The 57,671-nt window shown below is 30.7% G+C and carries 48 protein-coding genes and 1 pseudogene; 39 read left to right on the top strand and 10 right to left on the bottom strand.

Annotated features, from left to right (window positions below):
* Window positions 1–800: 800 nt before the first annotated feature.
* Window positions 801–1,331 carry a pyridoxal-phosphate dependent enzyme gene (locus T473_RS19390; protein WP_278246349.1) on the bottom strand — a complete coding sequence of 177 codons (531 nt, stop codon included), beginning with the start codon at window positions 1,329–1,331 and terminating at the stop codon, window positions 801–803.
* Window positions 1,277–1,975, bottom strand: coding sequence for a threonine synthase (locus T473_RS19385; protein WP_051365879.1), 699 nt, complete (start codon window positions 1,973–1,975; stop codon window positions 1,277–1,279). The genes T473_RS19390 and T473_RS19385 overlap by 55 nt, the downstream gene beginning before the upstream one ends.
* A gap of 325 nt (window positions 1,976–2,300) precedes the next feature.
* Between T473_RS19385 and T473_RS16350 the strand changes: the two genes are divergently transcribed.
* From T473_RS16350 to T473_RS20225, 4 genes and pseudogenes are all read left to right on the top strand, one after another.
* Complete coding sequence (locus T473_RS16350) at window positions 2,301–3,068, top strand: ATP-dependent DNA ligase (RefSeq protein ID WP_330369403.1); 768 nt, start codon at window positions 2,301–2,303, stop codon at window positions 3,066–3,068.
* Between the two features lie 253 nt (window positions 3,069–3,321).
* Window positions 3,322–3,945: a hypothetical protein gene (locus T473_RS0106025; RefSeq protein WP_024621091.1), complete on the top strand. Its 624-nt coding sequence runs from the start codon at window positions 3,322–3,324 to the stop codon at window positions 3,943–3,945.
* A gap of 935 nt (window positions 3,946–4,880) precedes the next feature.
* Window positions 4,881–5,344 (top strand): annotated as a pseudogene (locus T473_RS20230) (iron-containing alcohol dehydrogenase); the annotation flags it as partial.
* Window positions 5,318–6,055: a hypothetical protein gene (locus T473_RS20225; RefSeq protein ID WP_465220254.1), complete on the top strand. Its 738-nt coding sequence runs from the start codon at window positions 5,318–5,320 to the stop codon at window positions 6,053–6,055. The pseudogene T473_RS20230 and the gene T473_RS20225, both read left to right, overlap by 27 nt.
* A gap of 120 nt (window positions 6,056–6,175) precedes the next feature.
* Here the strand turns inward: T473_RS20225 and T473_RS0106015 are convergent, their stop codons facing one another.
* On the bottom strand, window positions 6,176–6,643 hold the full coding sequence (locus tag T473_RS0106015) for a hypothetical protein (RefSeq protein WP_024621090.1): 468 nt from the start codon (window positions 6,641–6,643) through the stop codon (window positions 6,176–6,178).
* Window positions 6,644–6,931: 288 nt separating this feature from the next.
* On the opposite strand from T473_RS0106015, the gene T473_RS16340 reads away from it, so the two are divergent.
* Both T473_RS16340 and dinB read left to right on the top strand, forming a co-directional pair.
* The gene (locus T473_RS16340; protein ID WP_024621089.1) at window positions 6,932–7,489 is read left to right on the top strand and encodes a hypothetical protein; all 558 of its coding nucleotides are present in this window, start codon (window positions 6,932–6,934) and stop codon (window positions 7,487–7,489) included.
* A gap of 371 nt (window positions 7,490–7,860) precedes the next feature.
* A complete protein-coding gene (dinB, locus tag T473_RS16335; protein WP_051365878.1) occupies window positions 7,861–9,021 on the top strand; it encodes a DNA polymerase IV in 1,161 nt (386 codons plus the stop codon).
* Between the two features lie 217 nt (window positions 9,022–9,238).
* On the opposite strand, the gene T473_RS0106000 is transcribed toward dinB, so the two are convergent.
* The gene (locus T473_RS0106000) at window positions 9,239–9,832 is read right to left on the bottom strand and encodes a class I SAM-dependent methyltransferase (protein WP_024621088.1); all 594 of its coding nucleotides are present in this window, start codon (window positions 9,830–9,832) and stop codon (window positions 9,239–9,241) included.
* 242 nt (window positions 9,833–10,074) lie between these two features.
* Between T473_RS0106000 and ku the strand changes: the two genes are divergently transcribed.
* From ku to T473_RS0105900, 21 genes are all read left to right on the top strand, one after another.
* Window positions 10,075–10,860, top strand: coding sequence for a non-homologous end joining protein Ku (gene ku / locus T473_RS0105995; RefSeq protein ID WP_024621087.1), 786 nt, complete (start codon window positions 10,075–10,077; stop codon window positions 10,858–10,860).
* The gene (locus T473_RS0105990) at window positions 10,861–11,802 is read left to right on the top strand and encodes an ATP-dependent DNA ligase (RefSeq protein WP_024621086.1); all 942 of its coding nucleotides are present in this window, start codon (window positions 10,861–10,863) and stop codon (window positions 11,800–11,802) included.
* Window positions 11,803–12,016: 214 nt separating this feature from the next.
* The gene (locus T473_RS0105985) at window positions 12,017–12,316 is read left to right on the top strand and encodes a rhodanese-like domain-containing protein (protein WP_242825871.1); all 300 of its coding nucleotides are present in this window, start codon (window positions 12,017–12,019) and stop codon (window positions 12,314–12,316) included.
* 197 nt (window positions 12,317–12,513) lie between these two features.
* Window positions 12,514–13,077, top strand: a complete 564-nt coding sequence (locus T473_RS0105980; protein WP_024621084.1) for a DUF5105 domain-containing protein — start codon at window positions 12,514–12,516, stop codon at window positions 13,075–13,077.
* 62 nt (window positions 13,078–13,139) lie between these two features.
* Entirely contained in the window at window positions 13,140–13,826 is a 687-nt protein-coding gene (locus tag T473_RS0105975) for a Crp/Fnr family transcriptional regulator (protein ID WP_024621083.1), read from the top strand.
* Between the two features lie 279 nt (window positions 13,827–14,105).
* Entirely contained in the window at window positions 14,106–15,113 is a 1,008-nt protein-coding gene (gene asrA, locus T473_RS0105970) for an anaerobic sulfite reductase subunit AsrA (RefSeq protein WP_024621082.1), read from the top strand.
* A gap of 1 nt (window position 15,114) precedes the next feature.
* Window positions 15,115–15,909, top strand: coding sequence for an anaerobic sulfite reductase subunit AsrB (asrB, locus tag T473_RS0105965; RefSeq protein WP_024621081.1), 795 nt, complete (start codon window positions 15,115–15,117; stop codon window positions 15,907–15,909).
* 11 nt (window positions 15,910–15,920) lie between these two features.
* A complete protein-coding gene (asrC, locus tag T473_RS0105960) occupies window positions 15,921–16,889 on the top strand; it encodes a sulfite reductase subunit C (RefSeq protein WP_024621080.1) in 969 nt (322 codons plus the stop codon).
* 201 nt (window positions 16,890–17,090) lie between these two features.
* Window positions 17,091–17,981 (top strand): alpha/beta hydrolase, encoded by an 891-nt coding sequence (locus tag T473_RS0105955; protein ID WP_024621079.1) that lies wholly within the window; start codon window positions 17,091–17,093, stop codon window positions 17,979–17,981.
* A gap of 77 nt (window positions 17,982–18,058) precedes the next feature.
* Window positions 18,059–18,619 carry a beta-class carbonic anhydrase gene (locus T473_RS0105950; protein WP_024621078.1) on the top strand — a complete coding sequence of 187 codons (561 nt, stop codon included), beginning with the start codon at window positions 18,059–18,061 and terminating at the stop codon, window positions 18,617–18,619.
* A gap of 245 nt (window positions 18,620–18,864) precedes the next feature.
* Window positions 18,865–19,329 (top strand): MarR family winged helix-turn-helix transcriptional regulator, encoded by a 465-nt coding sequence (locus T473_RS0105945; RefSeq protein WP_024621077.1) that lies wholly within the window; start codon window positions 18,865–18,867, stop codon window positions 19,327–19,329.
* Between the two features lie 136 nt (window positions 19,330–19,465).
* The gene (locus tag T473_RS0105940) at window positions 19,466–21,784 is read left to right on the top strand and encodes an ABC transporter ATP-binding protein (protein WP_024621076.1); all 2,319 of its coding nucleotides are present in this window, start codon (window positions 19,466–19,468) and stop codon (window positions 21,782–21,784) included.
* The gene (locus T473_RS0105935) at window positions 21,777–23,618 is read left to right on the top strand and encodes an ABC transporter ATP-binding protein (protein WP_024621075.1); all 1,842 of its coding nucleotides are present in this window, start codon (window positions 21,777–21,779) and stop codon (window positions 23,616–23,618) included. Before T473_RS0105940 ends, T473_RS0105935 begins: the two co-directional genes overlap by 8 nt.
* Window positions 23,619–23,933: 315 nt before the next feature.
* On the top strand, window positions 23,934–24,785 hold the full coding sequence (locus T473_RS0105930; RefSeq protein ID WP_024621074.1) for an AraC family transcriptional regulator: 852 nt from the start codon (window positions 23,934–23,936) through the stop codon (window positions 24,783–24,785).
* A gap of 155 nt (window positions 24,786–24,940) precedes the next feature.
* The gene (locus T473_RS0105925) at window positions 24,941–26,104 is read left to right on the top strand and encodes an AI-2E family transporter (protein WP_024621073.1); all 1,164 of its coding nucleotides are present in this window, start codon (window positions 24,941–24,943) and stop codon (window positions 26,102–26,104) included.
* Between the two features lie 162 nt (window positions 26,105–26,266).
* Window positions 26,267–26,914 (top strand): response regulator transcription factor, encoded by a 648-nt coding sequence (locus T473_RS0105920; protein WP_024621072.1) that lies wholly within the window; start codon window positions 26,267–26,269, stop codon window positions 26,912–26,914.
* Complete coding sequence (locus T473_RS16330) at window positions 26,907–27,989, top strand: sensor histidine kinase (RefSeq protein WP_242825870.1); 1,083 nt, start codon at window positions 26,907–26,909, stop codon at window positions 27,987–27,989. Before T473_RS0105920 ends, T473_RS16330 begins: the two co-directional genes overlap by 8 nt.
* The gene (locus tag T473_RS19050; protein ID WP_330369402.1) at window positions 27,953–28,285 is read left to right on the top strand and encodes a HAMP domain-containing sensor histidine kinase; all 333 of its coding nucleotides are present in this window, start codon (window positions 27,953–27,955) and stop codon (window positions 28,283–28,285) included. The genes T473_RS16330 and T473_RS19050 overlap by 37 nt, the downstream gene beginning before the upstream one ends.
* 124 nt (window positions 28,286–28,409) lie before the next feature.
* Complete coding sequence (locus T473_RS0105910; protein ID WP_024621071.1) at window positions 28,410–29,312, top strand: glycoside hydrolase family 73 protein; 903 nt, start codon at window positions 28,410–28,412, stop codon at window positions 29,310–29,312.
* A gap of 288 nt (window positions 29,313–29,600) precedes the next feature.
* Window positions 29,601–32,309 (top strand): cell wall-binding repeat-containing protein, encoded by a 2,709-nt coding sequence (locus tag T473_RS17200; protein ID WP_024621070.1) that lies wholly within the window; start codon window positions 29,601–29,603, stop codon window positions 32,307–32,309.
* Between the two features lie 302 nt (window positions 32,310–32,611).
* The gene (locus T473_RS0105900) at window positions 32,612–34,915 is read left to right on the top strand and encodes a glycoside hydrolase (protein WP_024621069.1); all 2,304 of its coding nucleotides are present in this window, start codon (window positions 32,612–32,614) and stop codon (window positions 34,913–34,915) included.
* 141 nt (window positions 34,916–35,056) lie between these two features.
* On the opposite strand, the gene T473_RS0105895 is transcribed toward T473_RS0105900, so the two are convergent.
* The 5 genes from T473_RS0105895 to T473_RS0105875 all read right to left on the bottom strand — a co-directional run bounded on the left by T473_RS0105895 (window position 35,057) and on the right by T473_RS0105875 (window position 43,127).
* The gene (locus T473_RS0105895; RefSeq protein ID WP_024621068.1) at window positions 35,057–38,224 is read right to left on the bottom strand and encodes a DEAD/DEAH box helicase; all 3,168 of its coding nucleotides are present in this window, start codon (window positions 38,222–38,224) and stop codon (window positions 35,057–35,059) included.
* Between the two features lie 538 nt (window positions 38,225–38,762).
* Complete coding sequence (locus T473_RS0105890; RefSeq protein ID WP_024621067.1) at window positions 38,763–39,506, bottom strand: LysR family transcriptional regulator substrate-binding protein; 744 nt, start codon at window positions 39,504–39,506, stop codon at window positions 38,763–38,765.
* A gap of 205 nt (window positions 39,507–39,711) precedes the next feature.
* Window positions 39,712–40,791, bottom strand: coding sequence for a M24 family metallopeptidase (locus T473_RS0105885; protein WP_024621066.1), 1,080 nt, complete (start codon window positions 40,789–40,791; stop codon window positions 39,712–39,714).
* 19 nt (window positions 40,792–40,810) lie between these two features.
* Window positions 40,811–42,178: a peptide MFS transporter gene (locus T473_RS0105880; protein ID WP_024621065.1), complete on the bottom strand. Its 1,368-nt coding sequence runs from the start codon at window positions 42,176–42,178 to the stop codon at window positions 40,811–40,813.
* A gap of 268 nt (window positions 42,179–42,446) precedes the next feature.
* The gene (locus tag T473_RS0105875; protein ID WP_029791561.1) at window positions 42,447–43,127 is read right to left on the bottom strand and encodes a Crp/Fnr family transcriptional regulator; all 681 of its coding nucleotides are present in this window, start codon (window positions 43,125–43,127) and stop codon (window positions 42,447–42,449) included.
* A gap of 106 nt (window positions 43,128–43,233) precedes the next feature.
* Between T473_RS0105875 and T473_RS0105870 the strand changes: the two genes are divergently transcribed.
* The 12 genes from T473_RS0105870 to T473_RS0105820 all read left to right on the top strand — a co-directional run bounded on the left by T473_RS0105870 (window position 43,234) and on the right by T473_RS0105820 (window position 56,571).
* A complete protein-coding gene (locus tag T473_RS0105870) occupies window positions 43,234–43,980 on the top strand; it encodes an ATP-binding protein (RefSeq protein WP_024621064.1) in 747 nt (248 codons plus the stop codon).
* 251 nt (window positions 43,981–44,231) lie between these two features.
* Complete coding sequence (locus T473_RS0105865) at window positions 44,232–45,137, top strand: patatin-like phospholipase family protein (protein ID WP_024621063.1); 906 nt, start codon at window positions 44,232–44,234, stop codon at window positions 45,135–45,137.
* A gap of 374 nt (window positions 45,138–45,511) precedes the next feature.
* Window positions 45,512–47,089: an ABC transporter substrate-binding protein gene (locus T473_RS0105860; protein WP_024621062.1), complete on the top strand. Its 1,578-nt coding sequence runs from the start codon at window positions 45,512–45,514 to the stop codon at window positions 47,087–47,089.
* Between the two features lie 304 nt (window positions 47,090–47,393).
* Window positions 47,394–48,974, top strand: coding sequence for an ABC transporter substrate-binding protein (locus tag T473_RS0105855; protein WP_024621061.1), 1,581 nt, complete (start codon window positions 47,394–47,396; stop codon window positions 48,972–48,974).
* 196 nt (window positions 48,975–49,170) lie between these two features.
* Window positions 49,171–50,115, top strand: coding sequence for an ABC transporter permease (locus T473_RS0105850; RefSeq protein WP_024621060.1), 945 nt, complete (start codon window positions 49,171–49,173; stop codon window positions 50,113–50,115).
* 11 nt (window positions 50,116–50,126) lie between these two features.
* Window positions 50,127–50,960 (top strand): ABC transporter permease, encoded by an 834-nt coding sequence (locus T473_RS0105845; RefSeq protein ID WP_024621059.1) that lies wholly within the window; start codon window positions 50,127–50,129, stop codon window positions 50,958–50,960.
* An 8-nt stretch (window positions 50,961–50,968) separates the two neighbouring features.
* Complete coding sequence (locus T473_RS0105840) at window positions 50,969–51,955, top strand: ABC transporter ATP-binding protein (protein ID WP_024621058.1); 987 nt, start codon at window positions 50,969–50,971, stop codon at window positions 51,953–51,955.
* Window position 51,956: 1 nt separating this feature from the next.
* Window positions 51,957–52,925 (top strand): ABC transporter ATP-binding protein, encoded by a 969-nt coding sequence (locus tag T473_RS0105835; RefSeq protein ID WP_024621057.1) that lies wholly within the window; start codon window positions 51,957–51,959, stop codon window positions 52,923–52,925.
* A 396-nt stretch (window positions 52,926–53,321) separates the two neighbouring features.
* On the top strand, window positions 53,322–54,275 hold the full coding sequence (msrA, locus tag T473_RS0105830) for a peptide-methionine (S)-S-oxide reductase MsrA (RefSeq protein ID WP_024621056.1): 954 nt from the start codon (window positions 53,322–53,324) through the stop codon (window positions 54,273–54,275).
* A 192-nt stretch (window positions 54,276–54,467) separates the two neighbouring features.
* On the top strand, window positions 54,468–54,944 hold the full coding sequence (locus T473_RS19670; protein WP_330369391.1) for an alanine--tRNA ligase-related protein: 477 nt from the start codon (window positions 54,468–54,470) through the stop codon (window positions 54,942–54,944).
* Window positions 54,945–54,970: 26 nt separating this feature from the next.
* The gene (locus tag T473_RS19665; RefSeq protein ID WP_330369390.1) at window positions 54,971–55,675 is read left to right on the top strand and encodes a DHHA1 domain-containing protein; all 705 of its coding nucleotides are present in this window, start codon (window positions 54,971–54,973) and stop codon (window positions 55,673–55,675) included.
* A gap of 98 nt (window positions 55,676–55,773) precedes the next feature.
* On the top strand, window positions 55,774–56,571 hold the full coding sequence (locus tag T473_RS0105820; RefSeq protein WP_024621055.1) for a putative ABC transporter permease: 798 nt from the start codon (window positions 55,774–55,776) through the stop codon (window positions 56,569–56,571).
* A gap of 457 nt (window positions 56,572–57,028) precedes the next feature.
* Here T473_RS0105820 and T473_RS0105815 read toward each other — a convergent pair whose 3' ends face one another.
* On the bottom strand, window positions 57,029–57,454 hold the full coding sequence (locus T473_RS0105815) for a hypothetical protein (protein WP_024621054.1): 426 nt from the start codon (window positions 57,452–57,454) through the stop codon (window positions 57,029–57,031).
* Window positions 57,455–57,671: the final 217 nt, after the last annotated feature.

Here is a 57,671-nt window from a genome sequence, read left to right as displayed (position 1 = left end):
TTCAAACGGCTTATCAATAAAATTACTTATTTCTCTACCTATTGTAGTCAAATTCTTGCACTGAACTGACAAATCAATAGTATCATTTTTTTTAATAATTAATAAATTATCTGGAAAAATCATTAATTCATGTTCAATTCATGTTCATCTTTTCCAATAGAAATAAAGTTCAATATATCAATTAGATTTAATTCTTGTAAAAGGTTTATATCTTTATAAGTTAATCCATAAGTAGTTAAAAATTGTCCATCGGTAATTACTGTTATATCAATGTCGGGCTACTGACAATACTATCTCTAAGAGGTGGTTGCGTAAATATATTCGATGAAAAAGGAATCAAGCCAATATTAATAGCAAAAATTCAAAAAAACACCACCTTATATATTTAATAAGATGGTGTTTTAACTTTACTATATATTGCATACAGGAATGAAGATATTAAATATGATCCATAGAACATGACAATGATTTATGAATCTCGCAATAAATTCTAAAAGGTATCTTTGTTACCATTGTTAGAAAAAGTTAATTAGTATCTTAATTCACTAAAAAGGATATGCAAAACTAAAAAACTTTAGTGGATTATATTATTTACCACTAATATATTATATGAAATTTATGTCGAAAAAGTGTTTACAGTAATGAAAATTGGTTTCAGCGTACCTAAGTTTGTAGGGAATGACTTTAAGGAGACTTATAGGATAGTTGTTGAGTGGTTGGAAATTAGAAAATTTATGTAGGTAGTAAAAAGGGTAGCTTAATTGCTACCCTTATTTATATTCTGAACAATTTTGCAGGAATCAAAGTGAATCTGTTCCCCTTATGATAGCATCTACAATATCAGGCCCATTCTTTGAACCACCGGAGGTAGCAACCAATATAACAGATGAACCTGAGGGGATTCTTTTTTTATCACAAAGCTTTTTCAGGCCCCCAACTACAATAGCCGAGGAACTTTCGAGATACAAACCATGTTTTGCAAAATCTAATACTGTAGAAACCACTTCATCCTGCCTAATACTTACCGCCATGCCGCCGCTATTTTCTAAAGCTATTTTTGATTGTAGTGTGGCAGTGTTACCACCGATTGATTCTGTTAATTCATACTGTCCAGGGAAGAGGTCACGATAGTCTGCCTCCTTGTCTAAAATCTTTTCTAATCGTGGTAAAGGTTCAATTGCAACTAATTTTGGCATGCGAGTAATAATGCCTTCCTGCTTCATTTCGCAGAAACCTTCATAGATACCATACAATAAATCTCCACGAGCAACGGGAATCAACATATATTCTGGCAAATTATTTCCAAAGAACTCAACCAATTCAAATGCAATTGTTTTGTATCCCTGTAGCCCGAAACAATTGCTTCCAACTGGCGGGGTGATGTAGTTAGTTGCTGGATACCATCCTCTGTTTCCACCATTTTGGCTAGATACTCCCAACGCTCCTCAGATGTTTCCTTAATAATCAAATTGGCTCCGGTAGAAACAATTGCACTTTTCCATCCTGGCTGGATATTTGCAGTTGAAATAATATTACATTCAAGCCCCGCAAGTGCAGCATAGGCAGCCAGAGAAACGCCTTCATTTCCGCTGGAGGCTGCTGCTACAACTTCTTTACCAAGATCCATAGCCCTCGCAACAATCAGCGGATTCATACGATCTTTATGAGAGCCAGTTGGATTTTGAAATTCATTTTTTGAATAAAGTGAAGCAAGATTAAGCTTCTTGGCAAGTTTTTCTAATGATATTACGGGAGTTCCTCCTTCACCAAGAGTAGGAAAGGATTTATACGGAAGCCTGTCGCTGAATTTGAGCATGCCAAATTTTTTAGAAGTTTTAGCTTTGCCATGATACTTAAAAGTAACACTGGAATTTGTTCCCTTGGCAAGGCATTTAGGGCAGCCCTGAAAGTAATCATTTGGTGTATATTCTTGTCCACAACCAATGCAATACATGTTTTGTATTCTTTTATTCATAATTTGATCTCCTTTAAATAGTTTTTTACTTTAATTTAATTGTACTATATTATATTAATATTTGTTTGATCTAATTAAAATGACGAATATATTAAGTCTATTAACGAAAAAATGTATGTAAATAAATTCATTGATTACTATCCATAAGAGGTGATATTATGGATATATTCGATGAAAAAGGAATTAAACCAATGTTAATCGCAGAAATGCAGTAGGTTTTTGACTCTCCAGATTATATATTTGAATTAAAGTTAGACGGAATTAGATGTATAGCATATTTAGATAAAGATAGTACAGATTTAAGGAATAAGAGAGATTTTAAGTTATCCCAAGATTTCCAGAGCTAGACCAGCTACATAGATACGTAAATGAAAAATGTATTTTAGACGGAGAATTAATTGCAATGAACAAAGGGGTACCAGACTTCTACGAATTACAAAGAAGAACATTATTAAATGATCCCTTTAAAATGCAATTAGCAGGCAAGAAGTATCCAGCAAGTTTCATTGCTTACGACATTATATATTATAAGGACAAGTTAGTTACAGATTTACCTTTAATAGAACGCAAAAAATTATTAGAGAAAACAGTAAATGAAATGGATAGATTTGCGATATCTAGATATATAGAAACTAACGGAAAAGCATTATATCAAGTGGCAGAGCAGCAGAAACTAGAAGGAATTGTCGCTAAAGACAAGAACAGTAAGTATTGGTTTGATAAGAAGAGTAGAGACTGGATCAAAATAAAATACATGAAGGATGAAGATTTTGTCGTGTGCGGTTATATATTAAAAGAGAATAATATGACTAGTTTAATAATAGCCCAATATAATGAAGAAAACGAATTGATATATAAAGGACATGTTACTTTAGGTGTGAGTCTTAGAAAACTTAATCAATATAAATATAAAAAAGCTAGTAATCCACCTATTAAGTACGTACCTAGTGGTTCAGGAAATGAAGATGCTGTATGGATAGAACCTACTCTTGTATGTACAGTTGAGTATATGCCAAACGATAGAGGTTCATTAAGGCAACCAGTTTTAAAAGGAATTAGAGAAGATAAATCACCAACAGAATGTAGAGAATGATTAAGGATAGCGTAATTGCTATCCTTTTTAATTTACTAGAGAGTAAATACTAGGTCTTTTATTGTGACATACACTTATTATATATTTAATTATTATTTGAAAATTATTTTAATTTGAAAACTTAGATTAATTGATAATAATGACCAGTTATACATTTTAAATGACCAGTTATACATAAAACGTTGAAATTATGTTTTAATTTTACTATTCTAATGTTGGTTATTAACACAAATTCAACAAAGGAGGAAGTAAAATGAATATAAAGTATTTTAAAAGAAAGGTAGCTATTTTATTAGCTGCAGCATTAGTATTATTACCTATATGTGAAACTACATATGCATTTGAAGGAAGGAATGAAACAAACTTATCATCAGAAGACAAAACAACAGAAAGGGAACATACTGAAGAGTTAGTAAAAAAATATGGTTTAAAGATATGCGAAATTCCTGAAGGAGTAACACCTATTGTTGTTAATAGTGAAGAGGAACTGCAAGAGGTTTTAAGAGAGTTCAATGAAATTAGCAATGAAGTTGAATCTTCTGATTATAATAATATTCGATTAGCAAGAGCTGCTTCCACATCGAAATCACTTAAATATTCTAAAAAAATCGGCATGGGTGCGAACTTTAATGTTTACGGAGATGTCCATGTTTCTAATAAAAAAATAACTAAAGTTACTGGTAAAGGTCAAAGTTTAACTGGGTATACATTAGGTTTACATCTAGTAAAAGGGCCAACTACTGCTAATATAGCGTCTAGTAAGAAGAGTGTTACATTAAAAGCAAGAGGAACAATTAATATGAATATATTAGTCAATGGTATTGGTACAGTTGCTTCAAAGGATCATACAGTTACAGGTACATATAAAATTAAATAGAAAGAAGAGAGTAAAATGATAGATATATACTTTGTCGGACAAATTATAAATACTGCACTATTAGTGCTGATTTTTTATATAGTTTACAAAATATTAAAAAAAATATAAAAAATTAAGATAAGAATTATTCTAGTTTTATTGCGAAACTACCTGCTTAATTGTAGGTAGTTTTTTATGTAAGAATAATGAACTTTAATTAAACTTACATAAAAAAATAGAGAAATCAAAATAAATAGATTTCCCTCAAGGTCACTTTAATCGATTACGCTTAACGTTTATCACATCTTAAAACGAGTTTAAGAACGCTACGCTTGTTATTCACTTGCGTAATAAAGTGTATGTATAATAATTGTTAAATGTGCATGTCTCTATGAAAAAGTTATAAAGTATATAATATAAATTTATACTTTATATTATATATGAGGTTTGTTTTTGTCCACATATTGCCTACGGAAAACGAAAACTTCAAAATAAAGAGAAAGAATACATTAATAAAACTTAATAATTTGTATGTGTTGATATCACTTACTTATACCGTCTATTAATAAAGAAAATTGGCTATATAATAAGCATTTAAATAGACGATTTATTCATGACTGGTATGGGCAACATAAGAGACGTAATACCATTCCCTAGAACTCCTAAAAACGCTGAATTCTAAGGGATACATGGAATTGATGAAATCTTAATTTATAGTAATTATAGCGATTTGCCACCGACTTGATACCGTAAGGTTTAACTCGGTGGTAAATTGCTATTTTATATGTTTTCAAAAATATCGCGACTTTTCAAGAAAAATCCTCTGTAGAATGCGCATACGTCGTATCTAAAGTAATAATAATAACACCTGCACCCTAGCAGGTGTTATTATTATTGCTAACGAAAAAGGAATATAGTAAGATTAAGTATACGAATATATTAGGAGGATTGTAACAATGTTAAATTTTGAATATTTTACACCAACTAAAGTAGTTTTCGGTAGAGATGCTGAATTCCAGGTTGGGAAGCTGATAAAAGAGGGAAATTATCAAAAGGTATTAGTTCATTTTGGAGGAATAAGTGCAAAAAAATCTGGACTACTAGATCGCGTTTATAAATCATTGGATGAAGCTGGTATAACATATATAAGTGTTGGGGGGTTGTGCCAAATCCAAGATTATCTAAAGTATATGAAGGAATTGAAATCTGCAAAAAAGAAGAAGTGGATTTTATACTGGCTGTTGGAGGAGGAAGTGTTATAGATTCATCTAAAGCTATAGGCTATGGAGTTGCAAATAGTGGTGATGTATGGGATTTTTATGAGGGAAAAAGAGTGCCTAAATCATGCTTACCAATTGGCAGTGTTTTAACATTAGCAGCGGCTGGCAGTGAAATGAGTAATGCTTCTGTAATTACAAAGGATGAAGGAGGAGTAAAGCGAGGTTGCAATTCAGAATCAAGGTGTGTATTTGCATTAATGAACCCTGAGTTAACGCTTACATTACCACAGTATCAGACAAGCTCAGGTTGTGTAGACATATTAATGCATACTTTAGAACGTTATTTTTCAGCAGATAAAGGTATGGAGTTATCAGATGGCATAAGTGAAGCACTTTTGAGAACTGTTATTAAAAATGCAGAAATTCTAATAAAAGATCCAAACTGTTATGATGCAAGGGCAGAAATCATGTGGTCAGGAAGTTTATCTCATAATGGATTAACAGGTTGTGGGGCTTTGGGGGATTGGTCTTGCCATGAATTAGAACATGAATTAAGTGGAATGTTTGACGTAGCACACGGGGCTGGTTTAGCTTCGCTTTGGGGAAGTTGGGCTCGATACGTATTAGATACAAATCCATCTAGATTTGCCATGTTTGCAACTAATGTAATGAAGATTTCATCTGAAGGAAAAGATGACAAGACTGTAGCTATAGAAGGTATTGAAGCTATGGAAGATTTTTTTAGAATAATTGAAATGCCAACTTCTATTAAGGAGCTGGGTGTAGAGTTATCTGATTTTCAAGTGAAAGAGTTGGCTTATAATTGTAGTTTTCAAGACACGAGAACTATAGGAGGTTTTAAATCCTTAAATAGAAATGATATGGAGAATATTTACACTATGGCTAAATGATATTAATAAGATGTAACAAATAGAAATTTAAACAGCTATTTCTATTTGTATGTTATTACTTTCATTGCACGACATAAAGAAAAATTTTAACATAAAAAAAGACAGAATTAACTGTCTTTTTTATGTTAAAGTATATAAGTTCGCAAATATATGGTTATAAAAAAATGCATGTCGAATTTCATCGGATATAATGGTGAAAATTAAATCTCTATAGTAAAGACTAGGTATTCCAAACATGATAATTCTATTTCTTTTAATAGATTCTAACGTTCTAATAAATTCAGCTGTAATCTCTTCTTTAAAATCTTTGGGTTCATCAAATTCTTTTTCTATTATAGTTGAAGTGTTTCCAGTGATTTGGTAATACATAATTTTTAATACATTATTATGATTAATCTTATCTTCTTTTATTGAAACCAGGAAATGCCTTATATGATCTCTTTGTTCTGAAGTTAGTTCAGATTCCGGAATATTGTCAATTAACCATTGATAATATCTGTTAATTTTTTCATCAGATTCTACAGAATTTCCAATTGAATATATTGATTTTTCCAAATGAATTGGGTTTGGATATATTTCATCATACATAATAATCCTCCTTATGATTTTACTATATTTATATGCTCCAACTATTGTTTTAGATTCTTTAAGCTTAGGGAAACCATAATTTACCATAATGTTTTTAAAGTAAGATGATGAGATATAATTTTTATAGTGGTAATTATATTTTACGCTCTGGTGGTTTGAAGTAATAATTGAAGGAATATGTGTCGTTAATAAAGAAGCTTTGTAGTAGAAAATGTATTTACAAAAACTAAATAGTATGCTAATATCAAAAAGCTGTAAGTAAATTTTTATTAAAATGGGAGTATTAATATGAAAAAATTAGGTAAATTTGGGATAGGTGTTATAATATCCGCTGTTGTATTTTCTGGAGGAACAGTTTTAGCATTACAATCTTCAGTTGATTGGAATTCGATCATTTCCAAAACAGAAAGTATAGTAAACGATCTAGCTAGTCGTTTAAAAAGAAGCAAGACTGAGAATGAAATTTTAGAGAAAAAAGCGGGTCAATTACAAAAAGATAAAGATGAATTACTGTTGGATAAATCAACACTTGAGACTAAAAAACAGCAATTAGAAAATGAGTTGAACTCATTGCGACAAGGAAGCCAATCATCAGTAGAAGAAATTAAAAATTTAAAACAACAGTTGTTAGATAAACAAAATGAGATTCAACAGAAAATAAATGAGATAAAAGAGAAAGCAAAAGAGATCTCTGAAAAGTCGAATGAGGTAAGTAGAGCAAAAGCTGAGACGGATCAATATAAAACAGAGTCTGAAAAAGCTAAGTCTGAACTAAATAGTATTAAGGATAGATTAAGACAGATGGAAGAAAATACTAAGAATGTTTACGAGGATGCTATCAAATAGTATTTATCTTTACGTAATTAACGGATAACAAATTAATACATATTAAATTTACCTAATAATATAAAATATTAGATTGTTTACAATACCTTATTTATTGTAAAAATATAAATATAATGGGATACTTAAGAAAATAAATAGCGTCAAGATATCCTGTATTAAAGGGAATTAATGCAAGAATATTGTAAAGGAGTAGCAAAATATGCTACTCTTTTTTTATTTTAAGGTTTCTATATATTGCTCTGTTTTGCAGTTATGTTACTACACATATTGTAAAATCAATTTCCATTAATCCCCTATAGAATATTATCTATCTTAAAGTATATAATAGAACATATATTCGGAACTAACGTTCTATGAATGAGGTGCATTTTATGGAAAGGGTAATTATACATTCAGATATGAATAACTTTTATGCAAGCGTAGAGTGCTTGTATAATCCATATCTTAGAGAGAAGCCGTTAGCAGTAGGAAGCCAAGGAGACAGTAAGTATGGAATTATATTGGCAAAAAACTATATAGCTAAAAAATACAAAATAACCACAGGAGAACCTATCTGGCAGGCTAAACAAAAGTGTCCTGGATTAGTAATTGTACAGGCAAACTATCAACAATATCTTAGATTCTCTAGGTTAGCGATAGATATTTATAAAGATTACACGGATCAAATAGAATCATTTGGATTAGACGAGTGCTGGCTTGATGTTACAAGCAGTATAAAGCTATTTGGGAGCGGCGAAGAAATCGCGAATCGAATTAGGAATAGAGTCAAGAAAGAATTAGGGCTTACTGCATCAATCGGAGTTAGTTTTAATAAGATATTTGCAAAATTAGGTAGTGATATGAAAAAACCAGATGCGACAACAGTTATTTTACCAGAAAACTTTAAAGATAAGGTCTGGAATTTGCCAGTCGAGGATTTGCTAAACGTTGGGCGATCAACTAAAAAGAAATTTATTAAATTTAATATCAATACTATAGGTGACTTAGCAAATTCTAATCCAGACTTCTTAAAGAAACATTTAGGTGTTAGAGGTGTAGATTTATGGAAGTTTGCAAACGGTCTAGACGATTCACCTGTAGCCAGATTAGGCGATAACTCGGAAATTAAAAGTGTAGGTAATTCTATTACATTAAAAAAGAATTTGACTAAAGATGAGGAAGTAAAGATTGTATTGTATAAACTTACAGAGAGTGTAACAGAAAGGCTTAGAAAACATTGTTTTGTATGTAGTACTGTTCAGATAACTATTAGAAATAGTAATTTAGAGTGGTATGAGAGACAAGGAAAATTGACTATTCCATGTAATACAACTCCAGAAATTTTTGATAAAGCATTTGATCTATATAAAATACATCACCAGCCATTTATACCGGTTAGAAAGTTAGGCGTAAGAGCATGTGGTTTGTCTACATCCAATTATGTACAATTAAGTTTCGGGGATAACTTCAAGGAAATAGAAAGACACGAAAAGATAGATAATACTATAGATAAATTAAGATATAGATTTGGGCATTATGCAGTCCAGAGATGAATTACTTTAGTAGATGATGAACTATCGCACATTAACCCAAAAGAGGACCACGTAATACACCCTATTGGGTATAGATAGAAGAAGCAAGCAAGGTATTGATACTACTAGCTTAATTGTTTAGTATAAGGTATATATCTAGACTTAAATAATTGTGATTTATTTTAATCTTCTCTTATATAAGTAATTTTACAAAAAAATATTGACCATTTTGGGAACATTATTTTTTCGCATTAAAAATGAACATTGACGCATCTTGATTCATGAATATTTCCTTTCCTCGATAAAAAGTTCGAACGCTAATATCTTTAAATCCTACCCTTTCAGCTTGGTTATAAAGTTCTTGATGAGTAAAACCATTATGGACTTTTTCATGATTGATCTTTTCATTTTTATCGAAATCAACAATTATAAGTTCACCTTCTAAATTTAATAATTTATAAAGGGATTCGAAAAGTATCGATGTTTTTTGTACATGCAGTAAAACTAAAGAAACTATTATGAAATCAACTTTTACATCGGGCAAATCCTCCGTACTAAAATCTCCAACCATAGTACTGCCATTATTTACTTTTATCTTTTCGATCTTTTGATTAACTACATTGATCATTTCTTCTGAAGAATCTACAAACAATATAGATCTAAATTTATCTGTAAGCTGTAATCCGACTAAACCAGTTCCACAACCGTAATCAAGCGCTTGTTTGTCAGAAGTATTCTTCAGTTCTTTTCTCAATTCTTTAGTTATAGTATTTGCTAATTCAATTCGACTATCTATATCATACTTTTTTGCGATATTATCAAATAAATTCATTAATTATTCTCCTTTATAATTATTTACAATTCATATTAAATTTAAAGTTATATAAATTATAACATTTATTATTGTATATTTAATTATAAGATAACACTAGTGTTGTAATTATATTAAATAAATGAGTTGTTTTTATAGTTTAAGTTCTATAAGCGCCAAATTAAATACTACTCTTTTCTTATGTGTAAATTTACAGATATTACATATACTAAACCTAAAAATATAAACTTGAGGTGATTGGTATGGCAGTAGCACATAAATCGGCTATATCTGTTGGGATGATATATATTCCATGCGGATTGTATAAAACAACAAGAGATATAAGCATAAATTTTAATCAGTTATGTAAAGACACACATCAGAGGATTAAATATAAAAAATTCTGTGGAGATTGCGGTAAAGAAGTTAAAGCACCAGACATTATAAAAGGGTATGAATTTGAAAAAGATAAATATGTAACAATAACATCGGATGAATTAGAAAAGATAAAAACTAAGAAAGATAAGACAATCCACATTATCCAATTTTCAAAAATGAGCGAAATAGAAAATATACACTACGATAAAAACTACTATATAGTTCCTGACATAGGTGGAGAGAAGGCATATGAGTTGTTTAGGCAATCTATGCTAAAACAAAAGAAGGTTGCAATTGCAAAAACAGTACTCGGAACAAATGAAACGCTTATTGTTTTGTATCCGACTAAGGAAGGTCTTATCGCAAAGACACTGTTCTATGCAGAGGAAGTACAAGAGATGCCTAAATCTAAAGGTAAAGCGCAAGTAGAAAAGTCAGAGTTAGATATGGCAAATAGCTTAATAGAATCTATGACTAAAGAGTTCGACATAGCGGCATACCATGACGAATACCAAGAACGTCTACGAGATGCTATAGAAAAGAAAATTGCAGGCCAAGAGATCATATCTGCGGATAGTGATAAGCCTAACAACGTAATAGATCTTATGGAAGCGCTTAAAAAGACTGTAGATATGGCTCAGAACAACGATTTAAAAACAGGGACTAAGTAAATGGATTTATTCGATAAAAAAGGCATAAGACCCATGCTAATTTCAGAGTTGAAAAAAGCATTTGATTCTCCAGACTATATATTTGAACTTAAACTTGATGGTATACGTTGTATTGCATATTTAGATCCAGAAAATAATAGTTCGGAATTAATAAATAAGAGAGATTTTAAATTGTTGCCGCGTTTCCCTGAGTTAAATGAGATTCACAAACAAGTAAAGAAAAAGTGCATATTAGATGGAGAATTAATTGTATCAAAGAACGGAGTACCAGATTTCTTTGATATACAAAGAAGATCAATGATGAGTGATCCGTTTAAAATTAGATTAGCTTACAAGCAACATCCTGCTAGTTTTGTAGCCTACGACATAATATATATAGACGGAGAACTAACAACAGATTTAGATTTAATAAAACGTAAGAAAATTTTAGAGAAGACAGTAAAAGAAAACGATAGAATTGCGATATCTAGGTATATAGAAAATAACGGAGTAAAACTATTTGAACTTGCTAAACAGCAGAAGTTAGAAGGCATTGTTGCAAAATTAAAAGGTAGTAAGTATTTATTTGATAAAAGATCTAAGGATTGGATAAAGATTAAATTCTTAGAAGATATGGATTTTGTAGTTTGCGGTTATATATTAAAAGAAAATAATATGGCTAGTTTAGTTATCGCACAATATGGAAATGATGGAAAATTAGCTTATAAAGGTCATGTTACTCTAGGAGTAAGTTTGAGTAAATTAGAACAATATAATTATAAGATAGCTTCTAGTCCAACGATACCACATGTTCCAGAAGGAAATGAGAATGCTGTTTGGCTAGAACCTACGTTAGTTGCGACCGTAGAATACATGCCAAACGATAAAGGAGCATTAAGACAACCAGTTTTAAAAGGTATTAGAGAAGATAAATTGCCAATAGAATGTAGAGAAAAGCAATAAGGGTGGTTTGTAAGTAGAAACTTGAACTAAAAATATATAATAAAATAATAGTTTAAAATGTGTGTCATTATTTAAATATACTTGTTTAAAGGGCACACATTTTTTGTTTTGTGAACATACATGTAAATATACACGATAATTGTTAAAAGATTATTTGTGTATATATTGGGTATGTTTATAGCGTATCTAATTTTGCAACTTTGGGGGTGGTAGAGTGATCTATAAGGAGATAAATTTTAAACAGCTAAAGGATATGATAAATTCAAAAAAGGATATTTTATTGTTAGACGTAAGGTCGAGTGAAGATTTCAATATCAAAAAATTAAAAAACTCAGTAAATATTCCATTACAAGACTTATATCATGATATAGATATAATTGAAGCCTATAAAGATAAAGTAATTATAGTGTACTGTTACCACGGGTATAGAAGTGTGACAGCATGTAATATTTTGTACGATTTGGGTTTTAGATATCTTTATAATCTAAAAAACGGCATTGATAACGAGATTTAGCGGTTATAAAGTAGATTAGTTAAATTTATAGGGGTGTCCTATAATAAATCTATATTGCTTTAAGAATATAGTTTTATTATAGGACATCCCTATTTTAAAGCAAAAAAGTATTGAATTTTATAATATATTGACAAAGTTGCATTGATTTGGGAAAATTTATATGAGGAAAACAATCATTAAGGTGGGGGAATATTGTTATGAAAAAAAATTTAAAGTTAGTAGCATTACTTACAGTATTTTTAAGTATTGCTCTGGTATTTGTCGGATGTATAAGGCAAACACCTACTAAAGCAACAGAGGAATTCTTCGATCAAATATCAGAAAATGATTTTTATGAGGATATAGAAGATTTTATGAACTTTGATGATGAAGAAATGACGCCAGAGCAAGAAGCTGAATTTCAAGAAGTTATGGTTGACGCCCTTAAAAATATAAAAGTAGAAGTATTGTCTGAGAAAGTGGATGGTGACACAGCTACGGTTAAAGTTAAACTAGCTGGAGTTGATTTTGCAGATTTAACTATTAAGATTTTTAAAGAGTCGTTAAAAGATTATTTAAATGGCAATAATGATGTAGAAAGTGATATAAATAAGCTATTTATTAAAAAAATAAAAAATGCAAAAGTTACTGAGCGTGAAGGAACAATTAAATTGAACCGAGAAGATAAGCAGTGGATAGTGGATGTAGAAGATAAAGGCTTTGAAAAACTAGTAATAGGTGATATAGATAAGTTTGAAGAGCTTATGAACTCATTTGAATAGAAGAAGAAATTTTGTTAATGAAACCAAATAGTCAATTATTATATAAAGTTGGGTGATGCTTGTTGGATAAACTGAGTATGAACGATATTGATAAAATTGTATTTTTAAAGAATACAAGTACGTATACAAAAAATAAATTTTTAGAGTTAGCGCAATTAAAAACATACAGAAAAAAGCAGACAATAATACATGAAAAAGAAGAAGTAGATAAAGTATATGTTCTTATAGATGGAAAGGCGTCTATATCGAAGATGAGTGAGGATGGAGAACTCAAAATAATTTTTATTCTAAACAGTGGAGATTTAATAAATGAGATATCGTTTGAAGAGAAACATACATCTACAGTAACTTGCGAAGCATTTGAAAAATCACTAGTAGCAGATATAAGTATAAAAGATTTTGAAGGTATGATGAAGAAAGATTTTAAACTAACTGCCAATGTATTTAATTACACTGAAAAAAGAATGAGAAGACTTTACAGACAATTAAAAAATTCTATATCTCTTAGGGTAGATAAGAAGCTTGCTGCAAAACTATGTAGGTTGAGCAGAGAGTTTGGAATTGAAGATGGAGAGTGGACTTTTCTAAATCTAAATATCACGATTACATATTTAGCCGATATGCTTGGAACAAAGAGGGAGACTTTATCAAGAGCGATGAAGACGCTTCAAGAAAATAATTTAGTAAGGTTTGAAGGCAAACAGATTTACGTTAAAGCTGATAAGTTGGTCAAGTATTTTAAGGAATAGTTTGTAATAGATAGAAAATTTATTACATTGATAATATGTTAAATAACATATAAATTACTATGTTAAATAATAGGGTGTTTTAAAAGAGTAGTATCTTAATGATGTGTAATACATTTAAGAGATACTACTTTTTAATTTTTGTACTTATTCAGTTTCGCAAATATAGGGAGCTTTTAAAGTTATTTTATAGCATGTGATATTAATCACAGAAATAAACTTAAGAGAATGATAAAATTTTATTTAACAATATAGATATTAAATGAGAAGGGGTGGTTGATTATGAAGATAAAAATAGATACAACTGAATTAGATCGTGCATTAGAAGAACTGAGCAAAGAGTATAAAATATTTGCACCGACTGTAAAGCCATTTAAAGGCACTTGTTCTGACACTGATCTTATATCTTACAGTGAGATAGAGAGATTTGATGAGATTGAGTTTGAAAGGAAGTCAAACTATTCTCCTAAGGAGACGATTTTACCTATTAACCAGATTCTTTTTTATTTTACTGAAGATCAGTATAATGAATCCAATACAGATGATAAGAAGTTACTTGTATTTATGAGATCGTGTGATATTCATGGAGTTAAAAGAATTGATCAAATTTACCTTAATAACGGCAATGAAGAAGATTATTTCTACAAGAGAATTAGAGATAAAGTAAAGTTTGTTTTAATAGGATGCAAAGAGAGTTTTAGAAACTGTTTCTGCGCAAGTATGGGATCAAATAAAACTGAAGATTATTCAATAGGGATGAATTTAGATAATGATTTTATATACTTGGATATTAAAGATAAAGATCTAGAAGTTTTTAACGGTGAAAAAGTTGATTTTGAGATGGATTTTGTGAAAGAAAACAAGATATCTATCGAAGTCCCTCAAAATATAGATGTAGAAGCTATAAAAAGTGATTCACTTTGGGAAGAGTACGACAAGAGATGTATAGGGTGCGGAAGATGTAACTTTGTCTGTCCTACGTGCACTTGCTTTACAATGCAAGATATTTTTTACAAAGAAAACCAAAATGCTGGTGAAAGAAGAAGAGTTTGGGCTTCTTGTCAAGTAGAAGGATATACTGATATAGCTGGAGGTCATTCATTTAGAACTGGTCAAGGGGACAGAATGAGATTCAAAGTTATGCATAAAATAAACGACTTTAAAAGTAGATTTGGTTATAACATGTGTGTTGGCTGTGGAAGATGCGATGATGCCTGTCCAGAGTATATATCGTTCTCAAGTTGTGTTGAGAAAATAGACAAAATCGAAAAAGAAAGAGGAGGTAAATAGTATGGAAAATAAATATATCCCTGAGAAAGCAAAGATTCTTGACATAATAAAGCATACAGAGAAAGAGTGGACTTTTAGAGTAGAGAAGAATTCAGATAAGGTACTTCCTGGTCAATTTTACGAAATATCAATACCAAAATTCGGAGAAAGTCCAATATCAGTATGTGGTTTTACAGACGAGTATATAGACTTTACAATTAGAAATGTAGGAAAAGTAACTAAGGAACTATACAACTATAAGATCGGCGATAGTTTGTTTGTAAGGGGACCGTACGGAAATGGATTTGATGTGAATCTATATAAAGGAAGAGAACTTATTATAGTTTCGGGTGGAAGCGCTTTAGCACCAGTTAGAGGTATTGTTGAACATTTTTACAACAATGTAAACACATGTGAAAAATTAAATTTAATATCAGGATTTAGATCTCCAGAGGATGTGCTATTTAAGGACGATTTAAAAAAATGGGCTGATAAGTTAGATGTGCTTGTAACTGTAGATGGAGCTAGAGAAGATTACACAGGGAATGTAGGCCTAGTAACTAAGTATATACCGGAACTTGAGATAAAAGATATCGATAATGTCTCAGCAGTAATAGTCGGGCCTCCGATTATGATGAAGTTTGCAATAGCTGAAGCAAAGAAACGTGGTATAGCAGAAGAAAATATTTGGGTTTCATATGAAAGAAAGATGTGTTGTGGTCTAGGAAAGTGTGGACACTGTAAAATTGACGACAAATACATTTGCATAGATGGACCTGTGTTTAATTATGCTGAAGCAAAAAATTTAGTGGATTAGAGGTGAAAATAATGATTAGAGATTTAAATACAAGAAAAGTAATGAAAAATGCTTATAGAATAACCAAGAATAAATATATGACTTCTTTAAGGGTTAGAGTTCCAGGGGGATTAGTAGATTCGGAAAGTTTAAGTGTAGTTTCAAAGATTTCTACAGAGTACGGAGATGGTAGAATTCATTTGACTACAAGACAGGGATTTGAAATACTTGGTATAAAGATGGAAGATATGGAAGAAGTAAATAAACTAATTCAACCTGTTATAGATAAAATGGATATAAATCAAGCGGAGAGAGGGGAAGGATATCCAGCAGCTGGAACTAGAAATATAGCAGCATGTGTTGGAAACAAAGCCTGTCCAAAGGCACAGTACGATACAACAGAGTTTGCTAAGAGGATCGAAAAAGCAGTATTTCCAAATGATCTACATTTTAAGGTAGCCTTAACTGGATGTCCAAATGACTGTATAAAAGCCAGATTAAACGATTTTGGTATAATAGGAATGGCACTTCCGGTTTACGATATGGATAGATGTGTAAATTGTGGTGCTTGTGTTAAAAAATGTAAAAAGGTATCAGTAGGAGCTCTTAAAATTGAAAATAACAAAGTGGTTAGAAACGAAGAAACTTGTATTGGATGTGGAGAATGTGTTTTAAACTGCCCAACCTCTGCATGGACTAGAAGCAAAAATAAATACTATAGATTAGTTATAATGGGAAGAACTGGAAAGAAAAATCCTAGACTCGCAGAAGATTGGCTTAAATGGGTTGACGAAGAAAATATAATAAAAATAATACTTAATACTTACAAATATGTTAAAGAATATATTGCAAAGGATGCTCCTAATGGAAAAGAGCACATAGGATATATTATAGATAGAACTGGCTTTATGGAATTTAAAAAATATGCTTTAGAAGATGTAAAGTTCACAGAAATTACACATATGAATGATAATATATATTGGAGTGGAATTAAGTATTAATTTAATTAATATAAAGTCATATATTTTTAATAAAAATATATGACTTTATTGTTTGGTAATTTATTGTATACTTGTGTATATAGATATAATAACAATGATTATTATAAAAAAGGATTGAAGTTCTAGTTTTTTCGTAAGTTGAAAAAATATTTTAGTTACGTTAAACTATAATAGTATTCAACAGTTTTGGAGGTAAAATTAATGGGGAAAGATGTTAAAGCAAAGAGTAAGAAAAAATATGATACATTTAGTATAACTATGGAGTTGGAAAAGCCATTACTCTACGATTTAGAGGATGATAAAAATAATAAAAGTAATAAAACTAACAATAATAAAAATGATGGAGATAATGGTATAAAGACTACTATTATGAAAAAAGTCATGATAGGCTTATCAGCAATTCTAGTTATGGCAATTATTGTATTTGTCATATGGGCCAATATTACATATAAACCACAGATGTTAGCTGAAGAAGCTCTAGTCAGTGATAAAAATGTTGAAGTCTCAGTTAACAAATTCATATCATTTTCACCAATAGGAAAGACTCCGACTAAAGGTTTTATATTCTATCCTGGGGCTAAAATTGAACCAGAGGCATATGCACCTCTATGTAAAGCAATAGCCGAAAAAGGATATCAAGTTGTCATCGTTCCAATGCCCCTAAATTTAGCGACATTATCTATAAATAAAGGAGACAAAGTTATAGATAAATACCAGAGCATTGATACTTGGATAGTGGGGGGCCATTCTCTTGGAGGAACTATGGCTGCTAAATTTGCGAAAAATAACAATAATGTAGATGGTGTTGTTCTATTAGCTTCTTATCCAATGGGAGATGAACTTAAGGATTTAGGCAAAGATGTACTTTCAATCTGGGGAAGTAAGGATGGCGTTTTAAATTTTGAAAACTTAATAAACGCGAAAGCAAACCTTCCAGATGACACTACTTATGTAGAGATTGAAGGGGCAAATCACTCTCAATTTGCTGATTATGGTGAACAAAAGGGTGATAATGAAGCTATAGTAAGTCAAGAAAAACAATTAGATATTACTACAAGTAGTATTTTAAAATTTTTAAAAAATATAAAATAAATAAATATGATTCTATTATTTGCTTTTGAGTATAAATATTTATCTTAAAGCAATTAATTTTTTAAAGTAGGTGTGATATGAGAAAATTAGATCAAATATTAGAGTTTAATAAGGATTTTGTAAATAATAAAAAGTATGTAGATTATGCTACTTCAAAAAATCCAAATAAAAAATTATTGGTTTTATCATGTATGGATACAAGACTAACTAGTTTACTACCAGAGGCGATGAATTTAAGAAATGGTGATGCTAAAATTATAAAAAATGCTGGTGCGACTATAACTCACCCATTTGGAAGTATGACTAGAAGTATAATTGTAGCTATCTGTGAATTTGGCGTTGATGAAATAATGGTTGTAGGGCACCACAGTTGCGGAATGTGTAGGGTAGATGTAGATAGCGTTGTAGACAAACTGATTGAAAAAGGTATATCACAAGATGTTATAGACACGCTTTATAATTCTGGGATAAATATTAGAAAGTGGCTTCATGGATTTGACTCAGCAGAAGAATCAGTTGATGATTGTGTCAATCTTATAAAAAATCATCCATTAGTACCTAAAAATGTAGTAGTACATGGACTGCTTATGTCGCCAGAAACTGGTAAAATAGATGTAATAGTAAATGGTTACGAATAAAAAAACAAAAGAATAAAATAATAGAACAATAAAATAACAGGCTAAAAACATCGAATATATATGTTTTTAGCCTGTTATTATTTGTTAGTCAGCTAATAATAAAACGTTTTCTTTTAACATGAAAACTTAAAAAAAGCTAAATTTTAAATTTTTTATTTAAATTAATATAGAAATATTGACGAAATAGTTTAGATAAAGTATAATATCTGTTAGTCGTCTAACTAATATTTGAAAGGAGGGTAAATATGGAATACGAATCAGAAGAAAGTGTAAATACTATTCTTCATAAACTTATCAGAACCCACTTTATAAGATCGCATAATGAACTTGAAAAGCTGGGATTGTACCCAGGTCAACCTCAAATATTATTATCGTTATCTAAAAGGGATGGGCAGAGTCAAAGAGAATTAGCGGAAATAAGAAGTGTAAAACCTTCTACAAATACTGTTATGCTAAACAGAATGGAGAAGGCTGGGTTAATTGAGAAGAGGAAGGACAGCGAAGATCAAAGGATTACGAGAATATTTTTGACAGCAAAAGGATCCGGAGTTTGCCATAAACTCAAAGAGCTGCAAAAAGAGCTAGAGGAAGAGTCATTTAAAGGGTTTAGCAAAGAGGAAAAAATAGTTTTAAAGCGTCTTCTTATACAGATGATTGATAATATAAAACTAGAAAATACAAAAGTAGACTGTAGAGATCTACGTAAATAGTAAGAAAATAAGTATATGAGAGTAAGTAAAAAAGGGTAAGAGAAAGAATGTGAGAAAAGGTAGAAAATAAAAAGTGAATTAATAAAAATAGATAGGCTAAAGAGATAAAAGTTAAAATTTTGAGAGGAAACCGAGTATGTTTAAATTAATCAAATATTTAAAGAAATTTTTTTTATTGATAGTATTAATTGTAATATTGCTAGTAGTTCAAGCTATGTGCGACCTTTCTTTACCAGCGTATACTTCTGATATTGTCAATGTAGGTATACAACAGGGTGGGGTAGTAAATGCAGTACCTGAGGTGATAAGAAAGAGTGAATTAGATAGAATATTGCTTTTTGTAGATTCTAAAGACGAAGATAAGATATTAAATAACTACAAAATAATAGACAAGAAAGATATGTCAGATTCAGAGTACAATGATTTAGAGGATAAGTACCCTAAATTAAAATCCGAAAAACTTTATAAGTTAAACACAGAAAATAAAGTTACTATAGAAAATCTAAACGATATTTTTGCAAAGCCGATGCTTGTAGTATCAACATTTGAAAGCGACAGTAAAGAGACTAAGAAAATAAAAGAAGAAGTGCAAAAAAATATGGAAAAGCAAATGCAGGAGCAGATGAAACAACAGCAAATGCAAGGGAGTCAAGCAAATGTTCCGACTGGGAAAACTCCAGATGCGAAAGATATAGATTTGTTTGAGGTATTTTCGTCAATGCCTAAAGAAAACTTAAAAGAAGTAAACGAAGAGATATACAAAAAAATAGATGATATGCCAGACACAATAGTCGCGCAAAGTGCGGTTAAATTTGTTAAGGCAGAGTACGAAAATGTAGGAATTGATACAGAGAAAACTCAAAACAACTACATACTTAATACAGGTGCTAAGATGATTGGAATAGCACTTATAAGTGTTTTAGCTACAGTTTCAGTAGGGTTTTTAGCAGCTAAGGTTGCGGCTGGAGTCGGTAGAAGACTTAGAGGAGAAGTATTTGATAAAGTAATGCGTTTCTCAAATACAGAGATAAATAAATTCTCGACAGCTTCACTTATAACTCGTAGTACAAACGATATTCAGCAAATACAACTACTTATGGTAATGCTGCTTAGAATAGTATTTTATGCACCGATAATGGGAGTTGGGGGCGTAATTAAAGTCCTTAATACAAATACATCAATGGCTTGGATTATAGCAGTTGCAGTTGTTGCTATGATGTCATTAGTTGTAGTTTTATTTGCACTAGTTATTCCTAAATTTAAACTAGTACAAAAATTAGTTGATAAACTAAACTTAGTTACTCGTGAAATAGTTACAGGTATTCCTGTAATAAGAGCGTTTAGTAACGAAAGATATGAAGAGAACAGATTTGACAAAGCAAATAGAGATCTTACGAAGACGAATTTATTTGTAAATAGAATGATGGTCTGTATGATGCCTTCGATGATGCTTATTATGAACCTTATTACGGTTCTAATAGTGTGGAAGGGGGCTTACGGAATTGATTCAGGTGCCATGCAAGTTGGGGATATGATGGCGTTTATTCAGTATACAATGCAGATAATAATGTCGTTCTTAATGATATCAATGGTATCTGTTATGTTACCGAGAGCGTCAGTATCAGCTAATCGTATAGACGAAGTTCTTACAACTGAGGCAACTATACACAATCCAGAAGTTGCTAAGAAATTTGACGAAAACAAAAAAGGATATGTTGAATTTAAAAATGTGTCATTTAAATTCCCTGATTCTGAAGAATCAATACTAGAGAATATCACATTTACTGCAAAGCCAGGTAAAACTACTGCTTTTATAGGAAGTACTGGTAGTGGTAAGACAACTTTAGTCAACTTAATACCTCGTTTCTACGATGTTACTGAAGGTGAAATACTGGTAGATGGAGTAGATGTAAGGGATGTGTCTCAACACGATTTAAGAGAAAAACTAGGATATGTTCCGCAGAAAGGTGTACTTTTCTCAGGTACAATTGAGTCAAATCTTAAATACGGTAAAGAAGATGCAACTGAAGAAGAAATAGAACTAGCTGCTACAATAGCGCAAGCAACTGAGTTTATAGATACAAAACCGGATAAATATGATACTGAGATATCACAAGGTGGTAAGAACGTATCAGGAGGTCAAAAACAAAGACTTTCAATTGCCAGAGCTATAGCCAAAAATCCGGAAATATATATATTTGACGACAGTTTTTCTGCACTGGATTTAAAAACTGATGCTAAACTTAGAAAAGCCTTAAACAAAGAAGTTAAAGATAGTACTATGCTTATAGTAGCTCAAAGAATCAGTACTATATTACATGCAGAACAAATAATAGTGTTAGATGAAGGAAAGATTGTTGGAAAAGGTACACACAGAGAGCTTCTAAAAAATTGTGAGGTTTATGAGCAAATAGCTTTATCTCAACTTTCAAAGGAGGAGCTGGAAAATGAGTAAACATAATAGACCGAAAAGAGGGCCGATGGGTCCAGGAATGAGTGGTGCTGGAGAGAAAGCATCCGATTTTAAAGGAACGATGAAAAAGCTACTTTCATATATGTCGAAGTACAAAATATCGATAATATTTGTAATAATATTCGCAATAGGAAGTGCGGCGTTTTCAATTGTAGGTCCTAAGATTTTAGGTAAAGCTACTACAAAGATATTTGAAGGTTTAATGAATAAAATTTCAGGTATAAATGGAGCTGGTATTGATTTTGATGGAATTTCAAAAATCTTGCTTACATTAGTAGTACTTTATATTATAAGTTCGATATTCTCATTTGCTCAAGGTTTTATAATGAGCGGTATATCACAAAAACTAACTTATAATTTGAGAAAAGAATTATCTGAAAAGATGAACAGACTTCCTATGAAGTACTTTGATTCAAAAACTCATGGTGAAATTTTATCTAGAGTTACAAATGATATTGATACCCTTAATCAAAGTTTAAACCAAAGTATGACTCAACTTATAACATCTGTTACAACTATGGTAGGGGTACTTATCATGATGTTATCTATAAGTTGGATTATGACAGCTGCTGTATTATTGATTTTACCAGTATCTATGTTGCTAATTTCAGTAATAGTTAAAAGATCACAAAAATACTTTAAATCTCAACAAGAGTATTTGGGTGATGTCAACGGACATGTTGAAGAAGCTTACAGTGGCCAAAATATAGTAAAAGTATTCAACGGTGAAGAATCAAATATTGACGAGTTTAATAAATTAAATGATAAACTGTACAACTCAGCATGGAAATCACAGTTTTTATCTGGGATAATGCAACCGCTGATGGCGTTTATTGGAAACCTAGGATATGTTGTAGTTTCTATACTAGGTGGGTGGTTAGCAATCAAAAAGACTATTGAGGTTGGAGATATACAATCATTTATACAATACGTTAGAAACTTCACTCAACCTATGACACAAATAGCTCAAGTAGCAAATTTACTTCAATCTACTGCTGCTGCTTCAGAAAGAGTATTTGAATTCTTAGAAGAAGATGAAGAGCAACAAATTGCAGAAAATCCTGTATCTATCGATAATATAGAAGGCGAAATAGACTTTAAACATGTAAACTTCGGTTACAAAGAAGATAAAACTGTTATTAACAACTTCAGTGCAAGTATTAAACCAGGACAAAAAATAGCAATAGTTGGACCAACAGGTGCTGGTAAAACTACAATTGTAAAACTTCTTATGAGATTCTACGATATTAACAGCGGTGAAATATTAATCGATGGACACAATATCAAGGATTTCAATAGAGGAGAGCTTAGAGAATTATTTGGAATGGTTCTTCAAGACACTTGGCTATTTAACGGTTCTGTAATGGAAAATATCAGATACGGTAGACTTGATGCAACTGATGAAGAAGTTATAAATGCGGCTAAATCAGCTTATGCTCATAGATTTATCAAGACTCAACCTGATGGTTATAATATGGAATTAAATGAAGATGCGGATAATGTGTCTCAAGGGCAAAAGCAACTTCTTACAATAGCTAGAGCTATACTTGCCGATCCTAAGATACTTATACTAGATGAGGCAACAAGTTCTGTCGATACAAGAACAGAGATACTTATACAAAAGGCTATGGATAATCTTATGGAGGGCAGAACAAGTTTTGTAATAGCACATAGATTATCAACAATTAGAGATGCAGATATGATTCTTGTTATGAATGATGGAGACATAATTGAACAAGGTAGCCACGAGGAGCTTCTTGCTGCTGGTGGATTCTATAAAGATCTTTATAATTCGCAATTTGAAGACGCAATGTAGGTAAGGGTTGGGAGCTAATCGATAAATGTTATATCATTTGTCGATTAGCTCCTTTTATTATTGAGATTTACTCTTGATCCAGTTTTAATTTTTATTTGCAACTTATATTTGTGAATGTTTTATTATTTAGTGACCGAATTCATATATTTAAATAGCTATATTTTGCGAATTTAAATATATGAATTCGGTATATGCAATAATTTTTTTAAATGTTATATTTGATATAAAAGAAATTTATGCTCGCATTTTTGTGTAAAGAATGAGAGATTTGTTTACTCTTGTTATTGTAAAATTAATTTATAAGGAGATATTACTATGGAATGGTTGAAAAAATTTAATGATGCGCTTGACTATATTGAAGTTAATTTAAAGGACGAGATCGAATATGAGAAGGCGGCTAAGATTGCTTGCTGCTCTACTTATCATTTTCAAAGAATGTTCTCTTATATTTCGGGGACACCTATTTCTGAATATATAAGACGTAGAAGACTTACTTTGGCGGCTTTTGATTTGCAGGAAGGGGACAAGGTGATTGATGTTGCTGTGAGATACGGTTATGAGTCGCCCACTTCTTTTAATCGAGCATTTCAAAATATACACGGTATTTCTCCGTCAGCGGCTCAGAAGGAAGGGGCGTATTTAAAGGCTTTTCCACGTATTAGCTTCAAAATTACTATTAAAGGAGAAGCAGAAATGGACTATAGAATAGTTAAAAAGGATGAGTTTAAAGTTGTTGGGTTTAAGGAAAAACTTGATAAGGATGTAGAAGTTAATTTTGAGGTTGTTCCTAAGATGTGGGCAGATGTTGCTCAAAATGGTAAGATTGCAGAGCTAGTTCCTCTTATGAATCAGGAGCCTATGGGAGTTTTGGGGGTTAGTGCCTGTATGGACAATCAGGAAAATTGGGAGTATTTTATCTCTGTTTCCACTGATAAAGAGACTCCAGATGGAATGTATGAGTACAATGTGCCTGCTCATACATGGGCCGTGTTTAGCGGGGAAGGGCCAATGCCAACTGCAATTCAAGATCTTGAGAAGAGAATTGTAACTGAGTGGCTTCCTACCTCAGGTTATGAGTATGGAGATGCTCCCGATATCGAGGTTTATATTAATGCTGATCCACAACACTCTAAGTTTGAAGTATGGGTTCCGATTATAAAGAGATGAGTTAAGTGTAACATTTGAAATTTATATTATTGTAATATTCGTGTATAGATTTTATTGTTTTCTTCTGTAATTTAATTTATTGATTATATGACAATTTGTTATAAAAGAGCTCAATGTATGTTAAAATCTAAATAGACTGTAATTAGGAGGAAAATATGAAAATAAATTGGAATAAAAAATACACTACAATTGCCGTCTACTTATTTTTAGTTGTAATTTGTAGTACAGTGTTTTATTTGATAGCTTCTCAGATGGACTTGTTTAATAGTATGATAAGCAATGCCTTATCGACACTACAGCCATTTATAGTTGGATTTGCACTCGCGTATATTCTTAACTTTATTCTTAGGTTTTATGAAGAAAAGGTGCTTAGCATCGATGGGTTGAAAAAGATGAAGCCAAAGTTAAAAAGGGCATTGGGGATGGTTCTTACATATTTGACGGGAGCGTTGCTTCTGTATCTATTTATCTACTTTGTCTTACCTCAACTAATTGAGAGTATAACTGGTTTGGTCAATGATATACCTAGGTATGTAACTCAGACAACGAAGTTGATTGATGAAATTATGACTAATCTTAATCTTAGCGGGCAGTACTTAGAGTTTGCTACACAAAAGTGGAACGACTTTGTAGAATATGTTATAAACTTTGCTACTGACTTAATTCCTCTTTTTGGGGTAATGCTAAAAGATATTCTTTCTAGTATATGGAATATTGTATTGGGATTAATTATATCGGTTTATCTTCTTATAGATAAAGAGAAATTCTTCGGTCTCAGTAAAAAAATTATATTTGCTTCATTTTCTAAAGAGGTTGCAGATAAAGTTGTAGAGCTTACTCATAGAAGTAATGATACTTTTGGTAAATTCCTAAGTGGAAAGATATTAGATTCATTTATTATAGGTATACTTACATTTATAGTCTTAACTATAGTTAAGATGCCTTATGCGTTGCTTATATCAGTAATTATAGGCGTAACTAATATAATACCATTCTTCGGACCGTTTTTTGGAGCAATACCTTCAATTATCATTGTCATGTTTGTATCGCCAGTTAAAGCTATTTGGCTTATGGTTATAATACTTATAATACAACAGATTGATGGAAATATTATAGGTCCTAAGATACTTGGAGATTCTATAGGTATATCGGCGTTTTGGATACTTTTCTCTCTACTTGTAACGGGAAAACTTTTAGGATTTGTAGGGATGATTATAGGTGTTCCTCTATTTGCAGTAATTTACTCAATAATAAAAGAAATTGTTGAATATAAACTAGAAAAAAGAGGTCTTCCCATAGAGACGGAAGATTATATGTAACGATTTAAATAGCAAAAAGCAGCGACCTTTATGGGGTTGCTGTTTTTTATTTATAATATTATTTTAATTAATAAATACATATTTGTAACTCAATAGTAACAGATTAAAGGTATAATAGTTTGTGATTTAGTAAAACAATTACAATGTCGAGGATGTGAATTTATGAATATACTTATTGCAGATGATGAACCAAGTATGCTTAAAATACTTTCTGCATATTTTAAAAAAGAAAATATGTCTGTATATACTGCAAAGGATGGAGAAGAAGCATTGGATATATTTTTCTCCAATAATATAGATCTAGCAATTCTAGACTGGATGATGCCAAAGCTAGATGGGATTGAAGTATGTAAAGAAATTAAAAAATTTGGAAGTACAAAAGTGCTTATTCTTACAGCTAAAAGTCAAACAGAAGATGAAATAAAAGCTCTTGATATCGGTGCGGATGAGTATATAAGAAAACCTTTTGACCCAAGAATATTAACTTTGAGAGCTAAGAAATTGTTGGGATATAAAGATATACAACATATAAAAGATGTAAAGATAGATATAAAATCAAATAAAGTATATAAAGAAGATATAGAAATCAATATTACCAAAAAAGAGCTTGAATTGCTAATATGCCTATCAAACAATAAAGGTATGATATTATCGAGAGAAAAACTGTTGGATCAAGTATGGGGTTTAGACTATGAGGGAGATTTAAGGACTATTGATACACACATTAGAAGGTTGAGAAGCAAAGTAGGAGAAGGTATAATAAAAACCTATAGAGGTCTTGGGTACAGTGTGGAGGAAGTTGATGACTAAGTTAAGCAAAAAACTTGCAATATGGATATCTCTAGTTGTCTTATTAGGATATATTATATCTATTTCAATTAACAGTATGTATATAGATAGATTTTATTTGCATGAGAAGAAAAATATAATAAATGAGATTGAGGACGAAGTATACAGAACAGATATAAATACATTTATTAAAAATATAAAATCAATTGAAAGCGATAAAAACGCAGCTATTGTGTACATTCCTATAGACAAAAGTTACAAAGACAATGTAGATGATATAAATGAAAACCTTTTGGATGCTTTTTGGAAAAAGGGGATTTCTCTATCTAAATTTTGGTTTGATAAAACATCTATAGATAAACTAGATACTAAAAGCGTGAGCAAAATATATAATCAGGGGCAATCTAAGTACAGTTTGCTTGTTAAATTTATCAAAAAAGAAAATTATATTCTAGCGATATCAACTCCTATTGAGCACTCTCGGGAGACAGTAGGCATTATAAATAAACTTAATATTATTGTAGGTGTAGTATCTGTAATTCTAATCAGTATAGTAGTATTTATCTTGTCAGGGAAGATAATTGAACCTATATATAAATTAAAGATATTATCTCAAGATATTTCCAAATTAAAATTTAGAACAGAAAACATAAAAACCAATGATGAGATTGAAGATCTTGCAGACAGCATAAACATAATGAGTAAGGAGCTAGAGAAAGCGCATAGAGAGTTGAATAAAAAGAATGAAAGCCTGAAAGATTTTATATCGGATACTTCACATGAGATGAAAACGCCTATAGCTTTAATTAAAGCATATGCAGTTGGAATAAAAGATGGATTAGACGATGGGACTTACACAGATACTATCATAGAACAAGCTAATGAAATGTCAAATATGGTAAACACACTTTTGTATTGGGCAAAGTATGAGAATAAAGATATAAATACAGAAAAATTTGATCTAAAATTATTTCTAAGCGACAAGATAAAAAAATATGAACTTCTGATAAAAGAAAGCCATATAAACTTATCAGTTGTTGTCAAAGGAAATAATTTTTTATTAGAGCAGATAAAGATGGAATTGGAGCAGTATTAGATAATCTCTTTACAAATGCTATTAAATATACTAGTGACAAGAAGATAGTTGTAGAAATTAAAGAGCAAAGAAATCAGATAACATTTAAAATCAGAAATGGAATCAGTATAAGTATTAAAAATTTGGATGATATATGGAAACCATTTTACGTTATCGATAAATCGAGAAACAAAGATTTATCTGGAACGGGGCTAGGTCTTAGTATAGTGGACGAAATACTAAAAAAACATAGATTTGAGCACTCTGTTCAGTTAATAAAAGAAGATATAGAATTTTATATTATATTTGATAAATAATGCAGAAAAATATAAAAATTAGTCATATTAACTATGAATTTTAATTGAATTTTACTTTTAATGTAATCTTTTTGTAACAATTCTATTGTACAATTGAGAAAATCGACAATTTGGAGGATGCATTATGAGAGGTAAAAAGTTTATTATTATAATTATAGCCATAGTAATATTGGCTGTTTCATTAGTTAACAAACTATATGTAAAAGAAATCAACAAAAGTCAAATCAACATAAATCAGTATATTGAAAACACAGATACTGTGAGTGGAAATTATAGTCAAGTAAATTGGAAAGAGGTCGCTGCCATACTAGCAGTTTCAAATAAAAATAAGATGAAAGATATAAATGATGTAGAGATACGTGAAATAGCGAATTTATTTTTAGATAAGGATGACAATAATGAGGGATATACTAAGTTATATACTCTAAATGAGGTTATAGGTATTATAGGATTTGATGATAGGGAGAAAAAATTAGCTAATAGGTATCTAGATGATTTAAAAGATTTCGGGACAAAGCCTGAGAGATTACAATCAGATAGTAAATATATGAAATTTATCGATGAGATAAAAGTGGATTCTATTAAAAATTATGAAGAATACGGTATACTTCCATCGATAACTATAGCCCAGGCAATACTCGAATCAAATTGGGGAGAGTCGATTTTATCAAATGACTACAACAATTTATTTGGTATAAAGGCTGATTCAAATTGGAAAGGTCAGTATGTAACTTTGGAAACGCTAGAGCATAAAGACACAATGGTGGACAGTAAGTTTAGAAGATACAATGACAAAGGGAAATCTATAAAAGATCATGCAGAGTTTTTATTTAAAAACAAGAGATATAGAGAAAATGGAGTCTTCAAAACTAATACTTATATATATCAAGCTAGTACCCTTGAAAAAGCAGGTTATAGTACAGCAGTGGATGAAAATGGTAAAAAAGTCTATGCAAAGAGACTTATAGATTTAATTAGACAGTACAATCTACAATTAATAGATAGTGAGGCTCAAACCAATGCATGATTAAAAAATGAATAATATATTTTATTTATTGCAAAATAAAAGCTTTCAACTTTAAATTTAGGGTTGAAAGCTTTTTCAATTTTATTATGATATAAATCAATAAATTAGTAGAAACAACTGATTTATTTGTAGTAAATTAATTGTTTTGTATTATTCACTACAATAAAATAACATTTCACAACAAACATCATTATTATAACTATAATTCATGCTAATATTGTTATACCAATATAATAGATAATGAGGATTATTAGTTTTGCGTAGGATATTAAAATGGAGGATTGTTTCATGAATTTAAAAGAAATTAAAAAAGTAGGGGCATTACTGGTTTCCTGTGCTTTGATTGTTCCCACAATAAATGTAAGCGCATTAGAAGGGGTAAAAATAAATCAAAAATCAAATATAGTAAATTCTATAAATGAACCTTCTGTATTTGATAAAGATTATAATGATAAATCAAATAAAAATAAAAAAATTGTAACGGTGTTAGAGGATATTAAATCGGATAGTGAAGTTATATCGAAAGAAGAAACTGATATTATTGAAATTCCGGATGAGAATCTAAAAGCAAGATTAAAAAAAGAGTTAGGAATTACAGAAGATAGCGAAATAACTAAAACAAAATTAGAAACTATACAATCTTTAGATCTTAGTAAGTCTGGGGTGACAAATTTAGAAGGATTACAGGAAGCAATTAGTATGACCAGATTAAACCTTTCGGAGAATAATTTAAATGATTTTGATGTATTAAATATCTTAGTTGGAAAAATATATTTGCAAGAGATAGATTTATCAAAAAATAACATAACAATGGTAGAGAGTATTCCATTAGATGTAAGCACATTAGACTTATCAAATAACGGAATAACTGAAATTTCAAGTAGTTCAGATATTTTATCTATTAGCGATTTGAATTTATCCCATAATCAGATAGATGATGTGAGTTGGTTAAAACAATACAATGGTAGTATCTTAGATTTATCATTTAATCTAATTACGGGTGAAAATATTGTAATTAACGAATTAAAAGCGAGTTTAGATAGTTGGAATTTATCTAATAATCAAATAAAAGATTTAAGTTGGTTAAATCAAGTTAACAATATTGATAAGTTAGACTTATCATATAATGGAATAGAAGATACTGAATTAATGACCAATAGCATTGAAGGTAGCTATATAAATCATTTAGATCTTTCTAATAATAAAATTGAAAATTTAACTTGGATAGAACATTTTATAAAAATATATACACTAGACGTATCTGATAATGTACTAACAGATGTTGTAATTGAAAATACTAGTGATAAATATACTAACATTAATACATTATATTTATCAAATACTAAAATAAGTGATTTATCTTGGTTAAGCAATTTTACTAACTTAAATAACTTAGATATATCAAATAATGGAATCCAAGATGATAATATAATAAGTCTTGATAATATTGAAAGTATATCTCAACTTAATATATCTTATAATGAACTAAAAAAATTAGATTGGGTAGCGCGCTTTCCAAGACTATATCATTTATATTCGACTAATAATAAAATAAATGACATAAGCTATATTAAAAAGACAGAACAATCGTTATATGTCTTAGATCTTTCAAATAATGAGTTAGAAGATGTAAGCCCATTGACTTCTAAAGAGTCCTTTTATTATCAAAGTTTAGATTTAAGTGGCAATAAAATAGCTGATATATCATCTTTAAAAAAGCTATTATTGAACAATCCTGGATACTATGGTGGGATAAAGATAAAAAATCAACGAATCGATTTAGCTAAAAAAAATATATCGAAAAATTTAGAAATTGATAATATGATAAAATTTTGGAATGGAAATATAGATAATATATCTCCTATAAGTGATGGTGGTATATATAAAGATGGTAAAATAGTGTGGGACAATTTAAACGATCAGAAGGAAGTAAGTTTTGGGTTCAGTAAGACGTTAAAATATGATTACAGTCATTATGGATATATTGAGTTTTCGGGTAAAGTAATTCAGCCACTAACTGTAAAAGAAATCCCAGGAGGAGGTGGGAATGGGGGAGGAAATGGGGAAAAACCAGATCCATTGCCACCAGCACCACCGACGGGTGAAATCACAGGAGAAGATAGATATGATACAGCAGGAGACATAAGTAAAGATTGGGACAAAGCAGAATATGTGGTACTAGCAAATGGGTCTTCGATTGTTGATGCAATGACAGCGACTCCTTTTGCATATGCAAAAAATGCTCCAATTTTGCTAACTGAAAGAGATACTTTAAATGTTATAAGTAAAAGTGAGTTAAAGAGATTAGAAACAAAAACTGTTTACTTAATTGGTGGAGAAAATACGTTAGCACAAAATGTTAAAAAACAACTAGTTGATATGGGAATAAAAGTAGAGAGAATACATGGAGAAGATAGATTTGGGACTAGTATAGAATTAGCGAAGAAGATTGATGGATTAAAAGATATTACAGAAATAGCATTAGTAAATGGTGAAAAATCCATAGCGGATGCAGTGAGTGTTGGAGCAGCAGCAGCTGAAAGAAATATTCCGATTCTATTATCTAACAATAAAAATCAAATACCTAAAGGTAAAGACTTTATAGATAGTGAAGGTATAAGCAAGTCATATATTATAGGTGGAGAAAATTCAGTTGGAAAAGAGTTAGAGAGCCAAGTTCCAAATATACAAAGATTATCTGGTTATGACAGAAATGAAACTAACGCAAAAATAATAGAGCACTTCTATCCAAGTAAAGAACTTGAAAATATGTATGTTGTAAAAGATGGGACATTAAGACAAGACGATTTAATAGATGCCTTAGCCGTTGGAGTATTAGCAGCAAAAAATCGATCGCCAGTATTAACAGTTTCTCAGAAACTCAGTCCTACTCAGAAATCAGTTTTAGCAACTAAGAAATTTGTAACGGTAACTAAAGTAGGTGGAAATGGTAATGAGAATGCTTACAATGAGTTAAAGACTTTATTATATATATAATAATTAATAAAAAAGATCTACAAGAAATATTTAATATTTACTGTAGATCTTTTTTTGATCTATCATAAATAGATATAGCATTTACGAGTACTTACTTATGCCAAGCAATTTCATACTCCGAATATACAGAATTGTTCTGTTTAGATGTTACAATAAATCCGCATCTCATGTAAAAACCAACTGTAATGTCAAAATCAATATTACATAAGTTGTTGTAGAATAATAAAATAAAAATCGATAGATACCAAAATTGTAACGTTCATGTAACAAGCATTAGTTATTCTATATCAGGAGGTGGAAATATGAAAAAAACAATAGTTATTTTAACAAGTCTACTAGTAATTGTCAGTATGGCATCAGGATGTAGCAATAAAGCGTCTAACTCAGAAAGTACAAATTTATATGCTAAAGTAGAAAATATGGATTTCGATTTTGAAGTAAAGCCAGAAACTTTTGAGGTTAGTTTAGATTCTAACGGAAGAAAAGAATTATTATCAAGTCCAAGTGAAAAAAGAAAGGTATCGAACTTAAAAAAATCAAAAGATTTTATTTCGTGGACTTATCCTGACGAAAGTATCGACATAGAAATAAAAAAAGTAGATAAATACTTAGATATAAATATCAAGTCTACTAAAGATGGAGAGGCAGCATTTAAGTGGCCAAACGTTGAGGGTGAAAACTATGTACTTCCTATTGATGAAGGAAAGTTTATACCTAGTGATAATAAGGATTGGATAGAATTTTTAAATGGTCAAAAATACGATCCAATTGAGTCGTTTTCAATGCAGTTTTTTTCTGTAGAGAAGAAAGATTATTCACTAACTTATATTATGGAAAATAAATACAATAATGAAATAAAATTTAAAGCAGATGACAAAATAAACTTTACTTTTACTCATGAATATCCTAGTGTAAATAAAAATAGAGAATATGGATTTAGAATTTATATGACGGATAAAAATGTTGTAGATGCTGCAAAAACATATAAAAATTACGTCGTAGAAAAAGGAGAATTTAAAACTCTAGAAGAGAAGTCTAAGACAAATAAAAATATAGAGAAGCTGTACGGAGCACCTCATATATATTTCTGGGGTGAATCGGCTATATCTGATGATGACATAGTATGGAGCAACCTTAAAAATGAAATGTCAGAAGCTTTAATAAAAAAAATAAGTGATATATTAGAAGCTCAAGAAGATGGCAAGGAGTTAATCGCTGTATTTAATCAAATAAAGTCACAAGACTATATAGATAAATATCAAAAAAATCAAATAGTTAGATCTTTAAATATAGCCCTTATATCGGACAAGTTATACGATAAAGATGTTTTCAAATCAATCAATAGCAAAACTGATAAAGAAATCGCTGAAAAATCAAATAAATTAGCAAAAACAGAATTAGTTGATTTAAATAAAAAAGTATTGAAGTCAGAATTAAAAAATTCTACAAAAGATGTAAAGGAATGGGGTAGAAACAATACAACAGACTTAGTAGAAAATATATATAAATCTGGAATTAAAAATGCGTGGATAGGTTTTGATGATATTGATGCAAATTACGTATCAAAAGATTTAGTAAAGAAAGCAAGTGATTTAGGTTACTTAGTAGCCCCTTATGATTCATACCATTCAATTCACAAACCAGGAGAAGAGAAGTGGGGTACAGCGTCTTTTAAAGACAAGTCACTGTATGAGAGCGCAACAATAGAAAATAAAAAAGGTGAAAAGGAAGTTGGGTTCCAAGGAGAAGGAAGAAAGCTAAATCCTACATTATCTATGCCTAGTGTAAAAGAGAGAGTTGCAAGTATTTTAAAGGAAGGATACAATTTTAATTCGTGGTTTATAGACTGTGATGCTACAGGTGAAATATACGATGACTATTCTAAAAATCACACAACTACTAAAGAGCAAGATTTGAATGCAAGACTAAAAAGAATGTCTTATATAAGAGATGATAAAAATATGGTTATAGGTTCTGAGGGCGGAAATGATTTTGCGAGTACTACGATAGCTTTTGCTCATGGCATTGAAACTCCAGCATTTTCATGGGTTGATCCAGATATGAGTAAAAATAAAGAAAGTGAGTACTATGTTGGTAGATATTACTCGGCTTCAGGAGGAGTTCCTGATGTATTTGCTAAACAGATACCAATGAAAGATAAATATAAAAAAGTATTTATTGATCCAGATTACTCAATTCCTTTATATAAATTAGTTTACAATAATTCTGTTATATCAACTCATCAGTGGTTATGGGGGACTTTTAAGGTAGAAGATGAAGTAGGATCTAGAATGATGAAGGAAGTTTTATATAATGTACCTTCTATGTATCATATTGATCGAGCTGAGTGGAATAAACATAGAGATGAAATAATATCTCATAACAATGTGTGGTCTGAATTTAGCAAGAAGGCAATTAAAGAAGAAATGTTAGATTTTAGAATTTTATCAGCAGATCGACTAGTGCAAGAGACTGTATACGGCAAGGATCTAAGGGTAATTGCTAATTTCTCAGATAAAGATTATAAAAAAGATGGGAACGTTGTAAAGGCAAATTCTTTAGTGATTTATGATGGAAACAAGAAAATTGCGTATAAACCTGAATAGATCAGTAATTACTAATGTAGTACCATAAATAAAAACAGATACAGTTAGAACAAACTAAAATACTTTTTACAGTATACAAGACGTTCTATCCTGTATCTATTTTTCATTTATTCCATCTTTCTTTTAATATTCATATCCATATCAACTAAATAGATCAACTATCTCTTTATCAGTCAAATTCTTAAGAATATTCTCATTAGCAAGACTGCCATTGACAAACTGTGAAATAAGATCCTTCTTATTTTCCTGAAGTTTAAGAATCTTTTCCTCAATAGTACCTTTTGCTATTAGTTTAATAACCTGAACCGTGTTTTTCTGACCAAATCTATGGGCACGATCAGTCGCTTGATCTTCCACTGAAGGATTCCACCATGGATCAAAGTGAATTACTGTATCGGCGCTAGTTAAATTCAGCCCAATACCTCCAGCTTTCAGAGAAATTAAGAATACTCTCTTTTCTTTTTCCCCATTAAATTCGTCTACTAAATCAAGTCTATCTTTTGCTTTAGTGCTACCGTCAATATATGAGTAATTGACTTTGTTTTTATCTAGCTCTGATGCAAGCTTCTTTAACACCGTTGTAAATTGAGAGAATAGCAAGACCTTATGGTCATTCTCAATACTTTCTTCAACTATCCTTATACAAGTGTTTACTTTCGAGCTAGGATGATTGTATCCCTCAACAACTATGCTAGGATCTAGACAAAGTTGTCTTAATCTAGTTAAGTATGAGAATATCACAATTTTGTCGTTTTTAAGATCTCTTCCCATTAATTTTTTCTGAACTTCATTTGCATATGAGCTGTATATGTTTCTCTCGTCCTTATTTAGCTCTACAAAGTAGTTCTTTTCAATTTTATCAGGTAGTTCTGTCATAACCTGTTTTTTAGTTCTACGAAGCATAAAAGGTTTTATGAGTAACTTTAGATTTTGTAAATTAGCTTCCTTTTTTAAATACACATTTTGAAACTTCTTTTTATTAAATAAATATCCAGGCATTATAAAGTCAAATATAGACCACAGTTCAACGAGATTATTCTCTATTGGTGTACCTGTTAAGGCAAATCTACAGTTGGCATTGACTGATTTAATGGCCTTTGTTACTTGGGCTGTAGGGTTTTTTATATTTTGCGCCTCATCAATAATACAGTAATCAAAGTTGATATCCTGATACAATTCAATATCGTTTTTAAATGTTCCGTATGTTGTTATAATAATATCGTATTTATCATAATCTTCTATAAGATTTTTTCTGTCATTTTTATCTCCGTGTACTATCTGTACATTTAGAGTTGGTGCAAATTTTTCAAACTCGCTTTTCCAATTGTAGATAACTGAAGTAGGAGTTACAACAATACTTTTTTTGTTCTTTTGCGCAAGTAGAAATGCTATTGTCTGCAATGTCTTACCAAGTCCCATTTCATCTGCAAGAATCCCGCCAAAGTTGTAGTTATCTAATATTTTAAACCAATTAAATCCGCTTTCTTGATAACATCTTAGATCAGCTTTTAATTCCTCTGGGATTGTGAAATCGAGATTATCTATGTTTTTGAAGCCGCTGCAAATATTTTCTACAATCTCTTTACCTTCAATGAAGTCCAAGCCTTTGTCCTTAATATACTCATCCATATAAAGAGCTTTATTATTAGGAATTCTGTAGCTTGTTTCTTTTCCTTCAAATCCTAGGTTTTCTATAAAATCTAAAAAGTCTTTTGTTTTATCTTCTCTTAAATCCATAAAGCTGCCATCTTTTAACTTGTAGAAAGTCCTACTTTCTTTAAAAGCAGTCATTATATCATCGTACTCATTAAAGTCAATATCGGCAATATTAAAACTAAAGTCTATGTAACTACCGATTTTTTCATCTATAAATGCCTTTATAGAACCCGATTTATAGATTTTATTGCCTTTAAATTTATCTGAGTAGTATATATCGCCCAAATTTTTTAATTCTTCAAGTTCTACATCTAGAAATTCAAATAAATCCTCGTCTGTTCCAGCAAATAGAAAGGCATTACTCTTTTCTATGAAATTGTATCCAAGAAGTTCGAGTTTAATTTGGTTTTCCTTTTCAATATCGGGGACTATAAATTTATCTTCATCATCAGCATCTGCATAAACAAACTTTAGATCACACGTAACCTGTGAGCCTTTGATATCGAAATAAAGCTCCGTTTTAAAAGATGTAATTATATTATCTTCAATTTCTTTGTCTAGGTAGACATTATCTGTAATTGATTTGATCTTTGGAAGCATAAAATTTAGAACGTCTTTGACATCTTCTCTTTGAAATTCAACAGTGTTATTTTCGTTAAGTGTCTCATAAAGTTGTCCATAGTAATTAGAATCATCATTATTTAGTATATAGATATCACCTTGATACAAAATTATGTCGTTCTTTTTCGTTATAGGGATAGGCAGAGAGTCCTGAGCCGTAAGCGATACACCATCATTTGTTTTTATAAATTCAAATTCTATAGGCAAAGGTCCTGCTATAATTTTAGGTCTATATTTATTTTTTGCATAAACTAAGGAGAAGTCTTTCTCAGTTAATAACTCCATAAATGGTTTAAGTGAGCTAACATTTAACTCTAAATATTTCTTAGTATTTGAGGAAAGAGAGTACGATGGAAGATTGTTTCCGTATCCTTCCAATACCTCTACAATTTTCTCATCTTTTTCAGTAAAATACTGGCTGTTAGGATCGTATGTAAAATTCACACCGTATTCTAATTTTTTATTGTTAACCCTTGCATTAGCGAATTCCTTAATACTTTTAATTATATACATCCTATCAAGACCGATTTTAAATTCAGCATACATTCTTCCAGGAATAATATTTATTTCAACATCTAGATTTACCTGTTCTTTACTTGCATTTTTAAAATAGTGAAGTAGCTTTTTGTCTGGCGTTGAGACTACAGTTTTAGAAATATGACTAGCTATTATAGCATCAGAGAAACCTTTATTTAAGTATTCTTCACTTTCTACTTTATCTATCCCCTTTAAGGCAGTTGCTACTAAATGTTTGCATAAAAAATTATTGTCAGTTTTATAATTTGATTTAAAATCCTGACAAGTACAGTACGCATTATCTAATTCGTTATCTTCAAAATCTATATATAGAGTATTTGGATATACCTCATTGTTGTATTCAGACTCTACAACACTCTGAAATTCTAAGTAATTTTCGTGGATTCTCACATCTACTGAATCTATCAATTGCTTATCAAAATACTTTAAACCTCTTAACCATCTTGAAGGAAGTGAAATTTTTTTAATTAAGCTATAAATTTTTCCAGTTACCATTTTATCACCTCTTCTTTTAAACTATAACTTATATTATAATCCAAATAGATTTAATTTACACGACTTATAGCTTTATTTTTACAAAGTAACGACTATAGATATTTTAGATTGGCTTTATCAGTTAATTCTATAGGTAATATCCTCAAAAAACTATATAATTAAATCGATGCTAAATAATAGTTTATACAGAAAGGGTAGTTATTATGATTAATAAGAGTTTAATTAAATCTAAAATACCTTGTGAAGAAACGGTAGCTCTAGGAATTAAACTCAACTAAAATATACTATAAATAGTGCAACATAGTATAAATAAAGAAATATTCGGATATAAGAATTAGCAATAGTGGCTGTTTTTTCTATAGAAAAGAGCAATTAGTTATTTCTATATAAAAGATATATAATTAAATATATATTTAGATGATAAATGCAGTTTTAAATTGTTAACCTCTAAGTTTAATATAAATCAATAAAACTCACTAGTTAACACAAGTTAGTGCCTTGTATACCTAGTGAGTTTTATTGATTTAACTTTTATTTATTAACTGTAACGAGACAATAAGTTCACTATAGATACTATGAGGTCTGTCAGCTTATAAGAATTACTAAGAAGGTCTACTGTCCTATAAAAATCATCATCTAGGATCTCTAAAGCTTTTACGTTATTCGGTAAGTTACTTATCATCATCTTTGGAGCAATAGACACTCCCATATCACTCTCTACAAAAGAGAGAATCGGTTCATTTTGAGAAACCTCTATAAATGAATTTGGACAATAGCTATATTTTTTTAGTAACTTATCAAAAGATATTCTAATATCACAATTTACGTCTGGTAAAATAAGCGGAGTATCCATAAGTTCATGAATAGTCGTAACGTTTTTCTCTGAGAAAGGAGAGTTTTTAGGTGCTATTGCATAATACGGTTCTTTTATCAGACAAATAGATCCCTGCTTTAGATCCTGAGCAAATCCAATATCGTATTCATCCATATAAAATTGTTCCTTTATAATTTTACTTTCAGCAATTATAAAGACTTCATAGTGGTAGCCAAGCAAACTCATCTCCTTTAGAATTGGAGGTAAGAGATTGTCAGCGATACTTGGGAGAGCTGCAATACGAACAGTATCTCGCATTTCTTCACCTAAAAAATGATCTTCTAGGGACGATATTTGATTTAATATTACTTCAGAGTTTTCAATAAAGTGCGTATCTTCTTTAGACGATTTATCCATACTAGTGAATTTAGACTGTGATCTTACATATTCTGATTGATATAGATTCATTTGCATTTACTCCTATATATAAATTTTTTCTTAAAAACTTAAAACATAATCGATAGAAAGAGGACAATTGTTCCTTATAAGGATATTTTACACTATTAACACTATTGTTAGAAGTGGATATTAAAAAATGTAAAAGGTATTGAATGAGATCAATATATCCTCTTTCAATACCTTTTACATTTTTTGATTATATTATTTTAAAGTTTTAATTTTCTATTATTATAAGATCTTTTGGGAATTTAGTAAGTATCTCAATTCCATCGTCCTTAATTAACACAGAGTCTTCAATTCTAACTCCGCCCCAACCAGGTATGTAAAGCCCAGGTTCCATAGTTATAACGCATCCAGATTCAAGAATTTTAGAACCGTAATTACCTATAAATGGCTCTTCATGTAAATTTCTACCAACCCCATGACCTATTCCGTTGTAGTAGAACTCTTCATATTTTTTTATAACTTTTCTTATAGCTGTATCAGGCTCTGTTGCATGAGCTCCATTTTTCATATGATCAAGCCCTACTTGTTGAGCTTCTTTAACTAGATTGTAAACTTCTATTTGTTTATCATTTGGTTTGCCGACTACAAAAGTTCTAGTCATATCAGAGATATATCCATTATACATAGCACCGAAGTCTATAGTTACAAAGTCTCCTTCTTCAACTATTTTGTTATCTGGTTTACCATGTGGTAAAGAAGTCTTAACTCCTGATATAAGTATAGTTTCAAATCCTATGGCATGAGCGCCATTTATTTTTAGGTAGAACTCAAGGTGAGCACATAGTTCTCTTTCTGATACTCCAGCTTTAATATGTGGAACCAGTTGCTCTAAAGCTTTATCTGCTATTTCGCAAGCTTTTCTCAAGTTTAAGATTTCTTCTTCGTCTTTCACATATCTCAACGACTCAACTATTCCCTGAGTTGGAGCCAATTCTATTCCCTCTTTTTCTAGTAATGTATGTAGAGAATTGTATTTATTAAATGATAAAGTGACTTCCTCAAATCCTAAATTTTTTACACCATTTTCAGTACATATATGTTTAACTGCTTTTGTAACATCTCTGTCGAATAAATGCCAATTGACTATTTCAAATCCAGGGCAAGTCTTTTCTGCTAGCTCAGTAAATCTACCATCTGTTATTAAAAAATTTCCATTTTTACAAATTAGCACATTTGCAGCCTCGTCAGTAAATCCGCTGATGTAGTTTACATTTTGTTCATTCGTAAGGTATATTGCGTCTAAGTTTTTAGATTCTAGTAATTCTAATACTTTTGTTACTCTGATCATATTAATTACCTCCAATTAATTATTGTGATATTTCCTCAAGTTTTCTATTAAGCGCGAATAGAAGTAATCCAACTGCTAACAGACATGTAGGAATAATGATAAAAACTTGTAACATTCCAAGTTTATCTATAACAAGTTGTACGTACCCAGAAAGTTTATTTGCAACAAACATGCTTGCAAACCAGACGCCCATAAGTAGGGAAGAGTATTTTACTGGTGCAAGTTTATTTACCATTCCATACCCAACAGGGGAAAAGCACATTTCACCAATACTTTGGAATGTGATAAACATTATTATCCAAAAAACGTTTGCCTTGGTAGTTGTATTAACATCTGCGCCACTTTGCATAACAGCACCTATTATAAAGATGAAAGCAGAAGCTAGAAATATAAATCCTAAGCTCATCTTTGTAGAAATGTTCAAATCGCCTCTTTTAGAGTTAGCCATCTTTAACCAAATAGCTGCCATTATAGGTCCAAGTATTACACACAAAAGCCCGTTGTATGAGTCTATCCATGATGTAGGTATTTGGAAGTTTCCTACATTTAAGTTTACACTATTTTGAGTGTAAAGTGCAATAGACATAGATGCTTGATTGTACGCCATCCAGAAGAAAATTGTAAAAAATGCCAATATTAATATTACATACATTCTCTTTTTTTCTTTATTAGTAAGAGGTGTTTTTGCTAAATCTTTTTTTAATTTGAGCGATTTGCTTGTATCGACTGACTTTTCAATAGACTTTAAAAATTTCTTTTGACCAAATAAAAAGAAAAGGAATCCTAAAAAAGATATGATTGAAACAGTCAGAAATACATATTTATATCCATATACAAGTATTTCTCCACCATTTTTTTGAGCAAGCCACTCGTTAGCAATTAGCCCACATAAAAAAGGTCCAAATAAAACTCCGATGTTAGTAAAAGTATAAGTAATAGAGAATGCTCCATCTTTCCTAGGATCATTGTTATCATAAAGTTGCCCAACTAAAGTCTGAAGGTTTCCCTTGTAAAATCCAGCGCCTATAACAACTAAGGTTATCATCATATATATGCTAGTTTTACTTGTAGATATAAACCCTACAAAGTATCCAATTGCAACAATTAGTACACCTAAAGCTACTGAATTTTTAGCTCCTAGCCATCTGTCGCTAATCCAACCTCCAACTACAGGTGATAAATATGCCCATGCCATAAAAGATGCAAGCATAGAAGATGCTTCAGCGGCACTCAGCCCCAGGCCGCCTCTTGTAACTTGTTCTGCTAAGAATAATACTAAGACGAGTTTCATTCCATAATAAGAAAAATTCACTACACTGAAAATAGAGCCGCAGAAATATAATCCACTAGGATGTTTTAGTTTCTCTGTAGCATTTAACTGAGACATAATAATACCTCCGAAATAATATTGTATACATGTTTGTAATGGCAATTATAGCTGAATATATGGAGCTTGTAAATATATTATACAAAAATAGTAAGTTTAAAATTTTATCTATAATATAATGAAAAACAAGTGTTAAACTTTCGACGAAAAACAAGTAATTATTTAAAAATGAAAATATTTTTAGATAATAAAATGGTAAGCTTATTAAAATAATATATATAATAATACAAATAATTAATTAAGAGAATAAAAAAACAGCTTTGAAGTGTTAAAGAATTACTTCAAAGCTGTTTTTATTAAAATCAATAATTCCCTCATCTCTCATTTTTCCAAGCTCTCTTGAAAGTGAACTTCTATCGACACACAGAAAATCTGCCATTTCATTTCTAGTAAATGGTATTTTAAATTTGTGGCTGTTATTTAGATCAATCTGTTTATAAAAGTACTCCATAAGTTTTTCTCTTGTACTTCTTTTAGATAGTATCTCAATCTTATCGTGAAGTTGTATATTTTTAGAAGCAATTAACTTTAACATATTTTCAATTAATCTAGAATTAAACTTGCATGATGATGAACAGGTATTTATAACTTTTTCGAATTCTACAAATAGAACTTCACAATTTGTCTGGGTTGTAACTGATATTGAACTTAAAGCTCCAGAGCAAGCAAATACCTCAGCAAATAAGTCACCTGCTTTCAGTTCAGAGATAATATTTCTGTTGCCGTCAATATCTTCTTTTATTATATTTGCGCTTCCAGATAAGATTATGCCAACAGAGGATATTCTATCACCCACTGAGATTACGATGCTATCTTTTTCGTAGTTTTGTTTGTTAGCACCTAGGCAGTTTAGCATTTCAATTAGATCATTATCATTTAAACCTGTGAATAAAGATACAGTTTTTAGCGTTTCTAAATATTTTTTTATAAAATCACATCCTTGTTGCATATGCAACCGAAATTTTAGTTTCATTGTACTATAATATAAACATAAATACAAGTTAGTACAGTTAAAAGTTAAATATAATATGACAACTATAAAAGGAGATTAAATTATGATTAGAACAATTATAAAAATAGATAAAGAAAAATGTAATGGATGTGGACTATGTATTGATGCTTGTCATGAAAATGCAATGGCAATAGTAGATGGAAAAGCAACACTTTTAAGAGATGACTACTGTGATGGCTTAGGTCACTGTATGCCTGCGTGTCCAATGGATGCTCTTGCATTTGAAGAGAGAGAAGCTCTTCCTTATGATGAAGAAGCAGTTTTAGCAAATGTTAAAGCTAAAGAAGACGTTAAAAAACAAGAAACATTAGGATGCGGATGTCCTGGATCTATGGCGAAAAGTATAGAAAGGACAAGTCAAGATAGCTCACTTAAAAGTGAGAGTAATTTTGATAATGTAATGGAAAATATAGAAGTTAAGTCAAATTTAAATCAATGGCCTGTACAAATAAAGTTAGTTCCAGTAAATGCACCATATTTTGATGGAGCGAATTTATTAGTAGCTGCAGATTGCACAGCCTATTCTTATGGAAACTTCCACAATAAATTTATGAAAAATAAGGTTACTTTAATAGGTTGTCCTAAATTGGATGAAGTGGACTATGCAGATAAGCTTACAGAAATATTAAAATCAAACGATATAAACAGCATAGTGGTTACTCGTATGGAAGTTCCTTGTTGTAGTGGTATTACAAATGCAGTTAAAAAGGCATTAGAAAACAGTGGAAAAGTTATTCCGTGGAAAGTAGTTACAATATCTACTGATGGAAAAATAATAGATGAATTATAATCTAGATTTATCTGTAATAAGATTCAAATAAAATAAAACAGAGGACAAAAAAGGCTACATTTAAGTTGTTTATTTACAATTTATATGTAGCCTTTTTTTATAAATTAGTGGATGTGGAAAAAGCATTGTGCGTTCAGATAGAATTATTTCTTTGTGTAAGAAATTTGTGAGATGAATATAGTTGTATATTTTATAAATATAAAAAATATACATATTATGAGCTAAACTTTTATACTGTATGGGAGGATTTTATGGATACTTCAAACTTTAATATATTGACTTTTGACGGTGGTGGAATTAGAGGATCTCTTAGCATCGATATCTTTTCTAGGATAGTGGATAGAAGAGAGGATGTACTTAGAAATACAGATTTTATAGGTGGAACTTCTACAGGAAGTCTGATTGCTCTTGGACTGGCGTACGGGGTTAGCCCGAGGGAAATTAAAGAACTCTATTCTTTTGAAAATTCTAAGTTTATTTTCGGAGACAAACACTCTGAGATGCTTAGGCCAAAGTATGACAATAACAATTTAAGGGAAGTTTTATTAAAAATATTTCCAGAGGATTTGAGGCTTAAAGACTTAGAAAAGATGGTACTAATACCTTCTTTGTATATAGGGGATAGGAATGAACCTTGGAGGCCGATTTTTTACAACAATATGCCCAATTCTTTGACATCTGAGTATAATGTTATTGATGTAGCACTTGAAAGCAGTGCTGCACCAGTATTTTTTCCGGCACACAATCGCCATATAGATGGGGGAATAATTGCAGCAGATCCTAGTTTGGCGTGTATTGTATACGCTTTGGATTCAAGTTTAGGTATAGGACTTGATGATATAAGACTACTGTCTATGGGAACAGGGTTTGAGAATAATTATATATCAGATGATACTACGACATGGGGAGCTATAGATTGGATGGTCAATAAGAATCCTAATTTTCCTATTCTGTCTATTACGTTGTCGGGAAATTCATTAGTAAGCCAGTACTTTTCACAGAAACTATTAAAGGATAATTATTATAGATTAGATCCGAAGCTTGGGAGAGGTGTATCTATGGATGATTATGATTCATTGCCTTATTTGGATTCGCTGGGGCAAAATTATAACTTGGAACATGTGTTGAATTGGATTGGGATGAAATGGTTAATTTAAACTAGGTGTAATAAATGAAACGTAATTTGTCAAAAACTAACAACACCGACTACCACAGCTTAAGGTAAAGGCTGTAACTATAGTCGGTGTTGTTAGTTTTTGACATCTCCCATTTCTTTTATTACACCTAGTTTTAAGTTTAAAAATTCTCAATGTCTTAAGGGGTATTTATTTTGTCGTATTTGAAAAGGCTATACTTCTTTTTTACGTATAAAAATAATCTATTATTTATAGGTATTATTGTGTGATATTATATGCTTGAATGTAGAAAAAAATGGAAATTGTGTAATTATTGATAGTTACATAGCTCGCTTGAAGTCTGTAAATTTCTATATTCAAGTAAAATATGAACTTATGTTTAAATAGGAGGGTATATGAGATTAAAAAAAAGAATTTTAACACTCGGTTTAGTAGGTGCAATGCTCGTTACATCAGGATGTTCTTCAAAAAATGAAGGACAAGGGGGTTCATCAAATGGAAAGACTCCATCTTCAGTAACTTTTGTGGCTGGTGGTGACGCTATGAACTTCAACCCACTTTACGCCAATGATAGGGTATCAATGACTGTTATGAATGCAGTATTTAATCCTCTTTACGTTATAAATGATAGCGGTGAAAAGGATTTTTATTTGGCAGATAGTATAAAGGCTTCTGATGATTTTCTTACATATACTGTTAAGTTGAAGGATAATTTAAAATGGCACGATGGGAAAGCGCTAACAGCCGAAGATATAGTGTTTACAGTTGAAACTATCTGTGATAAAAATCAAAATTCACTTTATACAGATTCGTTTACAATTGATGGAAAATCAATACAAGCTAAAAAAGTCGATGATGCTACTGTAGAGTTTATATTGCCAGATGTATCTTCTGCTATTGAAAGTGTAATTGGAGATATTAGACCTATACCAAAACATATTTATGAAGGTGAAAAAGATATATCTAAAAGTGAGAAAAATATGAATCCTATTGGAAATGGATCGTATAAGTTTAAGGAGTATAAATCTGGTGAACTTATAACTCTAGAAAGATTTGATGATTTTTATGGAAAAAAGGCAAATTTAGATACTGTGAACTATAGAATAATAGCTGATTCTAATTCTGCAAATGTAGCTCTACAAAATGGAGAGGTAAATGCTAAATACGTAGATCCTGATCAAGTTGAGGAAGTGAAATCCAAGGGAAATGTAAATATAGTTACATACGATGAGGGAATGGTTGATAACTTAATATTTATGCAGCAGTCAAATGAAGCACTTAAGAAAAAGGAAGTTAGACAAGCAATTGCATATGGATTAAATAAGGAAGAGCTAATAAAAGCTACGTATAAGTCGGAAGAATATGCAGATAAAGCATACTCTTTATTTGCTCCAAACGCTATGTGTTACAGCGACAATGTAGAAAAATACAATCAAGATAAGGAAAAGGCTAAGAGATTACTTAAAAATGCAGGAGTAGAAAATCTAAAGTTAAGACTTGCATTTAGTACACATAAGAGTTCTCAAGAGTCCACTGCTTTAGTAGTACAAAGTAATTTGAAAGAAATCGGCATAGATGTAGAATTAAAACCTATGGAAAAGAGTTCTTATTACTCAAAAATATATGAGCCTTCTACAGCGGATTTTGATTTAGCTATAAATGGATATGTAATGGGAAAAGAGCCAGCAGATTATTCATCACTATTTATTAAGGATGGAGAAAATAACCCTGCAGGATATGATAATCCGAATATCGATGAGAAGTTTGCAAGTGCTTTAAAAGAGATGGATGAAGTAAAGAGAAATGAAATTTATAAAGAGATTCAACAAATTGTTGTAGATGATATGGTTCTCTATCCAATTGCATATACAAAATCGATAGTTGCTTTAGATAAAAAATACGATGGTGCTAAGGAAGCAAATCCTGCTCCAATATATATGTTTAGAGATCTAAATGAATTAAAATTAAAATAAAGTAAAATATATTTTTTAAAATAAACTAAATTATTGATTTATGATTTTAAATATATTTTAAAAAATTTTATAGAACAAGTCTTATAAGTATGTTTTGTACCAAAAGATAATTTGGTTAAAATAAAGCAGTTTCAAGACTCTTAACTTATAATTATTTATTTTGCAAGAAATAATTATTGACTTTTACTATCAAATGATAATATAGATAAAGAACATCGATTATCATTTTGATAGTCAACGCAATATTATATAAAAATAAATTATTTTATTAAACCGAAGATGTTTAATAAGTTAGGGGTATTTTATGAAATTTACAAAACGAATTTTATCATTGGGTCTTGTCGGAGCAATGTTGGTTACCGCAGGATGCTCATCAAAAGGAGAAGTAAATGAATCAAAAGGAGAAAACTCGGCTCAAGCTCAATCTATAGTATTTGCAGCTGGGGGAGATGCTATAAACTTTAATCCGCTGTATGCCAATGATAGAGTATCGATAACAGTAATGAATTCAATGTTTAATCCATTGTATGTTATAGATGATAATGGTGAAAAAGTATTTTATTTAGCTGATAGTATTGAGGCTTCAGATGACTTCTTAACATATACTGTTAAACTTAAAAAGAATTTGAAGTGGCATGATGGAAAACCTCTAACCGTTGACGACATTATATTTACAATGGACAGTATACTAGATAAAAATCAAAACTCACTTAATACAGATTCTTTTATAATCGACGGGAAACCAGTAGAAATTAAGAAAATAGACGATACTACTATAGAATTTGTTTTGCCTGAAGTATCTTCTGCAATTGAAAGTGCTATTGGGAAGATAAGACCTATAGCAAAACATATTTATGAAGGTGAAAAAGATCTTTCAAAAAGCGAGAAAAACTCTAATCCAATAGGAAATGGTGCTTATAAATTTAAAGAGTACAAATCGGGAGAGCTTATAACTTTAGAAAAATTCGATGAGTACTACGGAAAAAAAGCAAATTTAGATACGGTAAACTATAGAATTATAGCTGATTCAAACTCAGCGAATGTAGCACTTCAAAATGGAGAGGTAAATGCTAAGTATGTAACTCCAGATGAAGTTGAAAATGTTAAGTCGAAGGACAATGTAGATATAATAACTTACGATGAAGGAATGGTAGACAATATAATATTTTTCCAACAAAGAAATGATAATTTGAAGAAAAAGGAAGTTAGACAGGCGATTGCATATGCTTTAAATAAAGAAGAGCTTATAAAAGCATCATATAAGTCTGAAAAATATGCAGATAAAGCATATTCACTGTTTTCACCTAATGTGATGGGCTACAGTGATGATGTGGAAAAATATGATCAAAACAAAGAAAAGGCAAAAGAGCTTCTTAAAAATGCAGGTATTAAGGATTTAAAACTTACAATAGCATTTGGAACTCATAAGAGCCAGTTAGAAACAACGGCTTTAGTAGTACAAAGCAATCTTAAAGAAATAGGAATAGATGTTGAATTAAAACCTATGGAAAAGAGCGCATATTTTGCAAAACTAAACAATCCATCTTCTATAGATTTTGATCTTGGATTAAATGGATATGTAATGGGAAATGAGCCTAATGATTACGCTCCATTATTTATATCAGGAAATTTGAGCAATTATGGAGGATATGAAAATAAAAATCTGGATGATAAATTTACAGCGGCTTTAAAAGAAACAGATAAAGCGAAAAGAGATGAAATCTATAAGGGAATTCAACAAACTTTAGCTGATGATATGGTACTTTATCCAATAGCGTATTCAAAATCAATAGTTGCGCTTGATAAAAAGTATGATGGGACAAATGAAGCGACTCCAGCTCCAATATACATGTTTAGAGATGTAAATGAACTTAAATTAAAATAGTAAACAGTCTAAAGATTGGGCGATTGGTTGTTTGTAGTGATGTATTAGGTTTGTATGTAATGTTTACATACGGTTAATACCATTATAAAATCGATCGCTCAATCACTTTTGTCAGCTAATTTTATAAGTGATTTTAGACATTAATAGAAATAACCAAAATATCAAAGATACAAAAATATCAAAATAGGAGGATAATATGAAGGATAAAATTATTAAAAGAGCTATAAGTATTATACCGATGCTTTTTTTTATATCTATACTGACTTTTACACTTATGCATTTAGCTCCAGGAGATCCACTTCAAGCATATATAACTCCTCAAATGAGTGCGGTAGATATAGAAAAAGTAAGACATAATATGGGACTTGATCAACCTATATTAGTTCAGTATTTTAAATGGTTGGTTAACGCTTTAAAGGGAGATTTAGGTTACTCTATGGTTACACATAGACCTGTAGTTTCTATGATAGCTGAGAGAATTCCAAACACATTGCTTATAACAGTCGGAGCTCTAATTATTTCTATAGTTATTGCAATTCCTCTAGGACTAATTTCAGGGTACAAAAAGAACTCACTTGTAGATAATGTTCTAAACATAATTTCATATGTAGGAATTTCTATACCAAGTTTTTGGCTTGCAATGATACTTATTTATACTTTTTCGGTAAAATTAAATTGGCTTCCGAGTATAGGAATGAGAACAGCAGGAGTAAATACTCTTACGGATTTGATAAAACACATGATAATGCCAACGATAGTTTTAGCATATTACAATTTATGTGTATTCACTAGATATATAAGATCAAGCACTATAAGTCAGCTTAGAGAAGACTATGTACTTACTCAAAGGGCGTATGGATCATCGACTGTGGAAGTTCTTTTTAATCATGTACTTAAAAATACATTGCTTCCAGTAATTACTATCATGGCAATGGCTTTACCACAACTTGTAACAGGTGCGTTTATAACTGAGACGATTTTTGGGTGGCCTGGTATGGGACAATTAGGAGTTAGCTCTATATTTGGATACGATTATCCTGTAGTAATGGGCATAACAATTATTTCATCCCTTATGCTTATAGTGGGAAATCTGATTGCAGATATACTTTATCAACTTGTAGATCCAAGAATTAAGCAGTAGGGGGTAGAAAAATGTTAGAGAGATTAAAAGACAATTTAAAAGGAAACAAATTGGCGATGATAGCCTTTATAGTAATTTTTGTGTTTTGTTTAGCTTCAATCCTTGCATTTCTAAGCCCGTTTGATCCAAATAAGATAAATATTACTGAGAGACTATTATCACCAAATAAGATTAATATTTTTGGTACAGATAATATGGGTAGAGATTATTTTACTAGAACACTGTACGGTGGAAGAGTATCACTTACTGTTGGATTCTTATCTATGCTTATTTCTACATCAGTTGGAACCCTTGTAGGAGCTGTGAGTGGATATTTCGGTGGAAGAGTAGATGCAATTATTACAAGATGCTTAGATGTACTAATGAGTATACCGACATTTTTCTTGATACTTGTTATAAATTCATTTTTCGGTTCGAGTATAAAAAATATAATACTAGTAATAGGTCTTTTAGGATGGATGAGCGTTGCAAGGGTAGTTAGATCTGAAACATTATCAATCAAGGAGAGGGAGTACGTTCTTTATGCTAAAAGTTTAGGGCAAAGACCAATGAAAATAATAACTAAACACATAATTCCAAGTATCCTTCCTACAGTAATAGTTGCAGCTAGTATAAATATAGCAAACTCTATACTTATGGAATCATCTTTGAGTTTCTTAGGTTTAGGAGTACAACAGCCTAATTCATCTTGGGGAAGTATGTTAAAAGACGCTCAGGCATTTTTAGCGGATGCTCCGCATTTGGCTATGTTTCCAGGACTGTTCATACTATTAACAGTTCTTAGCTTTAACCTGATAGGCGACACATTGAGATCCGTTTTTGAAGCTAAGGCTAATGAGAGATAGGTGATAAAATGAATAATAAAAAAGATAAAATATTAGATATAAAAAACTTAAAAACCTCTTTTAGCACTAAAAGGGGAGAAGTAGAAGCAGTTAGAGATGTAAGTTTTGATGTATATAAAAATGAGGTTGTAGGATTAGTTGGTGAAAGCGGAAGCGGAAAGAGCATAACTTCAAAATCTATTATGAGATTAATTGAAAATCCTGGATATATTAAATCTGGAGAAATTCTATTTAACAATGTAGACCTTATGGGTTTAAGTGAAAAACAGATGAGAAATATTAGAGGAAACGAGATATCAATGGTATTTCAGGATTCTATGACAGCTTTAAATCCGCTTATAAAAGTAGGGAAACAGATGACGGAGATAATAATTAGACATCAAAAAGTAGGAAAGATAGAAGCAAAAAATAAGGCTATAGAGATTTTAGGTATGGTAGGTATACCTGATCCTAAGATACGATTTGATAATTATCCTCATGAATTTAGCGGAGGTATGAGGCAAAGGGTATGTATTGCGATGGCAATAAGTTCATCTCCGAAGTTACTTATTGCGGATGAACCAACAACGGCTTTAGATGTGACCATACAAGCTCAGATTCTGAAGTTAATTAAAGAACTTAACAATAAAAATGAAAACTCTACACTTCTAATTACTCACGACTTGGGTGTGGTTTACAATACCTGTGATAGAGTGATAGTAATGTATGGCGGAATGGTAATGGAAAAGGGAACTGTAGAAGAAATATTTAAGCAAACCAAACATCCTTATACAATAGGTCTTCTGAAGTCAATCCCCAAGGGACGAGATTCTAAAAAAGAAAGGTTGTCTTCTATAGATGGAACTCCTCCAAGTCTGCTTAATCCTAGTAGCGGCTGTCCTTTTTATGAAAGATGTGATAGGAAAACAGAAATATGTAAGAATAAATTGCCAGATATAAAAAACTTGAGTGATACTCACAGTGTAATGTGTTGGCAAATAGATGGAGTTGAGTAATATGGATTTAGATAATAAAAATTTATTTGAAGTTAGAAACTTGAGAAAATACTTTACGCAGACTAGTGGGATAATAAAAAAAGAGATAAAAAGCGTTAAAGCAGTCGACGATGTAAGCTTTAATATTAAAAAGGGAGAAACTCTAGGATTGGTTGGAGAAAGTGGATGTGGTAAGTCAACATTGGGAAGAACTCTAATAAGACTTTACGATGTCACGGATGGTGAAATTATTTTTGATGGAGATAATATTTCAGGAAAAAGTGAAAAAGAGCTTAGAGATGCAAGGAAAAAAATTCAAACTATATTTCAGGATCCATATGCGTCTCTGAATCCAAATATGACTGTTAAAGAAATAGTAGAGGAGCCATTAGATCTTTATTTTGATATGAGTAAAAAAGAAAAGGACAGTGTTGTAAGTGAGATGCTTATTAAAGTTGGATTAAGTATAGAGCATGAAAACAGATATCCTCATGAATTTAGTGGAGGTCAGAGACAGCGTATTGGAATTGCAAGAGCATTAGCTGTTAAGCCTGAATTTATATTCTGTGATGAACCGATCTCGGCTTTAGATGTCTCAATTCAAGCTCAAATAATAAACCTACTTGAAGATTTGCAAGAAGAGTTTGGGATAACTTATCTATTTATAGCACATGATCTGTCTATGGTAAGACATATTAGCGATAGAGTTTGTGTTATGTATTTAGGAAAGATTGTAGAAATAGGCAATAGTAAAGATATATACGAAAATCCAAAACATCCGTATACACAGGCACTGCTTAGTAGTATACAGACTATTGATAAAGATTCAGAAGAAGAAATATTAGAAGGAGATTTACCAAGTCCTTTAAATCCCCCAAGTGGTTGTAGATTTAGAACCAGATGTAAGTACGCAACTGAGAAATGCAAAATTAAAGAGCCAGATGAAAGTTCCTTTGGAGAAGAGCACTTGGTTTATTGTCATAGATATTAGATTTTAGTTTATAACTATATCTTATAAAAAGTTTGTTCTACACAATCGTTTCAATTCTGCAGAACAAAACTTTTTTTCGTGGAATAAAAGTTAAAATTTGTAGGGGGTAATTTGGTAAGAGATAATAGGGGTACATCGTACAGTGGAGCTACTGCTAGTATAGCATTGGGGCGAGACGCAGACAGACGAAGGATTGATCGACTTTGCTAATTTTGACTGTCCTCTAGTAAATGCTAAAGATATAATTGAGGCTTCACTTAAAGGTTTGACTATAGAGAAGAATATGAAAAAACAGTATTTGTGTTTATTGATAAAGCTACTAAATAAATCTAAAAGATTAAACTAAGAGATTGTAGGGAATATATATAATAAACAGATAGATTGGAGTGGTGAACTATGAAAAAACTTGCGACTTTTGCTGGAGGTTGTTTTTGGTGCATGGTAAAGCCGTTTGATAAATACGAAGGTGTATATAAAGTTGTCTCAGGATATACGGGAGGGCTAGTAGAAAATCCTACATATGAAGAGGTTTGTGGAGGAAATACAGGTCATTTTGAAGCAGTTCAAATAACTTACGACGACGAGATTATGGATTATAGAGATATTTTAAATATATACTGGAAACAGATTGATCCAACAGATGATGGAGGTCAATTTTTTGACAGAGGTTCTCAGTATAGAACAGCCATATTCTATCAAGATGAAGATCAACAAGAGATGGCTTTGAAATCTAGAAAAGAAATAGCAACTAGTGGGGTTTTTGATAAAGAAATAGTTACTCAAATACTGCCTCTTGGAGAGTTTTATGAAGCTGAGGAGAATCATCAAGACTACTATAAAAAACAACCGGAACACTATAAAATGCAATTTAAGAATTCGGGAAGATATAATTTTATTAAGAGTTACTGGGATGGAAATAATGTAAATAGAGAAGAGCTTAGAAAATCTCTTACACTATTGCAATTCGAAGTAACTCAAAACGATATGACTGAAGTTCCTTTTGAAAATGAGTACTACAATAACGAAAGAAAAGGTATCTATGTAGATATAGTAAGCGGCGAAGTGCTATTTTCATCAAAAGATAAATTTGATGCAGGATGTGGGTGGCCTAGTTTTTCAAGACCTGTAGAGGATAGTAGTTTAATAGAGAAGGCTGATTTTTCTCAAGGAATGTGCAGAACTGAGGTTAGGAGTATAAAGGCTAATTCTCACCTTGGGCACGTATTTGATGATGGTCCAAAAGAACTTGGAGGTCTGAGATATTGTATAAACTCTGCATCTCTTAGATTTATTGCCAAGGACGATATGGATACAGAAGGTTATGGAGAATATATAAAATTATTAGATTAATTTAAATATACATTGAGATAAATATTAAATAGTATACAATTTTTTTGCTATTTGGTAGAATATATTAAAACTGTATTTAAGTTTTAATTCTCAATGTTATAATTGGTTTGTAAATTAAATAAATCAGTATATAAAAGAGAAGCATATGCTTCTCTTTTTAATTGTATATTGTATAGAGAACGGAGTGGTGTTTTGGTTACACAAAAATTGTACTACGAAGATCAGTATCAAAAAAGTTTTACTGCTGAAATTTTAGACATAAAAGAAGTAGATGGGAAGTTTCATGTGCTATTAGATAAAACTGCATTTTTCCCAGGTGGTGGAGGGCAGTTTGGAGATACTGGAAAAATAGAAAAACACATAGTGTTAGATGTATACGATGTTGAGGGGAAAATCTATCATGTTGTTGAGGAAAAACCGATAAAGCTACACAAAGTTAAGTGCAGTATAGATTGGGACAAAAGAGAAGATGGAATGCAGCAACATTTTGGACAACATGTTTTGTCTGGATCATTTTATAAGCTTTTAAATGCAAATACAGTGAGCTTTCACTTAGGAAGTGATATGAGCACAGTAGATATTGAAGGATATTTAAATGAAGAAGATATTAGAAAGGTTGAATCTTTTGCGAATGAAAAGATAAAAGAGAATCTAAAAGTAAATTTTTAACTCCTTCTAGAAAAGAACTTAAAAAAATGTGGCTGAGAAGAGATCTTCCAAATACTGAAGAGAAAATACGTGTGGTTGAGATTGAAGATTTAGATATAAATGCGTGTTGTGGAGTCCACCCAAGTAGCACAGGAGACCTTAGGGTTATTAAGATAAAAAGATTTGAAAAGCATAAAAAAGCTACTCGAGTTGAATTTTTAGCTGGTAAAAGAGCAGTAGATTATATGTTATATAGAGATAGTTATCTTACTAGGATATGCAACTATTTAAGTTGCAGCGAAGAAGATGCACTAAATGGGATAGCTAACTTAAATAGAAAATTAGATGAAACAGTTTCTAAAAATAAAAAACTGGAGGATGTTGTATCTGATTATGAATTAAGGGATATGATTGATTCATCTAAAAAGATAGGAAGTATTTCGGTAGTCACGAAATCGTATAAAGATGGGGATTTAAAGTATATAAGCAAGATAGCAAATAAGGTTGCAGATCATAAAAATAGTATAGCCTTATTTGCAGTTGAATTTGATGATAAGGCAAATTTAGTATTTACATGTTCAGAAGATATTAAAGATAGAGTTCATATAGGAAATTTACTAAAAGATGCCATAACCCTTATAGATGGCAATGGAGGAGGCAGTAACACATTTGCCCAAGGTGGGGGAAGAAATAATGGGAATGTGGGGTCTGCATTAGATTATGCCTATATGAAGATAGAAAAACTTTTTTAAGATAGCAAAAAACTCTTACTAACTAGTACAAAAATAAAAACAGCTATTATTCAAAATTATTTATAATATAGTTTGATATAGTTTTAGGAGAGATTTATATGGAATTAGTGAGTAGGTATATTTTATACTTTTTCTTATACTCATTCTTGGGATGGTTGTGTGAAAGTATATACTGTTCTGTTGGAAACAAAAAAGTTATAAACAGGGGATTTCTAAATGGACCAATATGTCCAATATATGGATTCGGAGCTATGCTCGTAATTTTTTTAATAGAAGGATTTAGAGATAATATCTTTCTTCTGTTTTTATTTGGGATGCTTATAACATCAATGCTTGAATACATCTCAGGATATTTACTAGAGACTCTATTTAATACAAAATGGTGGGATTATTCAAATAGAAAGTTCAATATCAAGGGAAGAGTGTGTTTAAAAAACGCAATTTATTTTGGTATTATGTCAGTAGTCTTAATTAAAGTTATACATCCATTTATAACAGATATAGTGAATGATTTTTCGCCAGAAGCCACTATCGTAATATCTGTATTAGCGATACTTACAACTTCATTAGATATGCTAGTTACTCTGAGAACTATGAATAAGTTAATTATAAAGCTACAATGGCTTGATGAGGTTATTGAAGATTTAAGTAAGATAAATATCAAACTTGAGAGATTTGACGAAGAAGAAATTAGAAAAGCAATTTCAGAAATTAAAAATAGAGAAGGTCATATTCAGATTAAGTTTAGAGAAGTATACAGAAAGATCGAAGATGTTAGAAATCAATCAATGTTTCAGAGAAGACTTATGAGAGCATTTCCAAATATGCAGAGCAAGAGAAGAAGAGAGCAGTTGAATTACTATAGACAGCTTGCCGTTGAAAAGAAGAAAAAATAGACGAAAATATAAAAAATAGATTAAATAAATTTAATTAAATCCTATGTATTGAGAAGTTTGGTATTTTGGAGTTATAGATATTTTTAATTTAAATGCAAATAAATAGAGGTTTCTCTCTATTATTCAAGAGAAGCCTCTATTTTGTTTATTATAAATTTTTCGGTTTTCAGCTTTCGGTATCCGAAGTTCCATATAAGTATAATATCTAATCCATAAAACCTAAACTTATTCCGATTCCATTTCCTTCAGTGATATAGTTTCAAAATTACATTTTGTAGAGTGATAAGTTAGTTTAATGATATCATTAAGAAAAAAATAATTCTTGATGACAAGTGCTTTGTAAGTTATTATAAATTTAGAAAAAGCAATTAAAATAAGGCTACCGAATTTGATATATCGATAGCCAAAACAATTTTAAAAATTAATATTTTGTGTTAAATTACGGTGTAATACATCATCAGACTGAAATATCTATTGGAGCATATTTGAAGTCATTTAAAACGCTAGAAAAAAGGGTGCTTTCGGCATATGGGTTAGTCTCTTGAACAATTTCAAAGACAACAAGAGCGATAAGTAGTACAAGAAGTACTAAATAAAAAATCTTAACATAGATATTACTGTTAGATCTACTAGCTCTATTTCTATTGAAATTATTTTTAAATTCATTTATTGAAGAAAAGTTTATATAGCTGTCTTTGCTATTCTGCTTATTCTTTTTAACTTTTTTCTTTTTTTTGAGATCATCTCTTTTTCCGTTTTTAGGAAAAGGTATAACCTTAGGAGAATCACCTATTATAAGTTTTTTATCAGAAACACTATTATTAGTTGAATCATCATCTTTTTTTCTAAAAGCAATCGTATTATTGGCATTATTATTTTTCAAGATAATTTTACCTCCCCTGAATACTCCTTTTTAATAATATTACTACGAAGAAGAAAAATATACAATAAAATATGATCAAATTTATCAACTATAAACGATATAGCTGTAAAAGCAATACAAGTGTGAAGTAATACAGATAAAAGATAATATGTGATTGCGTTGTATTTACTTAATATTTAGAAAATTTAAAAAATACCATTGACAATATATAATATAA

Origin of the sequence: Clostridioides mangenotii TR (assembly GCF_000498755.1) — a bacterium.
Classification (GTDB): domain Bacteria; phylum Bacillota; class Clostridia; order Peptostreptococcales; family Peptostreptococcaceae; genus Metaclostridioides; species Metaclostridioides mangenotii_A.
Note: the sequence above shows the minus strand (reverse complement) of the source record. Positions and strands in the feature narration are given on the sequence as shown.

Coding starts and splice junctions, on each gene's coding strand:
- T473_RS0105990 (WP_024621086.1), top strand. CDS start 10,861: ATGGATTTATTCGATAAAAAAGGCATAAGACCCATGCTAATTTCAGAG.
- T473_RS0105895 (WP_024621068.1), bottom strand. CDS start 38,224: ATGGTAACTGGAAAAATTTATAGCTTAATTAAAAAAATTTCACTTCCT.
- dinB (WP_051365878.1), top strand. CDS start 7,861: ATGGAAAGGGTAATTATACATTCAGATATGAATAACTTTTATGCAAGC.
- T473_RS0105980 (WP_024621084.1), top strand. CDS start 12,514: ATGAAAAAAAATTTAAAGTTAGTAGCATTACTTACAGTATTTTTAAGT.
- T473_RS0105885 (WP_024621066.1), bottom strand. CDS start 40,791: ATGATCAGAGTAACAAAAGTATTAGAATTACTAGAATCTAAAAACTTA.
- T473_RS16330 (WP_242825870.1), top strand. CDS start 26,907: ATGACTAAGTTAAGCAAAAAACTTGCAATATGGATATCTCTAGTTGTC.
- T473_RS0105855 (WP_024621061.1), top strand. CDS start 47,394: ATGAAATTTACAAAACGAATTTTATCATTGGGTCTTGTCGGAGCAATG.
- T473_RS0105910 (WP_024621071.1), top strand. CDS start 28,410: ATGAGAGGTAAAAAGTTTATTATTATAATTATAGCCATAGTAATATTG.
- T473_RS16340 (WP_024621089.1), top strand. CDS start 6,932: ATGAAAAAATTAGGTAAATTTGGGATAGGTGTTATAATATCCGCTGTT.
- msrA (WP_024621056.1), top strand. CDS start 53,322: ATGAAAAAACTTGCGACTTTTGCTGGAGGTTGTTTTTGGTGCATGGTA.
- T473_RS19385 (WP_051365879.1), bottom strand. CDS start 1,975: ATGAATAAAAGAATACAAAACATGTATTGCATTGGTTGTGGACAAGAA.
- T473_RS0106000 (WP_024621088.1), bottom strand. CDS start 9,832: ATGAATTTATTTGATAATATCGCAAAAAAGTATGATATAGATAGTCGA.
- asrB (WP_024621081.1), top strand. CDS start 15,115: ATGGAAAATAAATATATCCCTGAGAAAGCAAAGATTCTTGACATAATA.
- T473_RS0105850 (WP_024621060.1), top strand. CDS start 49,171: ATGAAGGATAAAATTATTAAAAGAGCTATAAGTATTATACCGATGCTT.
- T473_RS0106025 (WP_024621091.1), top strand. CDS start 3,322: ATGAATATAAAGTATTTTAAAAGAAAGGTAGCTATTTTATTAGCTGCA.
- T473_RS0105840 (WP_024621058.1), top strand. CDS start 50,969: ATGAATAATAAAAAAGATAAAATATTAGATATAAAAAACTTAAAAACC.
- T473_RS0105930 (WP_024621074.1), top strand. CDS start 23,934: ATGGAATGGTTGAAAAAATTTAATGATGCGCTTGACTATATTGAAGTT.
- T473_RS0105875 (WP_029791561.1), bottom strand. CDS start 43,127: ATGCAACAAGGATGTGATTTTATAAAAAAATATTTAGAAACGCTAAAA.
- T473_RS0105920 (WP_024621072.1), top strand. CDS start 26,267: ATGAATATACTTATTGCAGATGATGAACCAAGTATGCTTAAAATACTT.
- T473_RS20225 (WP_465220254.1), top strand. CDS start 5,318: ATGAGTAATGCTTCTGTAATTACAAAGGATGAAGGAGGAGTAAAGCGA.
- T473_RS0105845 (WP_024621059.1), top strand. CDS start 50,127: ATGTTAGAGAGATTAAAAGACAATTTAAAAGGAAACAAATTGGCGATG.
- T473_RS0105945 (WP_024621077.1), top strand. CDS start 18,865: ATGGAATACGAATCAGAAGAAAGTGTAAATACTATTCTTCATAAACTT.
- T473_RS0105950 (WP_024621078.1), top strand. CDS start 18,059: ATGAGAAAATTAGATCAAATATTAGAGTTTAATAAGGATTTTGTAAAT.
- T473_RS0105880 (WP_024621065.1), bottom strand. CDS start 42,178: ATGTCTCAGTTAAATGCTACAGAGAAACTAAAACATCCTAGTGGATTA.
- T473_RS19665 (WP_330369390.1), top strand. CDS start 54,971: ATGTGGCTGAGAAGAGATCTTCCAAATACTGAAGAGAAAATACGTGTG.
- T473_RS0105890 (WP_024621067.1), bottom strand. CDS start 39,506: ATGAATCTATATCAATCAGAATATGTAAGATCACAGTCTAAATTCACT.
- ku (WP_024621087.1), top strand. CDS start 10,075: ATGGCAGTAGCACATAAATCGGCTATATCTGTTGGGATGATATATATT.
- T473_RS0105860 (WP_024621062.1), top strand. CDS start 45,512: ATGAGATTAAAAAAAAGAATTTTAACACTCGGTTTAGTAGGTGCAATG.
- asrA (WP_024621082.1), top strand. CDS start 14,106: ATGAAGATAAAAATAGATACAACTGAATTAGATCGTGCATTAGAAGAA.
- T473_RS0105870 (WP_024621064.1), top strand. CDS start 43,234: ATGATTAGAACAATTATAAAAATAGATAAAGAAAAATGTAATGGATGT.
- T473_RS0105955 (WP_024621079.1), top strand. CDS start 17,091: ATGGGGAAAGATGTTAAAGCAAAGAGTAAGAAAAAATATGATACATTT.
- T473_RS17200 (WP_024621070.1), top strand. CDS start 29,601: ATGAATTTAAAAGAAATTAAAAAAGTAGGGGCATTACTGGTTTCCTGT.
- T473_RS0105940 (WP_024621076.1), top strand. CDS start 19,466: ATGTTTAAATTAATCAAATATTTAAAGAAATTTTTTTTATTGATAGTA.
- T473_RS0105900 (WP_024621069.1), top strand. CDS start 32,612: ATGAAAAAAACAATAGTTATTTTAACAAGTCTACTAGTAATTGTCAGT.
- asrC (WP_024621080.1), top strand. CDS start 15,921: ATGATTAGAGATTTAAATACAAGAAAAGTAATGAAAAATGCTTATAGA.
- T473_RS0105835 (WP_024621057.1), top strand. CDS start 51,957: ATGGATTTAGATAATAAAAATTTATTTGAAGTTAGAAACTTGAGAAAA.
- T473_RS0105820 (WP_024621055.1), top strand. CDS start 55,774: ATGGAATTAGTGAGTAGGTATATTTTATACTTTTTCTTATACTCATTC.
- T473_RS0105935 (WP_024621075.1), top strand. CDS start 21,777: ATGAGTAAACATAATAGACCGAAAAGAGGGCCGATGGGTCCAGGAATG.
- T473_RS0105925 (WP_024621073.1), top strand. CDS start 24,941: ATGAAAATAAATTGGAATAAAAAATACACTACAATTGCCGTCTACTTA.
- T473_RS0106015 (WP_024621090.1), bottom strand. CDS start 6,643: ATGTATGATGAAATATATCCAAACCCAATTCATTTGGAAAAATCAATA.
- T473_RS0105865 (WP_024621063.1), top strand. CDS start 44,232: ATGGATACTTCAAACTTTAATATATTGACTTTTGACGGTGGTGGAATT.